Below are 55413 nucleotides of genomic sequence, written 5' to 3'. Positions count from 1 at the left end.
CCATGAGGGGGACGACGGCGGAGCCGACGGCGAGCTGCGCGAGCGCCACGTCCGGGGCCTGCAACACGAAGAAGAGCACCGCGAGCGCCAGGCCGGACACCGACAGGGTCACCGCCTGCCGGGCGGGGTCCGTCGTCGACACCACCGCCGTCCCGAGCGCCGCGACCAGGGTGAGGGCGACCAGCACGGTCGCCAGGGCCACCCCACTCACCGGTCCCGCTCCGCCGCCGGTCCCCGCGCCCGTTCCGCCAGCCTGCCCGTGGCGCTGCCCAGCACCGGCCCGGTCAGGGCCAGCAGGAACACCGCGAAGAGGATCTGGGCGGTGGCGAGGGTCCAGCCGTTCGTGATCGCCAGCCCGAGGCCGAGGAGCGGCCCGCCGACGGACGTCACCGGGGTGACCAGGTGCAGCCGCGCCAGCGCGTCCCGCGTCACCAGCGCCCGCAGGGCCGAGCCCACGACGACGAGCACCCCGGCCCCGGCCGACACCGCCGCGACCACCTCCGCGGCGCTCACGGGTCCCTCAGCAACCGGGTGAAGACCAGCGTGCCGGCGACGGAGAGCACCACCAGCACCAGCGGCACGATCAGCAGCGAGGACTGCCCGCCCGCCTGGGCGAGCACGAGCAGCAGCAACGCCGTCACCGCGGCGGCCAGTTCCAGCCCGACCAGGCGTTCCACGGGCCCGCCGCGGGCCGCGAGCCCGGCCGCCGGCAGGAGGCCGCCGACCAGCAGGGCCAGCCCGCAGACGTACCAGACGATCACGACCGCACCACCCGGGACACGTCCGGCCGGCCGGTGCCGAGGGCGTGCACGACCAGGCGGCGCCCGCCCCGCTCGTCGAGCACCACGCTGCCGGGCGTGGCGGCGACCGCGACGGTCGCCAGCGCGCGGTACGTGTCCTGCGCGGCGGATCCCCGGGCGCCGACCTCGTCGAGCACCACCTCCCGCACCCGGCCGCCCGCGGTTCCGGCGAGGAGGACGCGGACGGTGTCGGTCACCGCGCCGAGCGCCACCGCGGGTGCCCAGCGCAGCACCGCGCGCGGTACGCGCCATCGGGCGCCGAGGGCCCGCCGGGCGCGCAGCGCGACGACCGCGCACGGCAGCGCGCAGACCGCGGCGGCGAGCAGTTCCGGTGTGGACACGGTCGAGACGGTCAGTACCCACACACCCGTGAGCACGAGCCACCAGACTCCGACCTCGGCGATCCGGACCATGCGGAGCTGTACCCGACCGCCGGGCCCCGACACCTCGAGGTGCCCGGGTGCGGGCCGTGCCGACTATCCGATGTCGACCAGCACCTTCCCCGTGGCCCCGGACTCGACGGCCTCGTGGGCGGCGGCGATGTCCGCGAGCGCGAAGCGGTGCACCGGCAGCGCGCTCAACGCCCCCTCCGAGACCGCGACCGTGATCTCGCGGGCGGCCGCGGCGAGGTCCTCCCGCGGCACGCCGTAGAGCAGCACGAACCGCAGCACCGCGTTGGCGGTCATGAGCTTCCGGACCGGGATCACGGGGTCCTGCGGCGTGGCGGCGTAGGTCACGATCGTGCCCCCGGGGGCCAGCAGCGCCAGGTCGAGGTCGAGGTTGGCGCCCAGCGCCACCTCGACGACCCGGTCGACCTGCGGGACCAGTTCCCGGATCCGCTGCTCGGCGTCGGGCTCCCGATAGTTCACGACGAGGTCGGCACCGGCGCGCCTGGCCAGCTCGGCCTTCTCGGGGCCCGACACGGTGGTGACGACGGTGGCCCCGGCCCAGATCCCGAGTTCCACCGCGAAGTGCCCGACGGCGCCCGCGCCGCCCGCGACCAGCACGTTCGACCGGGCCGGGGAGCCGCCGGTGAACAGGCAGCGGTACGCCGTCATGGCCGGCACGCCCAGGCAGGCGCCGAGCTCGTCCGACGCCGACTCCGGCAGCGGGACCGCCTGCTCCTGCGGGACCACGCAGTACTCCGCCGCGGTGCCCCACTCGGCGACCGCGGCGGGTCCCGTCCCGCCGGGCGAGGCGAGCCAGAGCCACACCCGCTGGCCGACCCGCACCTCGTCGACCCCCTCGCCGACGGCGTCGATCTCGCCGACGCCGTCCTGGTGCGGGATCCGGACGCCCTGGAACGGCCGGGCCGTCGTGCCGTCCCGGGTCTTGACGTCGGTCGGGTTGACCGCCGACACCCGGACCCGGACGCGGACCTGACCCGGTCCGGGCTCGGGGGTGTCGACCTCGCCGACGGTCAGGACCTCGCGCGCGGGTCCGGTTCGGTCGTAGAAGGCTGCCCTCATACCGACAGACCTACCCTGCCGGCGGCGCGGGCACCACGGCAGACGCCGGCAGTCGGCACGGGATCAGCGCCCCGCAAAGGGGGCGGCGCCCTCGGGCACCCGCCCGCCGGGCAGGACCGCGTGCACCGCGCCCTCGCTCTCCACCAGCACGGCGCCGAGTCCGCGGAGCACCGCGACCGCGGCCGCGTTGTCGTCCGTCGTCGCGGCGATCACGGGCCGGCCGCCGGCCAGCGCCACCAGCTCCCGGACGGCGGCGCGCCCGACCCCGCGTCCGCGGGCCCCGCGGGCGAGCCAGATCCCGACCTCGAGGCCGTCGGGGACCGGCTCGAGCCGGCCTGCGCCCACGACCGTCTCGCCGCCTCCGTCGTCCTCGAGGATCGCCCACGTGCGCTCCACGGGCACGACCGCGCCCACCGACCGGCGGCGGTGGAAGGTGAGGAAGGCGGCGCGGGCGGCGTCCGACCAGCCCGCGGCCCCGGAGACCGGCGGCATGACCTCGGCCGGCTCGGCTCCCGCGACGGCGGCGTCGAGCAGGGCGACGAGCATCGGCTCGTCGAGGGTGCGCAGGGTGACGGTCACGGCCGCGAGTCTGCGGGCTGCGCGCGGCGTGGTCGAACGAATTCACGGTGAACGGACCGCGTCGGACCGCATCGGGCCGGGTGACCGCGACGGATGCCGGATCGTGAGCGCGGCCACCGGGCGGGCGTCTTGCTCCCGGGTTCCGCCCGCCCGTAGGGTCGGTGCGGACAGCGACCGGTGGCGCACGCTCGGTGACCGGCCGCTGCTCGCCGCCCGGTCTCGCCGCCGTGCGACCGCCGGGGAGGTCCGGAGTGCTCCACCAGCCCCACCGGTACGGCCCGCGGCGCCCGGTGCCGTGCGGGCGGACCGCGCGGACGGCGGCGGTCACGGTCACGGCCCTGGTCACCGCGGTCGGCGGGCACGCGCTCGGCGGCGGCGGGCTGCCGACGCTGCCCGGCATCCTGCTCGCGCTGCTCGGCCTCACCGGCCCCGGCTGGTGGCTCGCCCGGGACGAGCGCGGCTGGGAGCGGCTCGCCGCGGCCCAGCTCGCCGCCCAGCTGGGGGCGCACCTGGTCTTCGAGGCGACCGCGGACCCGTCGGCGGCGGGGCACGGCCACGGCGACGGCCTCGGTCCCGGGATCGTGCTGGTCGCCCACCTCGCCTCCGCCGCGGTCGCCGCGGCCTGGCTGCGCTCCGGCGAGCGCCGCGCCGTCGCCCTGTCCCGGCGGGCCCTCGCCGCCCTGTTCGCCCTGGTCACCGCCCTGGTCGGGCGGGGACTCCCCCGCTACCCGGGACCGGCCCTGCGGCGCCCCGCGTCGGCCGCGCCCCGCGTACGGGAGGCGCGGCTGCGGCACGCGATCGTCCACCGCGGCCCGCCGCTGCCCGTCTGAGCAGGCCGCGCGCCCGGAGCGCCGGCTGCTCCTCCCTCCCGGGTCCGCTCGTCGTCGCGCCGCGACGGGCTCAGGTGTGCCCTCGTCCCGCACCCGGCGGACCCGTCCCGACCTTCCGCCGTCGTCCCCCCGGACCGCGGCGGTGCCTCCGCGCGCCCGCGCGCCGCCCCACCCGGAGACCCCCATGTCGCTCGTGTCCGACCCCACCCCCGAGGGGACCGCCTCCCCACCGACCGCGCCGACCTCACCGACCTCCCCGACCGCGCGCCGCTCGGCCTGGAAGGGCCTCGCGCTGCGGCTGCACTTCTACGCCGGGCTCCTCGTGGGCCCGTTCATCCTGGTCGCGGCGGTGACCGGGGTGCTCTACGCGCTCGCCCCGCAGCTGGAGTCGTGGCTCTACGACGAGCAGCTGCACGTCCCCGCCACCTCCCGCGAACTCCCGCTCGCCGACCAGGTCGCGGCGGCGCTCGCCACGAACCCGGCCGGCACGCTCGACGCCGTTCGCCCCGCCCCGGACCCCGGCGACACCACCCGCGTGCTCTTCACCCAGGAGGGCCTGGGGGAGTCCGAGCGCCGGACCGTCTTCGTCGATCCCGGCACGGCGGAGGTGAGAGGCGAGCTGGTCACCTACGGCACCAGCGGCGTCCTCCCGCTGCGGATGACGCTGGACCAGCTGCACCGCAACCTGCTGCTGGGCGAGCCGGGGCGGCTCTACTCCGAGCTCGCGGCGTCGTGGCTGTGGGTGGTCGCGCTCGGCGGGCTCGTCCTGTGGGTCGCCCGCTGGCGCGCGCGGCGGGCCCGGCGGGCCGCCGACCTGGTGCTGCCCGAGCGCGGGGTGAAGGGGCGGCGCCGGCTGCTGGGCCGGCACGGCGCGCTCGGCGTGTGGCTGCTGCTCGGCATGCTCTTCCTCTCCGCGACCGGGCTGACCTGGTCGACCTACGCCGGTGCCGGGATCAGTGAGATCCGGGCCCAGCTGGGCTGGAGCACGCCGGCACTGGACACCGGGGGCGGCGAGCACGCCGGCCACAGCGGGCACGACGGCGGCACCCCGGCACCCGTTCGTCCGGGGCAGTTCGACAGCGTGCTCTCGGTGGCCCGCACCGCGGGCATCGATGCCCGCCAGCTGGAGATCGGCGTGCCGGAGGAGGCGGGCGGGCCCTGGACCGTCACGGAGGTGAAGCGCAGCTGGCCCACCCAGGTCGACGCCGTCGCGGTCGACGCCGGCTCCGGCACGGTCGTCGACCAGGTGCGGTTCGCCGACTACCCGTTCATGGCGAAGCTCGCCCGCTGGGGCATCGACGCCCACATGGGCGCCCTCTTCGGCGTGGCCAACCAGGTCGTGCTCGTCGCGTTCGGGCTCGGGCTGGTCGCGGTGATCCTGCTGGGCTACCGCATGTGGTGGGTCCGGCGGCCCGCCGCCGGCCGCCCCGCCCCGCTCGTCGGGCGCGGGCAGTTCCGGGCGCTGAGCCAGCCCGCCGGGTTCGCCGTGGTGCTGGCCGCGGTGGCGATCGGCTGGCTGGCCCCGCTCTTCGGCCTCGGCCTGCTCGCCTTCCTGCTGCTCGACGCCTGGCGGGGGTACCGCGCCGCGCAGCGGGGGTCCGCGGCACGCTGACCGCGTGACAGTCGCGACGACGGCCGGCGCCCTGCCCGACCTCGTCCGGGAGTGCCTTCCCGGGCCGGGCGGGTGCCGGCTCGTCACCGTCGACGGCTGGTCCGGCTCGGGCAAGAGCGTGCTCGCGGAGGACCTCGGCCGGACCGTCGACGCCCCGGTCCTCTCGATCGAGGAGCTCTACCCCGGCTGGGAGGGCCTCGCCGCCGCGATCCCGCTGGCCCGCGCGTGGATCGCCGAACCGCTCTTCCACGGCCGCCCCGCCCGCTGGTGGCCGTGGATCTGGGAGCGCGACGTGCGCTCCGCGGACCCGCGCACCCAACCCTGCGTCCCGGTCGTCGTGCTCGAGGGGTGTGGCGCGGGCGCGGCGGAACTGCGGCCCTTCACCAGCCTCGCGGTCCGCGTGGACTGCCCGCACGAGGAGCGGGAGCGACGACTGCGCGCCCGCGCCGACTGGCCGGGCTACGCCCCGCACCGCGCCCGGTTCCTCGCCCAGGAGCGCCGGTACTTCGCCGGCGCCCCGGACCCCGACGTGACCGTGCGGACCTGAGGACGGACGTCGCCCCCGAGAACGCGGGGGCCGCCGCCCCGGACCCCCCGATCCGGGACGACGGCCTCCCGCTCCCCCTCGGCGGTCCCCCACCGCCGTCGCGAGCGCTACACCGTGGCGCGGCGCAGGAACAGGTACGCGACCCCGGCCGCCAGCGCCGCGAGGACCGCCGGGTAGCCGGCGAACAACACCGCCGCGGGGGTGTCGCTGAAGAAGCGGCCCACGGCCGGCCACGCCTGCTGCCAGGTGAGCAGGACCGCGGCGATGCCGCCGGCCAGCAGCAGGCCGATCGACGCGGTCCACATCCCGAGCTGGCCGAACCGCTTGTAGATCGTGCCGGCGAGGATGCTCACGAAGGAGAACAGCAGGAAGGGCACGGTGTAGACGAGCCACTGCAGCACCCAGTTCTGCTGCACCAGGAACGGCACCCCGAAGAAGTGCAGCCCCATGCCCCAGCCGCCGGTCGCCTCCTCGAGCACGAGCAGCAGGGTCAGCAGCAGGCCCTGGACCGCCGCCTGCGCCAGGACGAACAGCGCGGTGCCGGTGAAGAAGTCGCGTCGCGTCACCGAGAGCCCGAGGGCGAACGGGAAGACCTGCGTCATCGTCACCAGGTGGGCCACGACCACGAAGATGTAGATCGACAGGAGCCCGCCGGTCACCTTCGGCTCGCCCGCGGGTGGGTCCGGCACCAGCGCGAAGATCACCAGGTTGATCGCGAAGGCGAGGGCGAGGATCAGCCAGGGCATCCCCAGCTGCACGGGCAGGTTGATCAGCTGCATCCGCGCGACGGCGAGCGGGCGGCGGCGCCGGCCCGGCGTGTGGAGCGCGGACGGGGCGAGGTGCGGAGCGGCGGTCATCGCGCGGCCACCTCCCGGCCGTCGTGGTTCTCGCGGCGGGGCTCCGTCGCGAGCTGGGTCGTGCGGACCACCAGCTGCTGCAGCGAGACGGGCTCGAACTCCAGCCCCTCCGAGCGCAGCCGGGTGTCGGGGTCGGCGCCCTCGAGCGTGACCCGCAGGAAGCCCCCCAGCTCCTCGCGGTGCAGCTCGGTGTGGCCGGCGGCGAAGGCCTTCACCGCGGCCGCCGGTCCGGTGACCGTGACCGCCCGGCCGCGCAGCACGTCGGCGTCCTCGTCCATCAGGATGCGGCCCTTGTCGATCACGACGACGTGCTCGATCAGGTCGGAGACCTCGTCGATCAGGTGCGTGCTGAGCACGATCGTGCGCGGGTGCGCGGCGTAGTCGGTGAGCAGCCGGTCGTAGAACAGCTGCCGCGCGACGGCGTCGAGGCCCAGGTAGGGCTCGTCGAAGAAGGTCAGCGGTGCCCGCGAGGCGAGGCCGATGATCACCCCGACGGCCGAGAGCTGGCCGCGGGAGAGCTTCTTGATCGTCTGCCTGGTGCGCAGGTGGAACTCCTCGACCAGGGACGCGGCGAGGTCGGCGTCCCAGTTCGGGTAGAGCATCGCCGCCGCGCTCAGCGCGTCGCGCACCCGGAAGCTGTCCGGGTACTTCTGCGCCTCCCGGATGAAGCACACCCGGTCCAGCACGGTCGGGTTCTCGTACGGGTGCAGGCCGAACACCTCGACCTCGCCCGCCGTCTCGAAGCCCTGACCGGTCAGGATCTGCATGATGGTGGTCTTGCCGGCACCGTTGCGGCCGAGCAGGCCGTGGACGGTGTTCTCCCTGAGTTCGAGGTTCACGTCGTCGAGCGCGGTGAAGCCGCCGTAGCGCTTCACGACCCCGCGCATCCGCACCGCCGTCATTCGTCGTCCCCCCAGACGTCGATCATCTTCTTGATCTGCTCGGCGTCCATCCCGAGCCTGCGGGCCTCCGCCAGCAGCGGCGCGACGAACTGCTTCGCGAACTCCTCGCGGCGTCGCTCCAGCAGCTGCGTCCGTGCGCCCGTGCTGACGAACATCCCGATCCCCCTCCGCTTGTACAGCACCCCGTCGGCGACGAGCTGGTTCACGCCCTTCGCGGCCGTCGCCGGGTTGATCCGGTGGAACGCGGCCAGCTCGTTGGTCGACGGGACCTGGCCCTCCTCCGGCAGCGAGCCGTCGATGATCGACGCCTCGATCTGCTCGGCGATCTGCAGGAAGAGGGGGCGCCCGTCGTCGATCACGGTGACCGCCCCGCCCTGTCCCAGTCCGTTGGTTCGTTACTCATGTAGGTAACCATGCAGCCACTGGGGTAGTGATGTCAAGTGGACGACCGACCACGACCGCGGACGAGGCGCACAAAAGGGCATCTGAGCAGCGGTGATCGTCGCTCGGCGCCCTTCGGGCTCCGGGGTTCGGCGCACGACGCCGGTGATCACGCCACTGCGTTCCGTGCGCGGGCGGACTCGGTCCGGGATTCGGAACCGGATGCGGTCGATGTGGTCCGAGATCGGGGCGAAGAGCTCGCGCCGGATCCGGTTGTGCTCGGCGTCCCGGTCATAAGTCCGGTAGGCCTCCTCGTCGTCGAGGTCGACGGTGAGGGCGTAGGAGCGGCCGTCGCGCGCGGCCCGGCACGTGGGGCTCTCCCACCACCGCTGGCCGGGTTCGACGCCGGCGTGCTCGAGCCGCTCGCCTGGTCGGCCGCGGCCGGCTACTACCTGCTCATGACGGGCCGGCTCACAGCTCCGACCGGCGGCCGGCGAGCGTCTCGGCGACCTGTGCGAGCTTGACGTTGAGCTGCTGCGAGGTGCGGCGGAGGATGTCGAAGGCCTCGTCCGCCGAGACCCCGCGCCGCTCCATCAGGATGCCCTTGGCCTGGCCGATCACGTCCCGGCTCTGCAGGGCCCGGCGCAGCTGGGCGGTCTCCAGGTCGGCGGCCGCGCAGGCCTGGGTGGCGGCCAGCGCCGTCGACGCGTGCGCGGCGAGCACGAGCGCCACCTCCCGCTCGGCCACGTCGAGCCCGCCCCGCTCCCGCGTGTAGAGGTTCAGGGCGCCCATCCGCGGGGCGTCGCCGTCGGGGAACAGGCCGACGGCCAGCACCCCGTGGATCCCGAGGTCGGCCGCGGCCGGACCCCACCGCGGGAACTGCTCCGAGGCGACGAGGTCCGCCTCCTGGACCAGCCCCATCCCCTCCCGGCGGGTGGCGGCCACGCACGGGCCCTCGTCGAGCCGGTACTGCAGCTCGTCGAGCCGGGTGGCCAGCGGCTCGGTCTCGACCGGGGTGTGGAAGCCGCGCTCCGGGTCGCGCAACGTGACGCTCACCAGGTCCGCCCCCGGCACCACGGCCTTCGCCGTCCGGATCACCCGGTCCAGCACCTCCGCGACGGTGCTCGCCTCCAGCAGGGCGGAGGCGAGCGCCACGAACTCGGCGGCCAGCGGCCCCGCGATCCGGTCGTCGGAGGAGACGAACCGCTGCCGGTCCTCCGCCCAGTCCTGCTCCGTGGTCACGCGTCGCCCCTCCGCCGTCTCCGACGGACGATCGTGACCCGTCGCGGGCGCGCAGGCAACCTCGTGCGGCGCTCATCGGGCGCGGTGTGCGCCACCCCTCCGGTTCCGCCCGCGCAGCCGGCGCACGACCAGCCAGAACAGACCCAGGACGACCAGGACCAGCATCACCGTCGACACCGGCGCGAGGTAGCCCTCGACCTGCTCCCAGTTCTCCCCCAGCAGCCAGCCCAGGCCGAGGAACACGGCGTTCCACACCCCGCTGCCGACGGCCGTGAGCACGGTGAACCGCCAGAGCGGCATCCGGGCGAGGCCGGCCGGGACGGACACGACGCTGCGGATCAGCGGCACGCAGCGGGCGAACAGCACGATCGCGCCCCCGTGCCGCGCGAACAGGGCGTGGCCGCGCTCGAGGTCCTTGCGGCTGGACAGCACGAACCAGCGCTTGCCCGCCAGCTCGTGCAGCCGCTCGTAGCCCAGCCACGCGCCCAGCCCGTAGAGCACGAGCGCGCCGGCGACCGACCCGGCGGTCGCGGCCGGCCAGACCCACTGGGCGTCGATCGCGCCGACCCGGGCCCGGAAGCCCGCGAGCGGCAGGATCACCTCGGACGGGATCGGCGGGATCACGTTCTCGAGGAAGATCAGGAGCCCCACCCCGGCGGCTCCGAGACTGTCGACGATCGAGAACACCCAGTCGGCCACGGCGTCAGGGTGCCCGATTTGCCTGAAAACAAGCTGAGTACGCCGACGGCGCCCCGGTGCGGACGGACCGCACCGGGGCGCCGATCGAGCGCTCGGGGGCTCAGGCCGCCGCGGTCTCCTGCGCCCGCTTGCGCAGGGACTCCGGGACCTCGAAACGCGGGCCGTACTTGGCCGCGAACTCGTCCGCCCGCTTCACGAAGCCGGCGACGCCGCCCGGGAAGCCCTCGATGTACTGCATGACACCGCCCGTCCAGGCCGGGAAGCCGATGCCGAAGATCGAGCCGATGTTGGCGTCGGGCACGGTCTCGAGCACGCCCTCGTCGAAGCAGCGCACCGTCTCGAGGGACTCGATCACCAGCATGCGCTCGGAGAGCTCCTGCAGGTCCACCTCGTGGTTCGTGGCCCCGAAGTGCTCCCGCAGGCCCGGCCACAGCCGGACGCGCCTGCCCTCGGCGTACTCGTAGAACCCGGCGCCCGAGCTCTTCCCCTTGCGCCCGAACTCGTCGACCATCCGGTCGACGATCTCGTCCGCCGGGTGCGGCACCCAGGAGCCGCCCGCCGATTCGACAGCCGCCTGCGTCTCCTTGCGGATCTTCTGCGGCAGGGTGAGGGTGAGCTCGTCCATGAGCTGCAGGACGGGCGCGGGGTAGCCGGCCTGGGACGACGCCTGCTCGATCGTCTGCGGGTCGATGCCCTCGGCGAGCATCGAGATGCCCTCGTTGACGAAGGTGCCGATCACGCGGCTGGTGAAGAACCCGCGCGAGTCGTTGACGACGATCGGGGTCTTGCGGATCCCGAGGGTGACGTCGAAGGCCTTGGCGAGCGTGGCGTCCGAGGTCCGCTCGCCCTTGATGATCTCGACCAGCGGCATCTTGTCCACCGGGGAGAAGAAGTGCAGGCCGATGAAGTCGCCGGGGCGGTCGATGCCGGCGGCGAGCTCGGTGATCGGCAGGGTGGAGGTGTTCGAGCAGAGCAGCGCGTCCGGCTCGACGACCTTCATCGCCTCGCGGAAGACCTCCTGCTTGAGCGCCACCGACTCGAACACGGCCTCGATGACGATGTCGCAGCCCGCGAGGTCGGCGTAGTCCGCGGTCGGGGTGATGCGCTCGAGCAGCGCCTCGCCCTTCTCCACGGTCACCTTGCCGCGCTTGACACCCTTGGCGACCAGGCCCTCGGAGTAGCCCTTGCCCTTCTCGGCCGCCTCCAGCGAGACGTCCTTGAGCACGACCTCCCAGCCGGCCTGGGCGCAGACGTAGGCGATGCCCGCGCCCATCATCCCGGCGCCGAGCACGGCGACCTTGCGGGGCGTGTACTTCGCGAAGCCGTCGGGGCGGGACTTGCCGCCGTTGATGGCCTGCAGGTCGAAGAAGAACGCCTTGGTCATGTTCTTCGAGACCTGGCCCACGACCAGGTCCACGAAGTACCGGCTCTCGATGCGCAGCGCCGTGTCGAAGTCCACCTGCGCGCCCTCGACGGCGGCCGAGAGGATGTTGCGCGGGGCCGGCATCGGCGCGCCCTTGAGCTGCTTGCGCAGGTTCGCCGGGAACGCCGGCAGGATCGCGGCGAGCTTCGGGTTCGACGGGGTGCCGCCCGGGATCTTGTAGCCCGGGATGTCCCACGGCTGCTTGGCCTCGGGGTTCTCCGCGATCCAGGCCTTGGCCTTGGCCAGCATCTCCTCCTTCGAGGAGGCCACGTCGTGGAGCACCCCCAGCTCCAGGGCCTTGGCGGGCGTGAGCCGCTGGCCCTGCGCGAGGACGTTCATGAACCCGTTGGCGATGCCCAGCAGCCGGGTGATGCGGGTGACGCCGCCGCCGCCGGGCAACAGGCCCAGGGTGACCTCGGGCAGGCCGTAGACCACGCCCTTCGCGTCGAGCCCGATCCGGTGGTGGCAGGCCAGCCCGATCTCCAGGCCGCCGCCGAGCGCGGTGCCGTTCATCGCCGCCACGACGGGCCGGCCCAGCTTCTCCAGCCGGCGCAGCTGCGCCTTGACCTCGGTGACGTTCTCGAACACCGCCGCGCCGTCCTCCGGCTTCGCCGCGCTCAGGTCGTCGAGGTTGCCGCCGGCGAAGAAGGTCTTCTTGGCCGAGGTGATCACGACGCCGGTGAGATCGTCCCGCGCGGCCTCGAGCTCGGTGATCACCTCGCCCATGGCCTGCTTGTAGGCGTCGTTCATCGTGTTGGCGCTGGCGTTCGGGTCGTCCAGGGTGACGATCGCGACCCCGTCGGAGTCCTTCTCCCAGCGCACGGCCTTCTGGTCGGTCACTGCCGTCGATCCCCTCAGACTCGTTCGATGATGGTCGCGATGCCCATGCCGCCGCCGACGCACAGCGTGGCGAGGCCGCGCTGCAGATCCCGGCGCTCCAGCTCGTCGAGCAGGGTGCCGAGGATCATGGCGCCGGTGGCGCCCAGCGGGTGGCCCATGGCGATGGCGCCGCCGTTGACGTTGGTCTTGTCGTGCGGGATCTCCATGTCCCGCATGTACCGCAGGGCCACCGCGGCGAAGGCCTCGTTGATCTCGAACAGGTCGATGTCGTCGACCGTGAGACCGGCCTTGGCGAGGGCCTTGCGGCTGGCCGGCGCGGGTCCGGTGAGCATGATCGTCGGGTCGGCGCCGGAGAGCGCCGTGGAGACGATCCGGGCGCGCGGGGTGAGGCCCGCGGCCCTGCCGGCGGCCTCGGTGCCGATCAGGCAGAGCGCCGCGCCGTCGACGATGCCGGAGCTGTTGCCGGCGTGGTGCACGTGGTTGATCTTCTCGACCCAGTGGTAGCGCTGCAGCGCGACGGCGTCGAAGCCGCCGTCGGTCCCCATCATCTCGAACGACGGCTTGAGCCCGGAGAGGCTCTCCAGCGTCGCGCCCCCGCGGACGTGCTCGTCGCGGTCCAGCACGGTCAGCCCGTTGCGGTCCTTGACCGGCACGACCGACTTGGCGAAGTAGCCGTTGGCCCAGGCCTTGGCGGCGCGGGTCTGCGACTCCACCGCGAAGGTGTCGACGTCCTCGCGGGAGAAGCCCTCGATCGTCGCGATGAGGTCGGCGCCGATGCCCTGCGGCACGAAGCCGGTGGTGTAGCTGGTGTCCGGGTCCATGGCCCAGGCGCCGCCGTCGGAGCCCATCGGCACGCGGCTCATCGCCTCGACGCCGCCGGCGAGGACCATCTCCTCCATGCCGGAGCGGATCTTCTGGGCCGCCGTGTTCACCGCCTCCAGGCCGGACGCGCAGAACCGGTTGAGCTGGACGCCGGCGACGGTGTGCGGCAGCCCGGCGGCGATGGCGGCGGTCTTGGCGATGTCACCGCCCTGGTCGCCGACCGGGGACACGACGCCGAGCACGACGTCGTCGATGATGTTCGGGTCCAGCTCCGGGTACCGGGCGCGGAGCTCCTGGATCAGGCCGATGACCAGGGAGACCGGCTTGACCTCGTGCAGGGAGCCGGATGCCTTCCCGCGTCCCCGCGGGGTCCGGATCGCGTCGTAGACGTACGCCTGTGGGATCGATGGGGCGATCTCGCTCATGCGAACCCTCTCGTGAAGAAGTCTGCCCAGCGCGGGCGGTGGCGCCGCCTCGCGTCCGATCGTGACAGCAGAATTGTTACAGCAGGACTGTCACATAGGTCAACCCGTGCCGTAACGTGCCCGGCATGGCAGCACCGGCGCCTGCGGGACCCGATCCCGAGCTCCTCACCGTCGACCAGCTGGCCGCCCGCACCGGCACCACGGTGCGGACGATCCGGTACTACGCCGGTCGTGGCCTGCTCCCGCCACCGCAGCTCCGCGGCCGCACCGGGCTGTACGGGCCGGACCACGTCGCGCGGCTCCTGCTGGTCGCCGAGCTCAGCGACCTCGGGTTCACCCTGACGGCCATCGAGCGGCACCTCGAGCGCCTCCCCCACTCGGCCGGTCCCGAGGAGCTCGCGCTGCAGCTGGCACTGCTCACGCCGTGGGCTCCCGAGCAGCTCGACGAGGTGGACCACGCCGGGCTCGAGGCCCGGGCCGGCCGGCCGCTCGACGACGAGGCCGTCGACAAGCTGGTCGCCTACGGCGCCGTCGAGCCGGTGGACGGGGACCGCTACCGCGTGCAGGGCCCGATCGCGCTCGGCGCCGGGCTCGACGCGCTGGACTTCGGGCTGCCGGCGGAGTTCTGGCGCCGCTCCCGCGCGGTCATCGACCGGCACACCTCCGCGCTGGCCGACGACCTGATGACGCTGTTCCAGGAGGAGGTCCTGCAGCCCTACCGGGACGCGGGCCGGCCCGCGGAGCAGCGGTCCCGGCTGGCCGCGGCACTGTCCCGGCTCAAGCCGGTCACGGTGCAGGGGGTGGTCACCGCGTTCGGGCGCGCGGTGAACCGGACGATCCGCGAGCGCGCCGAGCAACCGCCCGCACGGACGCCCCGGCCCTCGACCCGGGACGGGGCCACCTCCGGCGGGTGACCCGCCGGCCCGGGGTCCGCCGCGAGACTGGCCGCTCGCGTGGAGGGGAGGCCGGGGTGGGAGGCGGACGGCGACCGGCCCGGCAGGCCCGGTGAGGGGGCGGCCCGAGCGGCGCCGGTCCCGGCGGCGTCAGATCGCGGCCTCGCTGATCCGCTCGGTGGTGTCCACCGTGCTGCTGGTCGTCCTCTACTACCGCGCGCCGCTCGACCGGCCGATCGACGTCGGCATCCTGGTCTGGTTCCTGGCCGGCCTGACCGTGCTCGCCGGCGCCGTGGTGTGGCAGACCCGGGCCATCATCCGGTCCGACGTCCCACGGCTGCGTGCCGCCGAGACGGCGACGATCGGCCTGCCCGCCCTCCTGCTGCTCTACTCGTCCATCTACACGGTCATGTCGACCGCCGCGCCGGCCGCGTTCACGCAGCGCATGAACCACACGGACGCGCTCTACTTCACCACGACCGTCTTCGCGACGGTCGGGTTCGGCGACATCACCCCCGTCACCCAGGCCGCTCGCATCGTCGTGACGACGCAGATGATCACCGGGCTGCTCGCCGTCGGCGTCGTGGCCAAGCTGCTGCTCGGCGCGGTGCAGCGGGCAACGACGTCGAAGGACGGGTGAGCCGCTCCGGGCCCGCGGAACCCGACCGCGCTCAGGACCGCCGCACGCGCAGCCGCGCCCTGCGGCAGGACGGGAGCATCGGCCCCGGCGCGGGGCGCGGCACGATCCGGGCGGGGCGGGCCCGCGGACGCGCGACCGCCGCCGCGCGCGGCCGCGGGTTCCGCGCGGCCCCCGGCGCGGGCCGCCGCCGGGCCGGGACGAGCAGCGCCGCCTCGAGCCGCGCGAGCAGCAGGACGGCCAGCATGAGCAGCACCGGCAGGCCGAGCGCGACCGGCAGCAGGACGAGCAGCACGTGGAATCCCCCTCCCGCGCGACCGCCCCACGCCACGGCCGCGCCTCCCCCGGGCGTCGTCCATCGTCCGGCCCTCCCGGCCGGCCGCATCACCTCGGAGAGGTGACTCGCTCGGGACGCCCTAAGCCGTTATCCGGCGCCGCCGGCCGCCGTACCGGCGGCTGCCGGCGTAGCCCGACAGGTCGACCAGGAAGGCGAGTGCGAGCCAGACGGCGTCGAAGCCGTGGATCCCACCGGGCGCGACGAGGACGTAGACCAGCGTCGTGAGCGGCAGGAACACGATGCCGATGATCGGCCACAGGACGTTGTCGAAGGTCGCGTTCCAGCGGACGGGGTCGACGAGCCACCACAGCACGTCGACGACCCGCGGCCCGAACAGCAACAACCCGACGAACAGGCACACGGCGCCCTCCTCAGCGTCGATGTTCGCTCCGCGAGCTCCGCTCAGTAACGATGTTCGCTCCGCGAGCTCCGCTCAGTGACGATGTTCGCTCCGCAAGCTCCGCTCGGTAACGATGTTCGCTCCGCGAGCTCCGGTCGGTAACGATGTTCGCTCCGCAAGCTCCGCTCAGTAACGATGTTCGCTCCGCAAGCTCCGCTCGGTAACGATGTTCGCTCCGCTCAGTGGCGGCGGTCCAGCGCGGCGTCGAGCGTCGTGGCCGCGTCGATCAGCGCGAGGTGGGTGAACGCCTGCGGGAAGTTCCCGATCTGCTCGCCCGTGAGCGCGATCTCCTCGGAGTAGAGCCCCAGGTGGTTGGCGTAGGTGAGCATCTTCTCGAACGCCTGCCGCGCCTGGTCGAGCCGGCCGGCGCGGGCGAGCGCGTCGACCCAGGAGAAGGAGCACAACGAGAACGTGCCCTCGGAGCCGCGCAGCCCGTCCGGCGAGGCGGCCGGGTCGTAGCGGTACACGAGGCTGTCCGTGACCAGCTCGGCCTCCATCGCGTCGAGCGTCGAGGTCCACATCGGGTCCTCCGGCGTGATGAAGCCGACGGTGGCCATGCGCAGCAGCGACGAGTCGAGGACGTCCGTGGCGTAGTGCTGCACGAAGGCGCCCCGGCGGGCGTTCCAGCCGCGTTCCATGACCTGGCGGTAGATCTGGTCGCGCTCCGTCCGCCATCGCTCCAGCGGCGCCGGGCGGCCGCTCTCCAGGGCCTGCCGGATGCCGCGGTCGAGCGCGACCCAGCTCATCACGCGGCCGTAGGTGAAGGGCTGCCGGCCGCCGCGAGTCTCCCAGATGCCCTCCTCGGGCTGGTCCCAGTGCTCGCAGAGCCAGTCGAGGACCTCGGTCATCGCCGCCCACCCGCGGTGCGGGGAGCGGAGCCCGGCCCGGTCGAGCGCCGCGACGCTGTCCGCGGCCTCGCCGTAGATGTCGAGCTGGAGCTGCTCGGCGGCGCCGTTGCCGATACGCACGGGGGAGGAACCGCGATAGCCCCGCCAGTGCTCGAGGATCTCCTCCTTGAGGTCCGAGGAGCCGTCGACGCGGTACATGATGTTGAGCGGGCCGCCCTCGCCGCCGACGCGCTCGCGCACGCGGTCGCCCAGCCAGCCGCCGAACCGCGACGCCTCCTCGACGAACCCCAGCTTCAGCAGCGAGAACACCGAGAACGACGCGTCACGGACCCAGGTGTAGCGGTAGTCCCAGTTGCGCTCGCCGCCGACCTGCTCCGGCAGGGCCGCGGTGGGCGCCGCGACCAGCCCGCCCGAGGGGTCGTAGGTCAGCAGCTTCAACGTGATCGCCGACCGGTTCACCATCTCCCGCCAGCGTCCGCGGTACGTCGAGCGGCCGATCCAGCGGTGCCAGAAGGCCACGGTGTCGTCGAACAGCCGGTTGATCTCGGCGACCCGGATCTCGCGGGGCGGGCCGTCGGCGTCCGCCTCGAGGACCACACCGCGCAGCTCGCCGGCGTCGAGCTCAAGGGTGAAGCCGACGTCGCCCTCGTCCACCTTCACCTGGGCGATCCGCGGGTCCTCCGGCTCGCGGACGACGTGCACGGTCAGCGTGAGCGCGTCCGTGACGAACCGCCCGCCGCTCTCGGTGATCTCGGTCCGGTGAGCGCGGCGACCGTAGTCGAAGCGCGGCGCGACGTGCCCCGCGAACCGCATCCTCCCGCGCACGCAGCGCACCATCCGGACCAGCCGGCTCCCGCCGTTCCGCCGGCCCAGCACGGGCATGAAGTCGACGACCTCGCCGACGCCGGACTCGGTGAAGAAGCGGGTGACCAGCACGGCCGAGTCGGGGAAGTACATCTGCCGTGAGGTGTGCGGGTCGGCCGGGGCGAGCCTGAAGTGCCCGCCGCGCTCGTCGTCGAGCAGGGCGCCGAACACGCTGGGCGAGTCGATGCGCGGGCAGCAGAACCAGTCGATCGCGCCCTCCGTGCTCACGAGGGCGGACGTGTGCAGGTCGCCGATGAGTCCGTGGTCGGCGATCGCGGTCTCGGTCATGGCTCCTCCTCGGCGTCGGGCCCGTCGGCCCACCGTCGCCGGAGGGCCCGGGCACGGCATCACCCGCCGCGAACGATCCCTCACCGAGGGAAGAGTGGACAGCAAAACTATCGGATAGCTACAGTATCGACCATGCGGATGGCCGAGCTGAGCCGCGTGACCGGGGTCCCGGTCGCGACGATCAAGTACTACCTCCGCGAGGGACTGCTCCCCCGCGGGGAGCTCACCACCTCGCCCAACCAGGCACGGTACGGCGAGGAGCACGTCCGCCGGCTCACCCTCGTCCGCTCGCTCGTCGAGGTCGGCGGCCTGTCGATCGCCGCCGTCCGGGCCGTCCTCGGCGCGATCGACGACCCGGCCGTGCCGCTGCACGACACCCTCGGCCTCACCATCGACGCGGCCGACGCGCCCGCGCCGGCCGTCGACGACCCGCTGCACGCGGCCGCCGCCGAGCGCCTCGACGCGATCGTCGCGGAGCGGGGCTGGCGGCTCTCGCCGGACCCGCTGGCCCGGCGGGCCGCGATCGACGTCCTCGCCACGATGCAGCGCGTGACCGGCGACCGGCTCGCCGGGCTGGCCACGGTGTACGCCGAGGCCGCCGAGCGGATCGCCGAGGCCGACCTCGACACCGTCACCGCCGTCGAGGACCCCGAGACCCGCGTGGAGACCGCGCTGGTCGGCACGGTCCTCGGCGAGCGGCTGCTCGCCGCGCTGCGCCGACTCGCGCAGGAGCACGTGTCCGCCCAACGGTTCCCACCGCCCTCCCGGGAGACGCCATGTCCACCACCACCGGACCCGTCCCGTCCCTGACCCTGCGCGGCGCACTCGGCTGGCACCGGCCGCTGATGGTCCTCGCCGCCGCCATGGCCGTCCTGACCGTCGTCGGGCTCGTCGGGCTCGCCGCCGACGACCGGGTGCTCACCGGTCTGCCGATCTGGGCCAAGCCGACCAAGTTCGCCCTGTCGACCCTGGTCTACGCCGTCACCTGGGCCTGGCTGGTCGCTCTCGTCCGGGAGCACCGGCCCGTGGCGGCCCGGTGGACGCACCGCGCCGGCACCGTGGCCGCCCTGCTGCTCGGGGTGGAGCTGGTGGTCATCGTCCTGCAGGTCCTGCGGAGCACCACCAGCCACTTCAACCGCACGACCCCGCTGAACTCGACCCTCTTCACGATCATGGCGGTCTCGATCGTCGCCGTGTGGCTCGCCTCGCTCTACGCCGCGGCCCAGCTCTTCCGGGTCCGCGGGCTCGACCCCGCCCGCGGCCGCGCGATCCGCGCCGGCGCGGTGCTGGCCGTGGTCGGGATGGGGTCGGGGGTGCTCATGACGCTACCGGGCATCGTCGGGCCCACCGTCGCGGCCGGGATCACCGGGGCGCACACCGTCGGCCTGGCCGACGGCGGGCCGGGTCTGCCCCTGCTCGGCTGGAGCACCGCCGGGGGCGACCTGCGGATCCCGCACTTCGTGGGCATGCACGCGCTGCAGGTGCTGCCACTCCTGCTCCTCGGGCTGGAGCTGCTGGCCGCGCGGGTCGCCGTGCTGCGCTCGGCCGAGGTGCGCAGCGGGCTCGTGGGCGTGGCCGCTGCCGCGTACACCGGGCTGCTCGCGGTGCTGACCTGGCAGGCCCTGCGGGGACAGGCGGTCGTGGCACCCGACGCCGCGACGGTCGCGGCCACCGGCGCCGTCCTCCTCGCCGCGACGGTCGGGGCGGCCGTGGTGCTGCGCCGGAGTCCGGTCGCGACCTGATCGGGCCGCGTCGTTCCCTGACGGGCGCCGCGTCGTTCACGGTCGGCGAAAATCGCAGGTCGCAGATTCGCCGTCGGCGAAGCTCGGGTTCCGCGGGCCCGGCCAACCCTAGCGTCGGCGAGGTCAGGTCCCGCCCGTCGCCGCGTCGTCGGCAGGGCGTCGTCGTACGCGAGGAGGCCGCCGTGCCCGTCCCGATCCCGTCCCCGAACCCGCCGTTCCACCTGCCCGCGACGCCGCTCTCCGGTCCGCTGGGCCCGGCCCGGATGAGCGCGCCGGCCCCGGCACCCGGCCTCGCCGACTCGGTGTTCGAGCGGTTGCTGGCCCACCGGATCGTCGTCCTCGGCCAAGAGGTCGACGCCGACATCGCCAACCGCATCGCCGGCCAGATGCTGCTGCTCGCGGCGGAGGACTCCGAGGCGGACATCGCGCTCTACATCAACTCCCCCGGCGGTTCCGTGCACGACGGGCTCGCCATCCTCGACACGATGCGGTTCATCCCGTGCGACGTCGCGACCTACGCGATGGGGCTGGCCGCGTCGATGGGCCAGGTGCTGCTGTCCGCGGGCACCCCGGGCAAACGGTACGTGCTGCCGCACGCCAAGGTCCTCATGCACCAGCCGTCGGCCGGGGTGGGCGGCAGCGAGACCGACATCCGGATCCGCGCGGAGCTGTTGCGGCGCAACAAGGAGGAGATGGCGGAGCTGATCGCCTCGCACACCGGGCAGACCACCGCACAGATCATGGCGGACTTCGACCGCGACCGGTGGTTCGACGCCCGGGAGGCGCTCGAGTACGGGTTCGTGGACCACCTGGTCGCCCGCGCCGGGGACGTGGCCCCGTGAGGTCGCCGCAGATGCGGTACACGCTGCCGTCCTTCGTGGAGCGGACGGCCTACGGGTTCACGGAGTCCAACCCGTACGACAAGCTGTTCGACGAGCGGATCGTCTTCCTCGGTGTGCAGATCGACGACGCCTCGGCCGACGACGTCACGGCCCAGCTGCTGTACCTGGAGTCGGCCGACCCGGACCGCACGATCTCGCTGTACATCAACTCCCCGGGCGGCTCCTTCACCTCGCTCATGGCGATCTACGACACCATGCAGTTCATCCGCCCGGAGATCGAGACGGTCTGCCTGGGCCAGGCCGCGTCCGCCGCGGCCGTGGTGCTCGCGGCGGGGGCGCGCGGGAAGCGGCTCGCCGTGCCGAACGCCCGGGTGCTGATCCACCAGCCGTCCACGGGTGTGGTCGAGGGGCAGATCTCCGACCTGGAGATCCACGCCGCCGAGATCGCCCGCGTCCGCCGGCAGATGGAGGAGGCCCTGGCCCGGCACACCGGCCGGACCCCCGAGCAGGTCCACACCGACGTCGAACGGGACCGTGTCCTCACCGCCGAGGAGGCCGTGGCCTACGGGCTGGTCGACGGGATCGTCCGGCCCCGCAAGCTGTCCCTCGTCCGCTGATCCGCGCGCGCCGCGCGCGGGGCCACCGGCGCCGGAGGCTGGGGGATGCACGCCCTGGTCTCCGGTGCCGGTATCGCCGACCCCGCGCTCGGGTACCGGCTCCACGCCCACCGCCGGGTGGTGCTGGCGGGCGACGCGGCGCACTGCGCCTCCCCGGTCAGCGGCATGAGCACGACGCTCGCCCTTGCGGGAGCACCGCTCACCGGGCACGGCGATGATGTCGGGGTGGAGCTGGTGGAGGAGCGGCGCCTCGGGCTCGGGGTGCTGCGGCCCGCGGGCGAGGTGCCGTTCGACGAGGTCGGGGACGAGCTGCTGCCCCCGCACTGGGCGGAGCTGTGGCCGAGTGCGCTCGCCCTGGCCGCGGAGCCCTTCCCGGCCGGGGCGCGGGTGCTGGAGATCGGGTGCGGCCTCGGGCTCCCCGCGCTGGCCGCGGCCCGGGCGGGCGCCGACGTGCTCGCGACCGATCTGTCGGCGACCGCCGTCGACCTGGTCCGGCGCAGCGCGGACCGCAACGGTCTCGACCTGCGCGCCGAGGCACGCAGCTGGTCCGACCCGGCCCTGGAGCCCGTCGACCTGGTGCTCGGGGCCGACCTGCTCTACGGGCACCGCAACGTCGTCGAGCTGCTCGAGGTCCTCCCCCCGCTCGCGCCGGAGGTGTGGTTGACCGACCCCGGCCGTCCGCTGGCCCCCGAGTTCCTCGCCGCCGCCCGGACGACGTGGACGGTCACGAGCCGGCCGACCGGGCAGGAGGGCGTCGCGCTCCACCGGCTGGTCCGCGGCAGCACCTGACGGCCCCACTCCCCCGACGACGCCGACCCGGTCGCACGAAGCTCCCGACTCGCGCTGCCGGAACTCCCGACTCGCGCCACCGGAACTCCCGACTCGCGCCACCGGAACTCCCGACTCGCGCTACCGGAACTCCCGACTCGCGCTACACAGCCGGACGACACCAGCCCCTCAGCTCATGGTCAGGCCGCCGCTGACGCTGACGGTCTGCCCGGTCATGTACGCGGCGTCGGGCGAGGCGAAGAACGCCACCGCCCCCGCGAGGTCGCTCGGCTGCGCCAGCCTGCGGAAGGGGATCGCCTTGACCAGCGACTCCCGGAGCTTCTCGCCGCCCATGCTCGCGAACAGGGCCGTGTCCGTCGGGCCGGGGCACACGCAGTTGGCGTTGATCCCGTGCCGCGCGGTCTCCCGGGCGATCGTCTTGGTGAAGGCGATGACGCCGCCCTTGGCCGCGGAGTACACCGCCTCACCGGAGGAGCCGACCCGGCCCGCGTCCGACGCCAGGTTCACGACGGTCCCCCCGCGCTGCTCGATCATGATCGGCAACACCGCCTTGCAGGTGTGCAGGACGCCGTAGAGGTTGATCCTGATGATCGTGTCCCAGTCGGCCGGGTCGGAGTCGACGAAGGGGACGGCGAGGTCCCAGCCCGCGTTGTTGACCAGCACGTCGATCCGGCCGTACTCGGACCGGACCTGCGCGACCATCGCGTCGACGGACCCGCGGTCGGTCACGTCGGCGCGGAGGCCGACGCCGCCGACCGAGGCGCCGGTGTCCTTGGCGGTGGCCTCGTCCACGTCCGTGGCGACCACGGTGCAACCGTCCGCGGCGAGCCGCTCGGCGATGGCCCGGCCGATCCCCCGACCGGCTCCGGTCACGATGGCGATCCTGCTCATGGGTCTCCTCACGGGGCGAGCTCGCGGCCGACCCGGTTCCGGGCGATCACGAGCTTCATGATCTGGGCGGTGCCGTCGCCGATCTGCAGGCCGAGCACGTCGTTCAGGCGCCGGGCGATCGGGAGGTCGGTCCGGTAGCCGTACTGGCCGTGCAGCAGCAGGCACTGGGTGATGGCGTCGTGGGCGACCTTCGGCGCCCACCACTTGCACTTCGCGGCCTCCGCGGTGTGCGGGAGGTCGTGGTCCTTGAGCCACAGCGTCCGCAGGCAGAGGAGCCGGGCGGCGTCGAGCACGGTCTCGGCCTCGGCGAGCGGGAAGGCGACGCCCTGGTTCGTCGAGAGCGGCCGGTCGAACGCCTCGCGGCGCGTCACGTACTCCCACGTCTCGTCGACCGTCTGCTCCGCACTGCCCAGCACCTGCAGGCCGATCAGCGCGCGGCTGAAGTCGAAGCCGCGCATGACCTGCGAGAACGCGCCGCCCTCTGCGCCGATCAGGTGGTCGCCGGGGATCCGGACGCCGTCGAGGTGCACCGCACCCCGCCCGACCGCGGTCGTCCCCAGGTCGGGGTACGGCTCGCGGGTCACCCCGGGCAGGTCCAGCGGCACGAGGAAGGCGCTGATGTCCCGGCCGCGCTCCTGCGACGGCCCGGTTCGGGCGAAGACGACCACCGCCGCGGCGTCGGTGGCGAAGGACAGGGACTTGACGCCGTCGAGCACCCAGTCCGGCCCGTCGCGCCGGGCGGTCAGCCGGGGCATGCCGGCGTCGGACCCCGCGTGCGGCTCGGTCAGCCCGATGCCCACGACGTCGGCGCCCGAGCAGATCCGCGGCACCCACCGGGCCGCGAGGGCCGGGGCGTTGCCCGCCAGGATCTGCCCGACGAGCGACCCCACCACCTGCAGGTACCCGACGCAGACATCGCCCCGGCCGATCTCCTCGACGACGAGCCCGGTGGTCACCCGGTCCGTCCCGCGACCGCCGAGCTCCACCGGCAGCTCCGAGCCGATCAGGCCCGCGGCGCCGATCTCCTTGCGCAGCTCGGGCTCGATCCGCGTCCGCCCGGAGCAGGCCGGGAGCAGCGAGTCCCGGGCGATCGCCCGCGCCGCCGACCGGAAGGACTCCTGCTCCACGCCGAGCGAGAAGTCCACGGTCAGTGGGCCTGGTAGTACTTGGCGAACTCCGGCGGCCGCTTCTCGGCGAACGCGCGTGCGCCCTCCATGCCCTCGTCCGACACCGCGAACAGGTCGAGCGCGGACATGGCCATGTTGGACAGCCCGGCCTGGTGGTCGGTGTCGGCGTTGAACGAGTGCTTGAGCACCCGGATCGCGGTGGGGCTCTTGTCCGCGACCTCGGCGGCCCAGGACTTGGCCTCCGTCAACACGTCCGCCGCCGGGACGATCGTGTTGACCAGGCCCATGTCCAGGGCCTCCTGCGCCGAGTACTGCCGGCACCAGAACCAGATCTCGCGCGCCTTCTTCTCCCCCACCACGCGGGCCAGGTAGGCGGAGCCGAAGCCGGCGTCGAACGAGCCGACCTTGGGCCCGGACTGGCCGAAGCGGGCGGTGTCGGCGGCGATCGACACGTCACACAGCACGTGCAGGACGTGCCCGCCGCCGATGGCCAGCCCGTTGACGGCCGCGATGACCGGCTTCGGGACGTCCCGGATCAGCTTGTGCAGGTAGCCGATCTCGAACATGCCGCTGTCGCTCGGCCCGTAGTCGCCGGTCTCGGCGCGCTGCTTCACGTCGCCGCCGGTGCAGAACGCCTTGTCGCCGGCGCCCGTGAGGATGATCGCCCGGATGGCGTGGTCCGCCCAGGCGGTGCGGAAGGCCCGGATGAGCTCCTCCACCGTCTTCGCGCGGAAGGCGTTGTACCGGGCCGGGCGGTTCATGGTGATCACAGCGGTGGTGCCGTCGACCTCGTACACGATGTCGGTGAAAGCAGGGGTGTTGTCCACGTCGACTCCCTCGTCTCGTTCGCCGACCACCGTGACAAACTTTGACTCTTGGGTCAAGATGTGAATCGTGAGTCAACGAGTGGCGCGCAAGCGCGGCCAGCGGGTGCGGGCGATCCTCACCGCCGCGGCGGAGCTCTTCGGCGAGCGCGGCTACGCCGGGGTGAGCCTCGAGGACGTGGCCGACCGGCTCGACGTCACGAAGGGCTCGCTCTACTACTACTTCGCGAGCAAGGACGAGCTGGTCACGGCGGCGATCGAGACCCTGGGCACGGACTGGACGGACCGGCTCGAGGCGCTGCCCGTCGCCGGGACGCCCCCCGAGCGGCTGCGCGCGCTGCTTCGCGAGCACATCCGGATCGCGGTCCGCGAGTACCCGGCGGCGCTGCGCATGTTCCTGGTGCCGGACGAGTGGCCGCAGGAGCAGCGGTCCCGGATCACGGCCCTGCGCCGCCGGCACGACGCGGTGTTCCGGGCCGTGGTCGAGGAGGGGCTGCGCAACGGCGCGTTCACCGTGGTCGCCGTGGACCCGACGCTGCAGGCGATGCACGCCGCGATGTCGCAGGCGCCCGTCTGGGTGCGCGACGACCGCGGGATCGACCAGCTCGCCGACACGCTGATGATGCTGGTGGGGGTGGGCCCCGTCAGCCGGGGAAGCGGGGCATGAGCGTGTCGGCGCGGCGACGCAGGCCGTCGATCGTCGCGATGTCGTCGTCGATGTCGGTGAGGTCCGCGGCCAGCTTCTCCAGCCCCTCGACGGCGGAGAGCGCGGCGCCGAGGCGGGCGTCGAGCTCGTCGTCGCGGCGGGTCAGCGCGGCCGTGACGGCCCGCCGCAGCTCGCCGTTGGCCGAGCGCGCGGCGTCGCGCGCCTGCTTGCCGACGGTCAGCTGGAACTCGTCGGCCATGGTCCGGACCGCGGTGCGCAGCTCGCCGCGACGGCGGTCGAGGCCACGCTTGCGCTCGCCGCTCAGGGCCGCGCCGCCCAGGCCGACCGCCCCCAGACAGGCGGCCGTGACCAGCATCCACACCGGCACGGCGAGGCCGAGGAACCGGGTGAGCACGAAGGCCATCATGACCCCGCCGTACGAGGGCATGACCACGGTGAGCAGGCGGGCCGGGACCGGGGTCCGGCCGGCGTCGCCAGTCGGCGGCTCGTCGATCAGGGCGACGGTCTCGGCACCCGGCGGGACCGGGATCCGCGGCATCGGCAGCCGTTCGGTCAGCTCGGTGCCCTCCGTCAACCGGTCCGCGACGACCCGGACACCGTAGTCCAGCTCCACCCGGAGCCGGTCCGCCTCGGCGGCGAGCCTGTCCCGGAACCGCTGCACGAGCGCCGCCCGCTCCTTGCCCGGGTCGTGCCCGTTGATGTCGTGCTCGGTGTCCACCAGCACCGCGCGGGTGCGGGTGCGCAGGGTGAACTCGACGTCGGAGCTCAGGCCCGCGAAGCCGTCGCCCAGGATCTGCGACCACTCCCGGGACACGGCCCGCAGCCGCGACGAACGCTTGCGCAGCGCGCTCAGCTCCGCGCGCAGCCGGGCGCCGCGGGCGGGGTCGGCCAGGGCGGCGCGCCGGTAGCGCAGGTCGGAGCGCAGCGAGTCGAGCGCCCGGGTGAGCTCCTGCGCGGCGGTGCGCATCGCGGCGACCCGGCGACCCGCCGTCGTCGCGCCGGCCAGGTCGTCGCGGGCGGCGCGCAGCCGGCGCGCCAGGTCCTCGCGGTCGTTGGCCTCCGCGCCGGCCAGGGTGGTGCCGAGCAGGTCGAGGGCCTCGTCGACGGGGTTGCGGACGGGTTCCGGCGTGGCCACGACCGGGCTCCTCCTCGAGCGGCGGCGGGCCGGGGAGGGCCCGCGGGGAACGTGCCGGACGGCCGGGGCGCGGGGGCGCACCGGCCGTCCTTCGCGCGGGGGTCCGCGCACCGTGCGGTGGTCCGACGGCGGTGGCTCGGTGGCCGCGTCAGTGGATCACGGGGCCACTCTGGTCGTGACCGGAGTGCTCGTGGTGCGGGTGCCCGTGGTCCTCGTGGTCGCAGTTCTTCCAGTCGTGGTCGTCGTGCTTCCAGTCGTGGTCGTCGTGCTTCCAGTCGTCGTCGTGGTGCTTCCAGTCGTCGTCGTGGTGCTTGTGCCCGTCGTGGTCGTGCTTGTCGTGGTGTTCGTGCTTGTCGTCGTGGTGCTTGTCGTCGTGGTGCTTGTCGCCGTGGTGGTCGTGCTGGTGCGAGCTCTTGAAGTCCGGCATGTCCGGCCTCCGTCCTCGGTGGTCGCGGCCGGGTGCTCCCGGCCGACGGTATGACCGTGACCACACGGTCGGTGATACGCCGCCCGGCGTTACCCGGGTTGCGACCCCCGGCGCAGCACCGTCAGTCCGCGGGGAGGACGGTGCCTCGCACCTCACCGAGGGAGAAGCGGCCGCCGTCCGGCCGCGGCGCGCTGGCGACGATCGAGACCTCGTCGCCGTCGTGGAGGTAGTGGCGGGTGGTGCCGTCGGAGAGCGCGAACTCGTCCCGGCCGCCCCAGGTCAGCTCGAGCAGGCAGCCGCGCTGGTCGCGGCGGGCGCCGGAGACGGTGCCGGAGCCGAGCAGGTCACCGGGCCGGATCGGGGCGCCGTTCGTGGTCAGGTGCGTGACGAGCTGGGCCGGGGTCCAGTACAGGTCGCCGGCGGGCGGGGTGGAGATCCGCTCGCCGTTGAGCCGCACCTCGAGCGTCACGTCGAGCCCGCGGTCGGCCTTGCCCAGCAGGTAGGACAACGGCTGCGGGTCCCGGAGGGGCGGGTCGGTCCAGGCCCCCGCCAGCTCGTCGAGCGGGGTGATCCACGCGGAGACCGACGTCGCGAAGGACTTGCCGAGCAGCGGACCGAGCGGGCGGGACTCCCAGGACTGGAGGTCGCGCGCCGACCAGTCGTTGAGCAGGACCACGCCGAACACGTGGTCGAGCGCGTCCTCCAGCGGCACCGGCCCGGAGCTCGTGCCGCCGAGCACGAAGCCGAGCTCGGCCTCGAAGTCCAGGGCCCTCGTCGGGCCGAGGTCGCCGGGGCCGCGCTGGCCCGCGGGCCGGACGACGGGGCTGCCGCTCACGTACACCGTCCCCGCGCGGCCGTGGTAGCCGACCGGGAGGTGCTTCCAGTTCGGGGGCACGGTCGCGCCCGGCTTCGCGATCGCGGCGGCGTTGGCCGCGTGCTGCTCGCAGGCGAAGAAGTCGACGTAGTCGGCCACGGTGAAGGGCAGCACCGGCACGACGCCGGTGTGCGGCAGGGCGTACGGCGCGAGCCGCTCGGGGTCGGTCAGCCACGAGGCCAGCCACTCCCGGACCTCCCGCCACACCGGCCGCCCGGCCGCGAGCAGGCCGTCGAGCGTGGGCTCGGCGAGCAGGGCCGGATGGGGCCCGTCCTGCGCCGCCGCGAGCGTGCCGACGTCGATGTACGCGGTCCCGGCCGGCGCCACGATGCGCGAGGGCCCCGGTCGCCCCGACCCGGCCACGACGCCGAGCGCGGTGCCCAGCGGTGGGTCGGGCGGGAGCAGGTCGGCGGCCGTCCGCGTCATGGCGGGCACGCTACCCCGGATGCACGGTCCCACCCGTCGTGGTCGATCTGTCGGGTGGACCGGGGCCAGGCGGCGCGCCGCAGCATGCTCGCGTACACCGCGTACCCGGGGCACGCCCAGCTCGCGCAGGCGACACCCGCCCTGCGCCCCGGGGAGGCGCTGCAGGGCCTACGCCGACGAGGTGGTCCGGACGCTCGTCGAGCGGAGCGGGGGGCCGGCCGGCCCGGGGGGGTGATCACCGGTCCCGGATCTGTCGGTGGGGGCACGTACCCTCGCCGCCGTGGCGTCGACCGAGCTGATCCGGATCACCTGTTGCGGCTCGTCGTGGGTCGGCGCCGACCGCGCGCACTGCTGCCGCAGGTTCGGGGGTTGCGGTGCGGTGTTCGACGACGCCAGGCTCTTCGACGCGCACCGGCCGAAGGGTGCGTGCACCGACCCCCGTGGGCTGGACCTGGTGCAGACTAAGAACGGCATCTGGCTGCGGCCGCTCGACCTCGCAGGATGAGCGGGCCCCCCTCCGGGGACGTCCCCGCAGCGAGGGACGCCGGGCACCTCGCGCCCGGCCCATGAAAGGGTCACGATGCGCGCATCTGCGCGGCGTGGACCGACACAGGAGTGAGAATCATGGCGCAAGAGGTCCGTGGGGTCGTCTCCCTCGAGAAGGGCAAGCCGGTCTCCGTCGAGACGATCGTGGTCCCGGACCCCGGTCCCGGCGAGGCGGTCGTGAAGATCCAGGCGTGCGGGGTCTGCCACACCGACCTGCACTACCGGGAGGGCGGGATCAACGACGAGTTCCCGTTCCTGCTCGGCCACGAGGCCGCCGGGATCGTGGAGTCCGTGGGCGAGGGCGTCACCGAGGTCGCCCCGGGCGACTTCGTGATCCTGAACTGGCGCGCGGTCTGCGGGCAGTGCCGGGCCTGTCGCAAGGGCAAGCCCTGGTACTGCTTCAACACCCACAACGCCAAGCAGAAGATGACGCTGACCTCCGGCCAGGAGCTCTCCCCCGCGCTCGGGATCGGCGCGTTCTGCGAGAAGACCCTGGTCGCCGCCGGGCAGTGCACCAAGGTCAACCCCGCCGCCACCCCGCAGGTCGCCGGCCTGCTCGGCTGCGGGGTGATGGCCGGGATCGGCGCCGCCATCAACACCGGCGGCGTCGGCCGCGGGGACTCGATCGCCGTCATCGGCTGCGGCGGCGTCGGCGACGCCGCGATCGCGGGGGCCACCCTCGCCGGTGCCACCACGATCATCGCCGTCGACACCGAGGACCGGAAGCTGGAGTGGGCCCGCGGCTTCGGCGCCACCCACACCGTCAACGCCAGGAACACCGATGCGGTCGAGGCCATCAAGGAGCTCACCGGCGGGTTCGGCGCCGACGTCGTGGTCGACGCGGTCGGGCGCCCGGAGACCTGGCGCCAGGCCTTCCTCGCCCGCGACCTCGCCGGCACCGTCGTGCTCGTCGGCGTGCCGACCCCGGACATGATGGCCCCGGAGCTGCCGCTGATCGAGTACTTCGGCCGCGGCGGCTCCCTCAAGTCCAGCTGGTACGGCGACTGCCTGCCCAGCCGCGACTTCCCGATGCTGGTCGACCTGCACCTGCAGGGCCGGCTGCCGCTGGAGAAGTTCGTCTCCGAGGAGATCGGGCTCGACGACATCGAGGCCGCCTTCGAGAAGATGCACCACGGCGACGTGCTGCGCTCGGTGGTGGTCCTCTAATGACGCACGCGAGCACACCGGAGGGCCTGCACAAGGGTCCGATCGACCACGTCGTCACGCACGGGACGTTCTCCCTCGACGGCGGCACGTGGGAGGTCGACAACAACGTCTGGGTCGTCGGCGACGAGAACGAGGTCGTCGTGATCGACGCCGCGCACGACCCGGAGGCCATCGGCGGGATCATCGCCGGGCGCCGCGTGGTGGCGGTGGTGTGCACCCACGCCCACGACGACCACGTCAACCAGGCCCCGCGCCTCGCGGACACCTTCAACGCGCCGATCCTGCTCAACCCGGCCGAGGCGCCGCTGTGGGAGATGACCCACCCGAACCGCACGCCGGACCAGGAGATCACCGACGGCCAGGTGATCAAGGCCGGGGGGATCGAGCTGCGCGCGCTGGTCACCCCGGGGCACTCCCCCGGCTCGACCTGCCTCTACGCGCCCGAGCTGAAGACGGTGTTCACCGGCGACACGCTGTTCAACGGCGGGCCGGGCGCCACGGGCCGCTCGTACTCGAGCTTCGACACCATCATCGACTCGATCCGCGGCACGCTGCTGCCGCTGCCCGGCGACACCGAGGTCCGGACCGGGCACGGCGACGGCACCACGATCGGCTCCGAGGCGCCGCACCTCGAGGAGTGGATCGCCCGCGGCCACTGAGCCACCGCACCCGTGCACACCGCCCCCGGACCGCGAGGTCCGGGGGCGGTCGTCGTTCGCGGGACCCCGACGGCGTCGAGAGCCGGAGGGCTCCAGGGCCGGCGGGGTCGGGACCGCGACGGTGTCAGGGGGCCCGGCGGCGGGTGAGCGGCAGGACCGCGAGGAGCAGGAGGGCCGCCGCGCCGAAGGCGGCGCGGAAGCCGAAGGGCTCGGCGATCGCCCCGAGCCCGCTCGACCCGGCACCGGTGCCGGCGTCGAACCCGATGTTCCAGGCCGCGCTGGCGGCGCCGTAGCGCGCGGGTCCGGCGGCGGCGAACAGCGAGACCAGCGAGTCGTTCTGCACCAGCCCGAAGCCGGACCCGACGGCGAACGCGCCGACGACCAGCAACCAGGCCGCGCCCCCGACCGACAGGACCTCGACCCCCATCCCCGCCGCGGCGAGCAGCGTGCCGGGCAGCAGCAGCCGACCCGGCCCGTGCCGGTCGACCAGCCCGCCGGCGAGCCCACGGCCGAGGACGCCGCCGAGCGCGACCGCGAACAGGGCCAGCGGAGCCGCCGCGGTCGTCGACGGCGCGGCCAGCGGCAGGAACGTCACCAGGCCGCCCTGGGCCACCGAGCAGGCGAGCATCGCGGCCATCGGTCCGACACCGCTGCGCCGGCTCCGGACCACGGCGGCGCCGAGCTCCGCGGGGTCCTGGACGCGCGGCTCGGCGGCGGACGGCCGGCCGGCCCGCAGGAACGGGGTGGCGGCGGCCCCGAGCAGCGGCGCGATCCCGGCCGCGAGGAACACGCCGGTGAACCCGAGCAGGTCGACGGTCGCGACGCCGAGCGGCAGCAGGACCAGCTGCGGGATCCCGATCGCGTACCCGTACCGCGCCGACGCGCGCCCGTGCTCGGCGGGCCGCACCAGCTCCGCCACGAGCGCGCTGCCGGCCACGGTGAGCAGCCCGAACCCGATCCCACGCACGGCAGAGATCAGCAGCACCGGGCCGAGCTCGGCCGTGAGCAGCAGGAACGGCGTCGGCGCCCCGAGCAGCACGAGCCCCGCGCCCAGCACGACCCGGTAACCGACGCGCCGCAGCAGGGCGGGCACCGCGAGCTGGGTGGCGACCGTCGTGGCCATCAGCACCCCGGTCGTCGTCCCGGCGCCGAACTCGCCCGCGCCCGCGCGGCTGACCCACAGCGGCAGCACCGGGAGCAGCAGGGCGTGCCCGCCGAACCCGAGGACGGTCACGGCGAGCATCAGCCGGAAGGCCGCGGTCCGCATCGCCGGCTCCTCAGGGCCGCCACGTGCGGGTGTCGGTGACGATCGCGGTCACGAGGTCCGCGGGCGTGACGTCGAAGGCCGGGTTCCAGGCGTCGGCCCCGGCCACGACCTCGGCGGCGTCGCGCTCCTCGATCTCGATCGCCGCGCCGTCGGGCGTCGCGGCGTCGACCGTGGTCTCCGGGGCCGCGACGACGAACGGGATCCCGGCCCGCGCCGCCGCGAGGGCCAGCGGGTAGGTCCCGATCTTGTTGGCGACGTCGCCGTTCGCGGCGATCCGGTCCGCCCCGACCAGCACGGCGTCGACCAGCCCCCGCGCGATCACGGACGCCGCGGCGCCGTCGACCACCACCCGGTGCGGCACGCCGAGCGCCTGCAGTTCCACGGCGGTGATGCGCGCGCCCTGCAGCAGGGGCCGGGTCTCGTCGGCCACCACCAGCTCGACCCGCCCCGAGGCGTGCAGGGACCGCACCACCCCGAGCGCGGTCCCCCACTCCACGCAGGCCAGGGCCCCGGCGTTGCAGTGGGTGTGCAGCCGCAACGGGCGCTCGCCGCACAGCTCGCCGAGCAGGGCGGCGCCGCGGGCACCGATCGCGCGGCAGGCGGCGACGTCCTCGTCCCGGAAGGCGTGCGCGGCCGCCAACGGGTCCGGGGCGGCCAGGGCCCGTTCGACGCCCCGCCGCAGGTTGACGGCCGTGGGCCGGGCGGAGGCGATCCGCTCGGCGTCCTCGCGCAGGTCGCCGCCGTTCCGGGCCGCCAGCGCCACCCCGTACGCCCCGGCGACGCCCAGTGCCGGGGCCCCGCGCACGACGAGCCGCCGGATGGCGTCGACCAGCCCGGCGACGGTCGTGACCTCCACCCGGTGCACCTCGGGCAGCCGGGTCTGGTCGACCAGCACGATCCGGTCGCGCTCCCAGGTGATCGTGGGCGGCAGGTCCCGCGGGACGGTGGAGGACACGCCTGCACCTTCTCAGATCCGGCCGGGGCGGCACCCGGGGTCATGGCGGTCATCGCGGCCACGAGGCACGACGTGGCCCCATACTGCGGGGGATGCCCGACTTCCCCGACGCCGCGTACCCCGCCGCGCCGTACCCGGGGGTCGTGCCGGACCGCTCGTTCGTGCACGTCGACGGCGGCGGGTTCGCACTGGCCCCCGACCCGTCGGCCCGCTCGTCCTGGCGGGTCGGCGACACGGATCTGGACGCCTGGCTCGCCGGCCGCGGTGCGCCCCCGCTCGCCGCCCGGGTCCCGTTGCTGACCTACGGCTCCAACCGCAACCCCGCCAAGATCGGTTGGCTGCGCCGCGAGCTCGGACTGGGCGGGCCCGTCGTCGTGCTCCGGGCCCGGACGACCGGGCTCACCGCCGTGTGGGCGCACGGCCTGCGCGTGGTCGACGACCAGCGGCCGGCGGTGCTGGCCGCCGGGCCGGGCCTGGTCGAGGAGCACTCGGTGTGGTTCGCGACGCCCGAGCAGGTGGCGGTGCTCGACGTCTGCGAGGGCCGCTCGTCCGGGCGGTACCGCCTGGCCCGCGTCCGCACCGGCGAGGTGCGCACCGAGGACGGCACCCTGCTCGACGACGTCCTGGCCTACCTCGGGCGGGCCGGCATCCGCCGCCCGCTGCTGGTCGACGGGGAGCCGGTGCGCTGCACCGACCTCCCGCAGACCGCGGCCCGGGTGCTGCGCGGCGAGCAGGCGCCGTCCGACGGGCTCGACGCGACCACGCTGGCCGGCGCACCGGTTCCCGACTCCTGGCCCGCCCGGCTCTTCGTCTACGGCACCCTGCAGCCCGGCGCACGCTCCTGGCACCTGCTCGCCGGGGCCGCCGCCGGGCCTGCCGAACCGGTGACGGTCCCCGGGACGTTGCTCGACACCGGTCTCGGCTACCCGGCGATGCTCCGCGACGCCGGTCGCGGGGTGCCCGGCCACCTCGTCCCGCTGCGCGATCCCGCCGCGCTCCTCCCCCGGCTCGACCGGTTCGAGGGCCCCGGCTACGTGCGTGTCCGCGTCGCCACCCCCGACGGACGATCGTGTTGGACGTACGTATGGACCGCTCCCACCCACGGCTTCCGCCCCGTCGAACGGTGGAGCGCACCTCACCGCGCGTAGCCGGACGCGGGCCCGTGACCGCCCTCTCAGAGCAGGACGGGTTCCCCGGTACGGACCCGCCGCGGCAGGTTTAGCGGCTGGTCGTCCCGGCGCCACGTCCTGCACGCGATGTCGACCTCACCTAGCGTTGTTCCGCAACCGAGGGGCAGGAGGCGTGATGAGCGAACGCGGCGACGCGACGCCGGGGGTGCAGGAGGCGGACACCAAGACCGTCCGCCGGGCCGTCTCCGGCGCTGCCATGGGCAACGCGATCGAGTGGTACGACTACGGCGTCTACGGCTACCTGGCGACCGTGATCAAGCAGGTGTTCTTCCCCGACGCCAGCCCGGCGGCGGGGACGATCCTGGTCTTCGCGGGCATCGCGATCCCGTTCGTCCTGCGACCACTGGGCGGCATCGTCCTCGGCCCACTGGGCGACCGGTTCGGCCGCCGCCAGGTCCTGGCCCTGACGATCCTGCTGATGTCCGGCTCGACCTTCTGCGTCGGGCTGATCCCGAGCTACGCCACGATCGGCATCTGGGCGCCCGTCCTGCTGCTGTTCTTCCGGCTGGTGCAGGGCTTCTCCACCGGCGGCGAGTACGGCGGCGCGGCCACGTTCATCGCCGAGTACGCCCCCGACCGGCGGCGCGGCTTCTGGGGCTCGTTCCTGGAGTTCGGCACGCTCGGCGGCACCATCCTCGGTGCGGTCCTGGCCACCGCCGTGCAGCTCGGCTTCGACGAGCAGACCCTGCAGAGCTGGGGCTGGCGCATCCCGTTCCTCGTCGCGGGCCCGCTGGGCCTCATCGGCTTCTGGCTGCGGAGCAAGCTCGAGGACACGCCGTGCTTCCAGGCCGCCGAGTCCGAGGGCAAGACGACCACCAGCCCGTTCAAGGAGGTCGTGGCGAACGTCTGGCCGCAGATCCTGCAGCTCATCGGTTTCGTCGTGCTGCTCAACGTCGCCGACTACATCCTGCTGACCTACATGCCGACCTACCTCACCCAGGTGCTGGGGATCAGCGACACGGAGTCGCTCCTCGTGCTCATCGGCGTGATGATCGTGATGATGGCCCTGATCGCGCCGGTCGGCTCCCTGTCCGACCGGGTCGGCCGCAAGCCGCTGCTGCTCGCCTCGGCGATCGGCTACCTGGTGCTCGCGATCCCGGCGTTCCTGCTGCTGGGCCAGAAGTCGGTGTTCCCGGTGATCGTCGGGCTGGTCATCGTCGGCGGGCTGCTGCTGCTCATGCTCGGGACGATCGGGTCGGCGCTGCCGGCGATGTTCCCCACCCGCAACCGGTACGGCGGCTTCTCCATCGGCTACTCGACGTCGACGGCGGCCTTCGGCGGCACCGCGCCCCTGATCGTCTCCGCGCTGATCGCCGGGACCGGCAACGACCTGATCCCGGCCTTCTACCTGATGGGCGCCGCGGTGGTCGCGATCGTGCCGATCCTGGTCATGCCGGAGACGGCGCGGGTCTCGCTGGCGCACCCGACGCGGATCCCGGGCACGGACAAGTTCGTGCCCGACCGCACGCCCGCGATGGCCGGGGCGCCGACCCCGGGCAAGGGCGGGCGCGCCGGGTCCTGACCGTCCTGCACCGACGGCCCGGCCCCCACCTCGGGGTCCGGGCCATCGGCGTGACGGGGTGCCGTCAGCGTGCGCGGGCGACGGAGTGCGCGACGAGCGCCTCCGGCACGGGCAGCCGGTAGAGCCGGGCCGCGTTGGCGCCCAGCACACCCTGTACGGCGGCGGGTCCGAGCCCCCGCGCGAGCAGCGCCGACGCCGTCTCCTCGACGAGCCGCTCCGGTCGGACGAGCGGATAGCCGCTGCCGAACAGCAGCCGCTGCGGTCCGAAGGCGGCCAGCAGCGCGTCGAGCGCCTCCCCCGCCTCCCGCGGGTGGGTGCGCAGGCCGGCGAGGACCTCGGTGAGCAGCACGTGCACGCCGGGCAGCTGCGCGAGCCGGGTCAGCACCGGTGTCGGCAGCCAGCCCGAACCCAGCACGAAGCGCACCCGCGGCAGCGTCGAGACCAGCACGCGGACCTGGTTGGGATCGATGCGCCCGGCGGGGGCCGGCCGGGTGTCCCGCTCCCGGACCGGCAGCGCCGACCCCGAGCGCACCGGCTCGGCCCAGCTGGGCCAGCGGGCGCGGATGCGTCCCGACCCCGTGGGCCGGTCCGGGACGCCGCCGTGGCTCCAGACGGGAGCCCCCGCGGCCGGATGTGCGACCGCCCCGACGCCGAGGTGCACCACCGCGGCGCCCCCCTGCTCGACGACCCGGCCGAGCGCCCGGCGCAGGGCCGGGTCGTCGAGCTCGAGGCGGGCCTCCGGGCGGGTCCCGGACGTCAGGGAGAGGCCGCGGAGGTCCTCCCGCTGCACCCGGGCGGCGATCCCGCGCCGGCCGCCCTCGTCGGCGGGATCGAGCTCACCGGTCACGGCGAACCGGCCGGCGAGCCCCTCAGCGAGCTCCGCGGACCAGGCCGACGGCGCGAACCCGAGGACGAACAGCGACCCCAGCCCGAGCGGCTGCAGCACCGCCCGGTCCACGTGTCCCCGGCCCAGCAGGTCGGAGACCAGGGAGCGCTCCCCGACCGCGGCGAACTCGTCGAACGGAATGGGTCGCGGGGTCCGGTCGAGGACGCGGTGCCGGTGGTGGAGGTCGGCGACAAACTGCTCGCCCGCCGGGCCCGCCTGGTTGTGCGGGCTGCCGTCCCACGCGTGCACGTGGGCGTCGACGACGACGTAGCGTTCCCCGCCGACCTCGTACACCGCGCCTCTCCCGTCGCGTTACGGAACCATAGTGCGCATTCGGACCGGCATTTCGCGCATTATGGTTCCATAATGCGCTCCAGCGACTCGCTTTCGCGCATTATGGTTCCATGATGCGGGGGCCGGCTCAGCCCACCGACGGGCCGAGGCCCAGGGACTGCGGCGTCGACGAGTCCGGGCTGGGCTGCGGGATGCCCTCGTCGAGCGGCCCGAACTCCGTCATCAGCGCCTTGTTCCACGGCGTCTGCTCCTCCGCCACCAGCGAGTTGGTGGTGAGGATCAGGCCGGCCACGGAGGCGCCGTTCTGCAGCGCGGAGCGCACGACCCGCAGGGGGTCGATGATCCCCATCTCGACCATGTTGCCGAAGCGGCCCTGCAGGGCGTCGAAGCCCTCGTCCACGCCCAGGTCGGTGACCTGCTTGACGACGTCGGCGCCGTCGTACCCCGCGTTGGACGCGATCAGGTGCACGGGCTCGGACAGCGCGGCCCGCACGATCTCGACGCCGATCCGGTAGTCGCCGTCCACGTCCAGCCCGTCGAGCGCGGACTCGGCGTGCAGCAGCGCCGACCCGCCGCCCGCGACGATGCCCTCGGCCATGGCGGCCCGGGTCGCCTGCAGCGAGTCGTCGACGCGGTGCCGGATCTCCTTGAGCTCCGCGTTCGTCGGCGCGCCCACGGAGATGATGGCGGCCTTGCCGGAGAGCCGGGCGATGCGGTCGTTGAGCCAGTCCTCGTCCGTGCCGATCGTCGCGCGCGCCATCTCGGCCCGCAGCTGCGAGAGCCGCCGCTCGACGGCCTCCTTCGAACCGTGCCCGCCGATGAACACGCACTGCTCGTTGGTGGCCCGGACCTGCGTGGTCCGGCCGAGGTGCTCGGTCGTCATCTGCTCCAGCGCGAAGCTCGACGCCTTGGAGTGCACCTTGGCGCCGGTCAGCGCGGCCAGGTCCTCCAGCAGGTGGATACGCTTCTCGCCGAACCCGGGCGCCTGGATGGCGGTGACCTTGAGGTGCCCATTGACGTGGTTGTGCACCAGCATCTGCAGTGCGGTGCCCTCGACCTTCTCGGCCACGATGACCAGGGGCCGCGGGTCGCGCATGAGCTTCTCGAGCACCGGCATCAGCTGCCGGACGTCGGTGATCTTCTCGGCGGACAGCAGGATGTACGGGTCGTCCAGGACGGCCATCATGGAGCCCGGGTCGGTGACCAGGTAGGGCGAGACGTAGCCGTTGTCGAACTCGAAGTCCTCGACGAAGTTCACGCTCAGCCCGAGGACCGGGCCGTCGTCGACGGAGATCACGCCGTCGTCGCCGACGGTGTGCAGGGTCTTGGCGATGACCGAGCCGATGGTCTCGTCGTCGTTCGCCGAGATGGCGGCCACGCGGGACAGGTGCTCGAGCGAGTCGACGGGGTGCGCCACGGCGGCGAGCTTCTCGACGATCCGGCCGACGGCGAGGTCGATGCCCCGCTTGACCAGCACGGGGTTCCCGCCGGACTGGATGGCCTTCATGCCCTCGCGGACGATGGCCTGGGCCACCACGGTCGCCGTGGTGGTGCCGTCGCCGACGGTGTCGTTGGTCTTGATCGCCGCTTCCTTGAGGATCTGCGCGCCCATGTTCTCGAAGGGGTCGCGCAGGTGGATCTCGCGGGCGATGGTCACGCCGTCGTTGGTCACCTCGGGCGTGCCGGTGATCTTCTCCAGGACGACGTTACGGCCTTTCGGGCCGAGCGTGCTCTTGACGGCCTCGGCGAGCTGGTCCACCCCGGCCTGGAGCGCCCTTCGGGCGTCCACGCCGAACTTGAGTTCCTTGGCCATGACTTCGGTCCTCCCGGACTATCGAGAACTGCGTTGGTCAGCCGCGCGGGTGCGGATCAACAGCCCGCGGGTGGCGGCGGCCCTCGACGGAGCCGCCGCCACCGCGGGGGTGAGGAGCGGAGGTGGTTACGAGACCGGCTTCAGGTCGAAGTCGATGTACTCGGCCGCGTCCTCGGGGTTGGCGAACATGATCGTCTTGTCGTCGAGGTGGACCATGCGGCCGTAGTGGGTGGACATCGCCTCCTCGAACTCGGCGGCGTTGAACCAGCCCTCCTCCTCGCCGGCCTCCTCGTCGACGTCGGCGTAGACGAGCTCGAACTTGCCCTGGCCGTCCACCCGGATCATCGAGGGCAGGTCCTGCACCTTGACGTTGTCGAGCCGGCGCAGGACATTGGCGATCAGCACCCCGACCTGGCTGTTCATCAGGGTGAAGCCGCACATGTTCGACGCGGTGTTGTCGGCCTTGAACGGGCTCTCGGAGGTCTTGAAGGCGGTCACTGCTTCAGCTCCTCGGGGGTGTCGAGATTGAGGTCCCGGCAGATGCCGGCGAACCGGTTCTTGGCACGGTCGAGGGCGTCCTCGAACCTCGGGGGCTTGTGGTCGGCCTGCGACCACATCGGCTGCATCGTGCGGGCCGCCTCCAGGGCCTGCGGCACCCAGTGCGAGAGCCAGCCCTGCATGAGTCCCTTGTTGTGGTCGGCGAACTCGCGGTCCTCGTTCAGCGGGCCGAAGCAGGCGATCGTCCAGCGCAGGTCGCGCTGGGCGTAGTCGAACTCGCCGGCACCCATGACGGTCGGCGTCACGAAGTCGCCGTTGCCGGCGGCGGACTGCATGACCAGGTTCGACCGGAAGAGCTCGCCGATCAGCGGCTCGAACACGACGTTGGCGGCGAAGATCGCCTCGCCCCAGTCGTCCTGCACGGCCGTGAGGGCCTCGCACACCTTCCGGGCGCCCTGCCACTCGGCGTCGGAGTTCCACGCCTCCAGGTGGGCGGTGCCGTCGAAGCCGTCGATCTCCTCGGTGAGCGTCAGGTTGTAGAGCGCGAGGTCCTGCGCGAAGCGGATCTTGCGCGTGCTGTTCACGGCCATCGCCGTGTTGTGCATGTTCGTCGGGCCGGAGCGCTCGTTCGCGGCGAAGACGTACAGGCCGAGGATGTGCTCGATGTGCATCCACGCGCCGACGTTGCGCTCGACGAAGCGGATCCAGTTCGGCGTCCAGAGGTCGAAGGCCTTGGCGTTGCGGGCGTTCTCGACGTTCTGGGTGAGCTGCCGGACGACGTTGGCGTTGTACCGGTAGAGGCTCTGCTCCCACTCCTCGTTCGGGTCGCGGAACTCGTGCCAGCCGTGTGCCGGCCAGTTCTGGACGTGCATGGAGCCCGTGCCGACGCCGCGCGGCGGCTCCGGCTCGTCGACGCCCCAGGCCTTGAGCTTCGTCCAGTGCAGCGGGTAGCCCCTGCTCCCGTCGGCGAAGCCGTAGATCCAGCCCTGCGACAGGTAGTGCCGCGGGTCCGGCTGGACCTCGACGGTCACGTCCTCGTAGTGGGTCTGCTTGCGCTTCGCCGGGTTGAAGTAGTTGTAGCGCCGAGCGGCGGGGCTCGAGTCGGGGAACTCCTTCGCACCCGCCTCGGCGTCCGTGAACACGGGCTTCGGAACGCTGCGCTCGGTCGGGGTCGAGGGATTGCTCTCTGTGGTGGTCACTGCCCGTCCTCGCCTTCCTGCTCACCGGTCGTGGTGAACTTGTCGTAGAAGATGTTCTGCTCGCGCACGCCCAGTGCGGTCAGCGTCGCGATCGCCGCGTCGACCATGGGCGGCGGACCGCAGACGTAGGCATCTGCTCCTTCCAGGTTCGGTTCCAGGGCCTGGACCACCTCGGTGATCAGGCCCGTGTGGCCTTCCCACGGCTCGCCCTCCGCCGGCTCGGACAGGGCGGGCACGTAGCGGAAGTCGGGGATCTTCTCGGCGAGCGCGTGCAGCTCGTCCTCGAAGCAGAGATCGCGGGCGGTGCGGGCCCCGTAGTAGAAGGTCGCCTTGCGCTCGACCCCGCGCTCGGCCATGGACCGCAGCAGTCCGAGCACGGGGGCCATGCCGGCCCCGCCGCCCACGAAGATCAGGTTCGACGTGCGGTTCTCCCGGAGCGTGAAGGTCCCGAAGGGCGCCTCCACCTCGAGCCGGTCCCCGACCTGGATCTTGTCCGCCAGGTGCTCCGAGAACAGGCCGCCCGGGTAGATCTTGATGACGAACTCGTAGATCCCCTCGCGGTTGGGGGTGTTCGCCATGGAGAAGGACCGCGTCTCCTCGGTACCGGGGACGACGAAGTCCATGTACTGGCCGGGGAAGAACTTGATCTCGTCCGGCTCCAGGAGCTTGACGACGAGGTGCCGCATGTCGTGCGTGACCGCCTCGTTGGACAGCACCTCGACCACGCCCCGACGCAGCGGCAGTCCGCCCCGGATGATCTCCTCGTCGTAGTTGAGGAGCTCGATGACCAGGTCCTCGTAGGCGTGCGCCCGGCAGAGCAGGGTCTGGCCCTCCTCCTTCTCGTAGTCCGGCAGCGCGAACGTCGAGTAGCTGTCGAGCTCGATGTCCTCGCCCTCGAGGACGAACGACTTGCAGGCCGCACACTGACCTTCCTTGCAGCCGTGCATGAGCTGGACACCGTTCTCGGCGGCGGCGCGCAAGATCGTCTGACCCTCGTCGACCTCGATCTCGATGCCGACGGGCTCGAAGCGCACCACGTGTTTCTCGCCCAAGGGGAGGACCACCTCTCGTCTCGGTTGGCCAGCACCCGCGGGCGGGGCCCACCATCACTCCACTGTGGACGGTGACGGTCGCGGGAGACCCCTGGCCCGCGGGTGCGACGTACTGCCGGGTGGGCCCGCCGGTGGGCGGGGTCGCACCCGAGCGGGGGAAGGACCGGAGGACCCGGTCCTCCCCCCTCGCCTGACCCGCGCTCAGGCGTCCTTGGGAGCCGGCCGGCCGGCCGGGCCCTGGCGGTTGTAGTCCGCCTTGAACGCCTCGCGCTCGGCGTCCGTCATCTCGTTCAGCAGGACGTTCGGGCTCTGCAGATGCGGCATGCGCCGCATGTGGTCGAGCGTCCACATCTTCTTCGGGTCGAGGTTCAGGTGCGGCTGCGCGGTCATGGTCTTGCCGTCGTCGCGGACGAAGCCCATGTCCTTCACCACGTCGGCCCAGTTCCAGCCGTGGTAGAGCGTCTCCCACTCGCGGTGGCCCACGAGGCGACCCATGTTCGGGGTCTCGCGGCCCTGGTACGTCGGGCGGAACGCCTCGGCGTCCGTCCAGCGGCAGACCTCGTGGCAGTACGTGCGCCACTGGCCGTCGACCTCCTGCATGACCATGTCCTCACGCACGAGGCAGGGCACCATGCAGGTCCAGCAGCGGTGCGGGTACACGTAGTCGACGTCCTCGGCCACGATCGCGTTGTGGCCGTTCGGGAGGGCGAGACGGTTGTAGTTCTCCCACCACTTGCCGTACTTGTCGTACCAGCCCGGGTACTTGTACTCGAACCACTCGAAGTCCTCGTCGGTCATGCCGTCGATGCGCCAGTAGTTGGCGAGCCAACCGGTGGCGAAGAACTGCGCGACCTCGTGGACGTAGCCCTTCTCCCAGATCTGCTTCCAGGACTCCTCGACCAGGTCGTGCGGGATGACCAGGCCGTACTTCTCGAGCGGCAGCAGGTAGGAGCGGTAGTAGTCGTCGTAGATCCAGCGGCGCCACATCTCCGCGTACGACTCGCGGTCCTTGCGGCGGTCCTTCGTGCCGTACTCGATGAAGGTGCCGATGGCGGCGTCGACGACGCGGTGGTTGTTCCACCACGCGTAGCGCAGGTCGCGCTCGAGCAGCTGGCGGTTGTCCTCGTCCGACAGCGCCATGAGCAGCGTGGCGTAGCCGTTGGAGATGTGCCGCGACTCGTCGGACTGCACCGAGTGGAAGACCGTGGGCAGCAGGTAGTCGCCGTTGGCCGCCGCCTCGGCCGGCATGGCCACGAACAGGGTGTTCGTGAACGCCGTCTCGGCGACGATCGTCAGGTAGATGCTGGCCGCGGTGATCGCGTCACCGGTGATGAAGCCTTCCGCGAACTGGCGGCCGATGGTGCCGCAGTAGTCCGTCTGGAAGTTCCGCAGGCTGTTGTTGAAGCCCGCCGGGTCGATGTAGTTGTTCATGTACAGGCGCTTGAGGTTCTGCTGGATCGTGCTGTGCCGAACCTCGTCGATCATCTGGATCGCCTGGCCGTTGTGCAGCTCCGGGTTCGGGACCGCGTGGAACAGCATCGGCATCGAGCGCGCCGCGGAGATCTCGGGCAACGGGATGATCGACAGGAACAGCTTCTGCCACTCCAGCCAACGCTCCTGGACCTGACGGAACATGTTCCCGCGGATGGCCCCGTCCTGCGCGCCGTAGACGCGGTGGTCCTTCTCCTCCTCCATCGGGAAGTAGGACCGCAGGACCTGCTTGAGCGGGTCCTTCTTCGCGGCCTTCCGGAAGGTGTAGTCGGTTCCGTACTTCATGTACGGCTCGTGGTACTGCGGCTCCCAGGCGAGTTCCTGGATCTTCTGGTGAGCCTTCGCCAAACTCTGCCGACTCACGTCGTCTCCTCACGGTGGTGGGGTGAGAGCGCACAGAGCTGACGCCGCCGGCCGGCGCGGGAGCCCGCGACGCTGTCGGGCTCTGTGCCCGAGGTGGGCCGTGCGGTGCCGGGAGTGCGCCCCGTCACAGCTCGCCTCGTGCCAGGAATCACACCGCCGACCCCCCTGACCTGCGGTCTCAATATGAGACGGTGTGGGGCTGACCAGCCCCTTCCGGGTCCGGCGGTCCGCCTCTAGCGTGGTCGGAGTCCGGGCGGTACCGTCCGGGCCGATCCCGGCTGCGCCGCCACCGCGGACCACAGCTGCTCCGAGAAGGGCAACCGGTTGGTCGAGCAGAACGAACGCGCCATCCACCACGAGGCGCCGGACGGCGAGGATGCGTCCGAGCGCCGCTCTCCCGTGCCCGTCGGCCCCGCTGTGGTCGGCCGTGCCGCCGAACGCGTGGCCGTGGCCCGCGAGGCGTTCCTCCATTTCGAGGAGCCCGACCCGAGCATCGTGCGGGCGCCGATCCTGGCCTCGTGGACGCGCTCGCGGCAGTTCTCGGTGCCGAGCGACCACCTCGAGCTGCCGTACGAGAGCGACGCCGAACCGGACACACCGCTCATGCGCGCCGCGCGGCCCGTCATCGAGGACATCGCCGACCAGTTCGCCACCGAGCCGGTCAGCGTGATCCTCTGCGATGACGAGGGCGTGGTCATCGACCGGCGCACGGGCGACAGCGCGCTGCGCCGCCACCTCGACCGGATCTGGCTGGCCCCGGGCTTCAGCTACGCCGAGCAGTACGTCGGCACCAACGGCATCGGCACCGCGCTGGAGGGACGCGCGCCCGCCCAGGTGTTCGGGCACGAGCACTACGTCGAGCACCTCGAGGACATGGCGTGCGCGGGCGTGCCGATCCACCACCCCGTGAACGGGAAGCTGCTCGGGGTGCTGGACCTGACCTGCTGGCGCAACGAGGCCAGCGCGATGATGGCGGCGACCGCCGTGACCATCGCGCGTCGCATCGAGGAGACGCTGCTCGAGCAGTCCGGGCGGCGCGAGCTCACCCTGATGCACGACTACCTGTCCGCGTGCCGCCGCGGCCGTGGCGCCGTGTTCGCCGTCAGCGACGACCTGCTGATGATGAACGACCGGGCCCGCGAGCTCATCGACCCGTCCGACCAGGTGCCGCTGCTCGCCGAGGCCACGGACGCGATCCGCAGCGGGCGGCGCCGGCAGCTGCTCGTCGACCTGCCCAGCGGCACCACGGCCCGGGTGCAGTGCCGGCCGAGCTGGGCCGAGGGCGGGCTCTCCGGTGGGATCCTGCAGGTCCAACTCGTGTCGCGGGCGCCGCTGCACGGGCGCCCGTCCACGCCGTCGATCACCACGGCGCTGCCGGCCGCCGTCGGGTCCGGGGCGCTGTGGACGAAGTGCGCCCAGGCCGTCGACCGGCACTTCCGGATGAACGAGTGGCTGGTCCTCGAGGGCGAGAAGGGGTCGGGGCGGACCACGCTGGCCCGCGCCACCCACCAGCTGCACTCCCCCGCAGGCCACGTGCGGGTGCTCGACGCCGTGCACTGCGGGCCGCGGTGGATCGCCGAGGTGTCCGACGAGCTGCACACCGGCGGCGGGACGCTCGTCCTGCAGCACCTCGACGCGCTCTCCCCCCAGCACGCGCTGGCCCTGGCCGACGCGCTCGAGCCCTACCGCGAGTCGACCGACCCCGAGCGGCAGTGGGTGGTCGCCACCCGGTCGCGCACGTCGGAGCCGGACTCGCCCGAGCTCACCGAGCTGCTCGGGTGCTTCCCCCGCAGCATCGAGGTGCCGCCGCTGCGCCACCACATCGAGGACGTCGCCGAGCTGGTGCCGTACCTGCTCGCGCGGCTCACCCGGGGCGCGGACCTGCACTGCTCGCCCGAGGCCATGCGGGTGCTGATGCGCAACCGCTGGCCGGGCAACGTCGACCAGCTCTACCAGGTCCTGCGCAAGGTCGTCGCGCGCCGGCGCACCGGCACGGTCCGCCCGGAGGACCTCCCGCCCGAGACGCGGGCGATCACCCGCCGGGTGCTCACGCCGCTCGAGGCGATCGAGTGCGACGCCATCGTCGACGCCCTGCTCGACACGGACGGCAACAAGGCCGAGGCCGCCCGGCGGCTCGGGATGTCGCGGGCCACGATCTACCGCAAGATCCGCGGCTACGGCATCTCCATGCCGGACGGCTCGGAGGTCTGAGCTCGGGGTCCGGGCTCCCGGGAGCGGTCAGGAGCCGGCGAGGTCGTGCGGGCCGGAGGCGGGGTCGACGGAGGTTCGGCCCGTTGTGGCTACGGCGCCGACGTCTGGCCCGCGGGACGCAGCAGGGCGAGCAGCTCGGAGTAGGGGCCCACGACGTACGCCTCGTCGCCCGTGGCGAACCGCGTGTCCCGGCGGGGCGGGTGCTCCAGCGTCCCCGCGTCCGCACGGTGCAGGGCGACGACCCGGGTCCGGGCGGACAGCTCGCGCATGGCCACGCCGTCGAGCCCGGCGCCGACCCGCAGCCGGCCGACCATGAACGGTGTGCGGTCGACGTAGAACGTGCCCAGCACGTCGAGCCCCAGGGCGGCGCCGACGAACCACGGGGCGGCCAGCGCCGCCGTCGAGCGGACGTACCGGAAGGCGAAGCCCTCCTCGACCGCCGCGGACAGGTCCTCGTCGAACACCCGCAGCACCACCGGGACCACGGGCCAGCGGTCACGGAGCTGGTCCCGGACGGCGAGGCCCGCCTCGACGTTGACGAGGTCGTCGCTGGTCAGCACAGCGACGGCGGCGGCCTCCCGCAGGTTGACCGAGGTCAGGACCGCGGCGTCGGTCGCGTCGCCGGTGACCACCGGGACGCCGAGCTCGCGGGCGCGCGCGAGGTGCCGGTTCGCCGGGTCGCGCTCCAGGACGACCGGCCGGGCGCCCGCCGCGAGCAGGCCCTCCAGCACCCCGATCCCCACCGCCCCGAGCCCGACGACGATCACGTGCCCGCGCATCGCGCCGATCCGCCGCCGCCCGACCGACCGCTCGATCCTGCTGCTCACGAGCAGCTGGGTGAGCAGCGCGAACAGCACCGCGGCCAGCACCACGCCGAGGAACATCATCCCGATCGCATAGACGCGCAGCCAGGTCGCCTGCTCGGCGAAGGAGAAGTCACCGTAGCCGACCGTGCCGATGGTCTCGACGCTGAAGTACACGGCGTCGACCCAGGTCATGTGCGAGCCGTCCGCCTTGACGTAGCCCGACCGCAGCACGAACACGGAGGCGGCGAACAGCAGGAGCAGCACACCCGCGGTGACCTTCAACGGGCGTTCGGCCTCGGCGAGCAGGGTGCGCAGGACCGTCAGCACCGTCGCCCGGCCGCCCTCCTCGTCCCGGCGCACCGCCCGCACCGCCCCGGACGACCGTGCCCCGATCCGGGCGGGGGTGGCCGGGACCGGCTCGACCGGGGTCCCCGCGGCCGCGAACTGCTCCGCGGTGCCGATCAGGGTGACGCGCGCGCCCGCCGGCACGCGGTGGTCGCGCCCCGGGCAGATCTCCTGCTCCCGGCCGGCGCCGGCCACCGCGAGCGGGGCGAGGTCGGCGAACAGGGCCCGCAGGGTGCCGGCCCGCGGCGCCTCCAGGGTCGCGACCACGAACACCCGGTCACCCATCTGGACCGGGTGGGGACGCTGCCCGAGGCACGCCTCCACGACCGACGGTGCGGACAGCGCCGCCACGTCGAGCACGCTCTGCCGGCCGGTCACCTCGGCCAGCGCCCGCCCGACGGCCCGGTTCGCCACCCGCACGACCAGCCGCGCCGCGGGGGCGAGCCGGCGCGCGAGCAGGGCGGTCTCGGTGGCGACCAGGTCGTCGTCGGGGACCACGACGACCGCTGCGGCCCGCTCCACCCCGGCCTCGACCAGGGCGTCCCGCGGGCGGCCGGTGACCCGCGGGACCTCCCAGACCCCGAGGAGGTGCTCGGTGACCGGCTCCGGTTCGTCGCCGCCGTCGACGACCACGACCTCGATCCCCGCGGCGTGCAGCTGCTCGACGGTCCGGAACCCGACGGCTCCGATTCCGCAGACGACGACGTGTCCCGAACGCTCGGCCATGACCCGGAGTCTCGCCGCTGCGGGTGACGGCCGGGTCACACGTGGGCGGCGTCGTACTCCGCACGGGCGGCATGGACGTAGGCCTGGTGACGCTTGGCCCAGTCCGTGAGCAGGGACAGCGTCTCGGTGAGCTCGTGCGCCGCCGGGGTGAGCCGGTACTCGACCTTGGGCGGGACGGTGGGGTGGACGGTCCGGGTCAGCAGACCGTCCCGCTCGAGGTTGCGCAGGGTCAGCGTCAGCATCCGCCGGCTGATGTCCGGGATACCGCGCTCGAACTCGGTGAACCGGACGACACCCTCGGCCCCGCAGAGCGTGAGCACGCCGATCGCCCACTTCCCGCTCACCCGGTCGAGCACCTCGTTCAGCGGACAGATCGCCTGCAGCGCCGCATGGGGCACATCGGTGTTCCCCTGGGACATGAAAGTGCCTTCTTCCCTGCTCGCAACCCGTGACGAAGCATGACCTCCGTTACTGATCGTGCACCACGGGAGGCCGTCATGACAGCACCGCAGGCCCGGCGGGCGGGGACGGGCGCCCGGCTGGTCCTGCTGGCCGTGACCCAGTTCCTCGTCGCCACCGACTTCGACATCGTGTTCGTCGCGCTGCCGAGCATCGGCCACGACCTGGGCTTCGACGCCGAGGGGCTGCAGTGGGTCGTCTCCGCCTACACGGTGGCGCTCGGCGGGCTGCTGCTGCTCGGCGGGCGGGCCACCGACCGGCTCGGGGCGCGGCGCGTGTTCGTCTCCGGGCTCGTGCTGTTCGGGCTGGCCTCGCTCGCGGGCGGGCTCGCGACGACGCCGGGCCGGCTGCTCACGGCGCGGGCGGTGCAGGGGATCGGGGCCGCGCTGCTCACCCCCGCCACGCTGCGCCTGCTCGCCGTCGGGTTCGCCGAGGGGCCGGAGCGCAACCGGGCGTTCGCGGTGTGGGGCGTGGCCGGGAGCACCGGCGCGGCGGTCGGTGCCGCGGGCGGCGGGCTGCTGACCTCGGCCTTCGGCTGGGAGGCGGTGCTGCTGGTCGGCGTGCCGGTCGCGCTGGTCGCCGCCGCGCTCGCACCCGTGCTGCTGCCCGCCGACGGCCCGCGGGTGCGGGGGCCCTTCGACCTGCTCGGCGCCGCGCTCGCCACCGTCGGCTCGACGCTGCTCGTGCTCGGGATCGTCGACCGGTCGGCGGTGGTGGGCCTCGGCGTCGTGCTGCTGGGGGCGTTCCTGCTGGTCGAGCGCCGGGCGCCGGAGCCGCTGCTGCCGCGGGTGTCGCGGGCACTGCTCGCGCCCACCCTCGCCGCGCTGCTGTTCATGGGGGCGGTCGGCACGGCGTACTACCTCATCACCACCCAGCTGCAGGACGTCCTGGGCTTCACGGTGCTCCAGGCCGGCGCCGCGTACCTGCCGCTCAGCGCGCTCAGCATGGCCGGGGCGGGGTGGGTGTTCCCGCGGCTGGCGGCGCGGATCGGGGCCGGCCGCACGCTCGTCGTGGGGATGGCGGGGCTGGGCGTCTCGCTGGCGGTGCTGGCCCTCGGGCTCGGCGGCTACGCCACGATGCTGCCCGGGTTCGTCTGGGCCCTCTTCGCCGGCATCGCCTTCCCCGCGGTGTTCCGGACGGCCGCCGCCGCGGTCCCGGGGTCGCGGCAGGGCGTGGCCGGGGCGCTGGTGGCGACCGCGCAGTACGTCGGAGGGGCGGTCGGGCTGGCGGTGCTGCTGGCGTCGACCGACACGGCGTTCGCGGCCGGTCTCGGTGCGGCCGCCCTGGCGTTGCTCGCGGCGCTGGTGGCGGCGGTGCTCGGCGCCGGTCGGTCGCGATGATCCGCATCCGGGCAGGGGAACGGTCGATCGTCGAACGTTCTGCTGCCCGTACGTGGATGTTCGGCGTTCAGCTCGGGCGGGGCTTCGGCTTCCACTCGGTGAAGCCCGCACGCTCGGCGTCCTCGGCGGTGCGGAACCACGCCGCGGGCTTGGTCCGGCCGAAGTACGGACTCGACGGCGGGTGGAACAGCATCGACGTCGCGTTGCCCTTGATCGTGAAGTCCGGGCTCGGGGCGGAGCCGTCGGGCAGCGGAGCCGCGGAGCCGGGACCGTAGGGGCCGTCGGGCACGACCTCCTCGGCCGCGGGCGGCTGCTCCTCCGGGCCGGGCTTCGCGGGCTCCTCAGAGGTCGCCCGGGGCGGCGGCGCGGGCTTCTCGGCAGGCTTCTCGGCGGGCCTCTCGGTGGGCCTCTCGGACGTCGCAGGCCGTGTCGGCGCCGGCCTTTCGGGCGGCCCGGGCTTCTCGGCCGGGGGTTCCGGGGCCGGCCGGTCGCCGATCGGGGTCTCGGTCCCGGGCAGCAGGCTCTCCGGAGCGCGACCGTTGTGGAGCGCGCCGTTCGCGGCCGAGCCGTTCACCGTGCCCGAGCCCTTCACCGTGCCCGACCCGTTCACCGCGGCGGCGCCTCCGCGGGCACCGACGGCCACGGACTCCCGCCCGGCCTCCGCCGCGGACGGGGTCGCGACGGCGCGTGCCCACTGGTCGCGCACCGGCCGGCCCGCGCCGCAACGCCGCCAGAGCACCCATGCACCGGCTGCCCCGGCCGCTCCCGCCGCCCCGAGCAGCAGGATTCCGCCGCGCCTGCGGTTCCGTCGGTCGGCCATTCCGGGCTCCCCTCGTCGGTGCTGGCCACACCCTAGAGTTCACCCGTCGGCCACGTCGGTGGCCCCGGCCCTCACGGCCCGATCGTGCCGGACGTCAGGACCGCGCCTGCTTGACCCGCTCGTAGCGGGCGAGCGCCTCCTGCCGCTCGGCCTTGTGGTCGACGATCGGCTCGGGATAGCCCGCCGGGACACCGTCGGGCAGCGCCCAGGGCTGGTGCACCGCCTTGCCCACGATCCCGCGCAGCTCCGGCACGTACCTGCGCACGTAGTCGCCGTCCGGGTCGAACTTCTCCCCCTGCGTGACCGGGTTGAACACCCGGAAGTACGGCGAGGCGTCCGTCCCGCTGCCCGCCGTCCACTGCCAGCCGTGCTGGTTGGAGGCCAGGTCGCCGTCGACCAGCAGCTGCATGAAGTGCCGCGCGCCCCACCACCACGGCAGGTGCAGGTCCTTGACCAGGAACGACGCCACGACCATCCGCAGCCGGTTGTGCATCCACGCCTCGGCGCGCAGCTGGCGCATGCCGGCGTCGACGATCGGGAAGCCGGTGCGGCCCTCCTTCCAGGCCTCGAAGGACTCCTGCGCCGTGCGGCCCGAGGCGAGGGGGAGGGCGTCGAAGGCGCGGTCGTAGTTCTTCCGCGCGGAGTCGGGCCGCTGGAACAGGACGTCCGCGTAGAACTCCCGCCAGGCGATCTCGGTGCGGTAGGTGTCGGCGCTCGCGGACCGCCTGCAGCCGAGGTCGGCGAGCAGCGTGCGCGGGTGCACGCAGCCGTACTTCAGGTACACCGACATCCGCGAGGTGGCGGGCCTGTCCGGACGGTTGCGGTCGTCGCCGTAGTGGTCCACGCCGTCGTCGAGGAAGTCCGCCCAGGTCCGCAGGGCCGCCTCCTCGCCGGGCGCGGGGAGCGCGGCCTCGACCGGGACGTCGTCGGGGATCCGCACCGCCCGCGGCCCGCCCTTCTCGTCCGCGGGGTCCGTCCAGGACACGGTCGCGGCGGAGGTGTCGGCGGGGGCGCGCCAGCCGTGGTCGGTCCACGCGCGACGGAACGGGGTGAACACGCGGAAGGGGTCGCCGTCGGACTTGCGGACCCGGCCGGGCGCGACGGCGTAGGGCGAACCGGTGCGCACGAGCTCGCGGCCCGCACCGGACAGGGCCTTCTCGACGGCCTCGTCGCGGCGGTGCCCGTAGGGCCCGAAGTCCGCGGCGACGTGCACCGCGCCGGCGCCCACGCCCTCGGCGACCCGGGGCACGACGTCCGCCGGGTCCCCCTTCACGACCAGCAGCTTCCCGCCGAGGGCGGCGTCGAGCTCGCGCAGGCAGCCGTACAGGAACGTCAACCGCGCCGCGCCGCTCGGCCCCGTCAGCGCGGGATCGAGCACGAACAGCGCGAGCGACTCGTCCGAGGAGTCCGCCGCGGCCAGGAAGGTGGGCTGGTCGCCGACCCGCAGGTCACGCCGGAACCAGACGACGGAGCGCTCGGACATGGGCCGACGCTAACGGCGGCCCGGCGAACCCGCGCGCCGAACACGCACCCGCCGGGGACGCGAACGGCCCTGCCCGACGACAGGGCCGTTCGTGCAACGGGCGAGGCGTCAGCGGGAGGACATCTCCGTGTAGTCGCGCTCGGTGGCGCCGATGTAGAGCTGGCGCGGGCGGCCGATCTTGTTGGCCGGGTCGCCCATCATCTCCCGCCAGTGCGCGATCCAGCCGGGCAGCCGGCCGAGCGCGAACAGGACCGTGAACATCTTGGTCGGGAAGCCCATGGCCCGGTAGATCACGCCGGTGTAGAAGTCGACGTTCGGGTACAGCTTGCGCTCGACGAAGTAGTCGTCGGCGAGGGCCTTCTCCTCGAGCTTCATCGCGATGTCGAGCAGCGGGTCGGTCACGCCGAGGGCCTTGAGCACCTCGTCGGCGTTCTGCTTGACGATCTTCGCGCGCGGGTCGTAGTTCTTGTAGACCCGGTGCCCGAAGCCCATCAGCTTCGCGCCCTTCTCCTTGTTCTTGACCCGCTCGACGAAGGCGTCGACGTTGCCGTCCTCGACGTCCTGGATGCGGGTGAGCATCTCGAGGACCGCCTGGTTCGCCCCGCCGTGCAGCGGGCCGAACAGCGCGTTCACGCCGGCGGAGATCGACGCGAACAGGTTGGCCTGCGACGAGCCGACGAGCCGGACCGTCGACGTCGAGCAGTTCTGCTCGTGGTCGGCGTGCAGGATCAGCAGCGTGTCGACGGCCTTGGCCATCACCGGGTCGACCTCGTACGGCTCGGCCGGGAACCCGAAGGTCATGCGCAGGAAGTTCTCGACCAGGCCCAGCGAGTTGTCCGGGTAGAGGAAGGGCTGGCCGACGGACTTCTTGTAGGCGTAGGCCGCGATGGTGAAGACCTTGGCCATCAGGCGGACCGTGGACAGCTCGACGGCCTCGTCGTCGAACGGGTCCAGGGAGTCCTGGTAGAAGGTCGACAGCGCCGAGACCGCCGACGACAGCACCGGCATCGGGTGCGCGTCACGCGGGAAGCCGTCGAAGAACCCCTTGAGGTCCTCGTGCAGCAGCGTGTGCCGGCTGATGTCGGTGGTGAACTTGTCGAGCTGCGCCTGGGTGGGCAGCTCGCCGTAGATCAGCAGGTAGCTGACCTCCAGGAAGGTCGACCGCTCCGCGAGCTGGTCGATCGGGTACCCGCGGTACCGGAGGATGCCGGCGTCGCCGTCGATGTAGGTGATCGCGGAGGCGCAGGCGGCCGTGCTGGTGAAGCCGGGGTCGAAGGTCGTCATCCCGGTCTTCGCGAGGAGCTTGCTGACGTCGACTGCCGAAGCACCCTCCGTCGGCGCCTTGATCGGCATCTCGTGCTCGCCGCCCGGGTACGTGAGGACGGCGGTGTCTGTTCCGGCGGACTCGTCAGCCATGTGGAGGTTCCCTCTCACACTCGTTTCTTCTGCGTTGGACGCCACGCTAGTGCGCCACGGCGCATCCGTACCGTTCGACGGATCCGCGTCACGTCCCGAGGCGGTAAGGATCACTCCGCAGGACGGTTCTTACGGTGCCCGGGTTCATGGTGGTCCCCCGAGGGTAGGACGGCATCCCCTGGTCCTCACCGGCCGTCACCGGCGGGTGTCGAGCGGCACGCGATAGTCCCAGAACTCGCGGAACCGGAACACCACCGCGACGGTCACGACCACGACGGCGACCCCGCCGATCCACGCGGCCGCCCCGGGCCCGACGGCCGCGGCCGCCGGTCCGTGCCAGAGGTCCGCCAGCCGGGGCCCGCCGGCCACGACGACCGCGAACACACCCTGCATCCGGCCGCGCATCTCGTCCGTGGCGACCGACTGCAGGATCGAGTTCCGGTACACCGAGCTGACCAGGTCGCCCGCTCCCGCGACGGCCAGCGCGATCACCGCGAGCCACAGCGAGGAGGTGAGCCCGAAGAAGGCGACGCCGACGCCCCAGACGCAGATCGCGACCGTGACCGCGACGCCCTGCCGGGACACGCGCTGCAACCACCCGGAGAACACCCCGCCCGCGACCATGCCGATCGGGATCGCCGCGAACAGCAGGCCCAGCGCGAAGCCGCCGCCCGGGGGGTCGCCGAACACGGTCTGGCTGATCTCGGGGAACACCACGCGCGGCATGCCGAAGCCCATCGCGATGACGTCGACCAGGAACGAGACCAGCAGGATCCTGTGCAGCGCGGCGTAGCGGAAGCCGTCGGCAATCTGCCGCAGCCCCGCCTTCGCCCGTTCCCCGGTGGCCTGCGGCGGCACCGCGGGCAGCCGGAACGTGGCCCAGAGGGTGGCCAGCAGGAAGATCGCGTCGAACAGGTAGAGCGTGCCCAGGCCGACGACCGGGATCAGCACGCCGGCCAGCAGCGGCCCGACGATCGCGCCGAGCTGCACCACGGTCATGTTCAACGCGTTCGCCGCGGGGAGCTGGGCCGCGGGCAGCAGGCGCGGGATGACGGCGGCCCGCGCGGGTTGGTTCATCGCGAGCATCGACGACTGCAGCGCGAACAGCACCAGCACGACCCAGACGTTGCCGACCCCGCTCGCCGCGACCACCCACAGCGCGAGCGAGGTGACGGCGATGCCCGTGCCGGTCAGCAGCAGCATCCGGCGGCGGTCGACCGCGTCGGCGATCGCGCCGCCCCACAGCCCGAAGATCACCAGCGGGACCAGGCCGAACGCCCCCGTCAGGCCGACGTAGGCCGACGAGCCCGTGAGCGCGTAGATCTGGGTCGGCACGGCGACGACCGACATCTGCGCGCCGATCGTGGTGACGACGCCGGCCACCCACAGCCGCCGGTAGGCCGGCGTCCGCAGCGGTGTGGTGTCGGCGAAGGTGTTCCGGGCCAGCCCGGCCAGCCGGGTGCGCACGGTGCGCCCCTCGGGCAGCTGGGCCGTGGTCGCGTCGGGGTCCACCGGGACGCGGCGGGTGTCGCCGTCGCCCGCGCCCCGGACCTGCCGGGTCGGCGCGTCCGGGCCCGTGGTCAGGCGTTCGGTGTTCGCGTCGGCCGGACCGGGCGCCGGCACGGTGAACGGGTCCGCCCGCGGGTCGCGGGCGGGCCGGGTGGGCGGCTCCGGCGCCGGCCGCGGGGGCTCGGCGGGCAGCGGATCCGTGGGCTGGTCCGGGCCCGGACCCCGACGGGGACGACTCACGTTTCCACAGGTACCACGCCCGTCCGACACGTTCGGCGCCCCGTCGGGCTCCGAACCGGACACCAGGGGTCGAACCGGGCGGCTACGGCGCCAGTCGCACGACCTTCCACGTCCGCGAGTCGCGGTCGCCCACGAACCGGAGCCGGTCGTGCATCCGGTTGGTGCGGCCCTGCCAGAACTCGACCTCGTCCGGCACGATCCGCCAGCCGCCCCAGTGCGGCGGCCGGGGGACGGCCTCGGTGTCGGCGAACCGGCGCTCGACGGAGGCCAGCGCGTCGTCGAGCACGCCCCGGTCGCCGACCACGACGGACTGGGCCGAGGCCCACGCGCCGAGCTGCGAGCCGCGGGGCCGGGTCGCCCAGTAGGCGTCGGCCTCGGCGTAGCTGGTCTGCTGGACCAGGCCGCGGACGTGCACCTGGCGGTGCAGCGCGTACCAGGGGAAGGTCGCCGAGGCCGCGTGGGACTGGCGCAGGTCGCGGCTCTTCGCAGAGGTGAAGTTGGTGTAGAAGACCACACCGCGCTCGTCGAGCCCCTTGCACAGCACGGTGCGCGACGACGGGCGGCCCTCCGGGTCCGCCGTCGCCAGCACCATCGCGTTGGGCTCGGCGACACCGGCCTCGCCGGCCTCGGCCAGCCAGCGCGCCAGCTGCTCGTGCCAGGTCGGGGCGAGCTGATCGACGTCGAATCCTCCGGCGCCGTAGTCGACCCGCATGGCGGCGAGCGTCAGTTCGGTCATGCGCACCTCCTCGTGGGCCCCCGACGGTAGGTGGGCGGTCCGGCCGCACGACACCCTCCGTTCGGGTCCGGTGACCGATCACACCTGAGCGGTCCGTTGTGCTCCCACGCTGGTGAGAGGCAGGGTGACGGCGAACACGCGCGCGGACCCGCGCGCAGCAGGGACACCGGCCGACGGCGCCACCCGGCGACGGTCGCCGGTGCGCGACACGTGAGGAGACCCCGGTGTCAGAAGTTCCCCCGCCCCCGCCCGGCTTCAAGTCCGGCCTCGAAGGACACGTCGCCTTCCGGACCGAGATCGCCGAACCCGACAAGGACGGCGGCGCGCTGCGGTACCGGGGCGTCGACATCGAGGACCTGGTCGG

55 protein-coding genes and 1 pseudogene are annotated in these 55413 nt (G+C 73.4%); 19 read left to right on the top strand and 37 right to left on the bottom strand.

Features of this window, described 5'->3' with window-relative positions; translation table 11 throughout:
- The 6 genes from LWC35_RS28215 to LWC35_RS28190 all read right to left on the bottom strand — a co-directional run.
- Window positions 1–211 (bottom strand): DUF4040 domain-containing protein (locus LWC35_RS28215; RefSeq protein ID WP_232873301.1); only part of this gene is annotated, 211 nt, incomplete at its 3' end.
- Complete coding sequence (locus tag LWC35_RS28210; protein ID WP_232873300.1) at window positions 208–513, bottom strand: monovalent cation/H(+) antiporter subunit G; 306 nt, start codon at window positions 511–513, stop codon at window positions 208–210. The genes LWC35_RS28215 and LWC35_RS28210, both read right to left, overlap by 4 nt.
- Entirely contained in the window at window positions 510–761 is a 252-nt protein-coding gene (locus LWC35_RS28205) for a monovalent cation/H+ antiporter complex subunit F (RefSeq protein ID WP_232873299.1), read from the bottom strand. Before LWC35_RS28205 ends, LWC35_RS28210 begins: the two co-directional genes overlap by 4 nt.
- Window positions 758–1213 carry a Na+/H+ antiporter subunit E gene (locus LWC35_RS28200; RefSeq protein WP_269804945.1) on the bottom strand — a complete coding sequence of 152 codons (456 nt, stop codon included), beginning with the start codon at window positions 1211–1213 and terminating at the stop codon, window positions 758–760. The genes LWC35_RS28205 and LWC35_RS28200 overlap by 4 nt, the downstream gene beginning before the upstream one ends.
- A gap of 63 nt (window positions 1214–1276) precedes the next feature.
- Window positions 1277–2269, bottom strand: a complete 993-nt coding sequence (locus LWC35_RS28195; RefSeq protein WP_232873297.1) for an NADPH:quinone reductase — start codon at window positions 2267–2269, stop codon at window positions 1277–1279.
- 63 nt (window positions 2270–2332) lie between these two features.
- Entirely contained in the window at window positions 2333–2848 is a 516-nt protein-coding gene (locus LWC35_RS28190) for a GNAT family N-acetyltransferase (protein WP_232873296.1), read from the bottom strand.
- Window positions 2849–3099: 251 nt separating this feature from the next.
- On the opposite strand from LWC35_RS28190, the gene LWC35_RS28185 reads away from it, so the two are divergent.
- From LWC35_RS28185 to LWC35_RS28175, 3 genes are all read left to right on the top strand, one after another.
- Window positions 3100–3678: a hypothetical protein gene (locus tag LWC35_RS28185; protein ID WP_232873295.1), complete on the top strand. Its 579-nt coding sequence runs from the start codon at window positions 3100–3102 to the stop codon at window positions 3676–3678.
- A gap of 184 nt (window positions 3679–3862) precedes the next feature.
- Window positions 3863–5290: a PepSY-associated TM helix domain-containing protein gene (locus tag LWC35_RS28180; RefSeq protein WP_232873294.1), complete on the top strand. Its 1428-nt coding sequence runs from the start codon at window positions 3863–3865 to the stop codon at window positions 5288–5290.
- A gap of 4 nt (window positions 5291–5294) precedes the next feature.
- Entirely contained in the window at window positions 5295–5837 is a 543-nt protein-coding gene (locus tag LWC35_RS28175; protein ID WP_232873293.1) for a nucleoside/nucleotide kinase family protein, read from the top strand.
- A gap of 107 nt (window positions 5838–5944) precedes the next feature.
- Here LWC35_RS28175 and LWC35_RS28170 read toward each other — a convergent pair whose 3' ends face one another.
- The 7 genes from LWC35_RS28170 to LWC35_RS28140 all read right to left on the bottom strand — a co-directional run bounded on the left by LWC35_RS28170 (window position 5945) and on the right by LWC35_RS28140 (window position 13428).
- Complete coding sequence (locus LWC35_RS28170) at window positions 5945–6694, bottom strand: hypothetical protein (protein WP_232873292.1); 750 nt, start codon at window positions 6692–6694, stop codon at window positions 5945–5947.
- Entirely contained in the window at window positions 6691–7596 is a 906-nt protein-coding gene (locus tag LWC35_RS28165) for an ABC transporter ATP-binding protein (protein WP_232873291.1), read from the bottom strand. The genes LWC35_RS28170 and LWC35_RS28165 overlap by 4 nt, the downstream gene beginning before the upstream one ends.
- Window positions 7593–7952: a GntR family transcriptional regulator gene (locus LWC35_RS28160; RefSeq protein WP_232873306.1), complete on the bottom strand. Its 360-nt coding sequence runs from the start codon at window positions 7950–7952 to the stop codon at window positions 7593–7595. Before LWC35_RS28160 ends, LWC35_RS28165 begins: the two co-directional genes overlap by 4 nt.
- 496 nt (window positions 7953–8448) lie before the next feature.
- On the bottom strand, window positions 8449–9219 hold the full coding sequence (locus LWC35_RS28155) for an ANTAR domain-containing protein (RefSeq protein WP_232873290.1): 771 nt from the start codon (window positions 9217–9219) through the stop codon (window positions 8449–8451).
- Window positions 9220–9291: 72 nt separating this feature from the next.
- Window positions 9292–9918, bottom strand: coding sequence for a DedA family protein (locus tag LWC35_RS28150; RefSeq protein ID WP_232873289.1), 627 nt, complete (start codon window positions 9916–9918; stop codon window positions 9292–9294).
- 100 nt (window positions 9919–10018) lie between these two features.
- Entirely contained in the window at window positions 10019–12181 is a 2163-nt protein-coding gene (locus tag LWC35_RS28145) for a 3-hydroxyacyl-CoA dehydrogenase NAD-binding domain-containing protein (protein ID WP_232873288.1), read from the bottom strand.
- 14 nt (window positions 12182–12195) lie between these two features.
- On the bottom strand, window positions 12196–13428 hold the full coding sequence (locus LWC35_RS28140; RefSeq protein WP_232873287.1) for an acetyl-CoA C-acetyltransferase: 1233 nt from the start codon (window positions 13426–13428) through the stop codon (window positions 12196–12198).
- A 125-nt stretch (window positions 13429–13553) separates the two neighbouring features.
- On the opposite strand from LWC35_RS28140, the gene LWC35_RS28135 reads away from it, so the two are divergent.
- Both LWC35_RS28135 and LWC35_RS28130 read left to right on the top strand, forming a co-directional pair.
- Window positions 13554–14342: a MerR family transcriptional regulator gene (locus tag LWC35_RS28135; RefSeq protein ID WP_232873286.1), complete on the top strand. Its 789-nt coding sequence runs from the start codon at window positions 13554–13556 to the stop codon at window positions 14340–14342.
- Window positions 14343–14433: 91 nt separating this feature from the next.
- Complete coding sequence (locus LWC35_RS28130) at window positions 14434–14961, top strand: potassium channel family protein (RefSeq protein WP_232873285.1); 528 nt, start codon at window positions 14434–14436, stop codon at window positions 14959–14961.
- 31 nt (window positions 14962–14992) lie between these two features.
- Here the strand turns inward: LWC35_RS28130 and LWC35_RS28125 are convergent, their stop codons facing one another.
- The 3 genes from LWC35_RS28125 to LWC35_RS28115 all read right to left on the bottom strand — a co-directional run bounded on the left by LWC35_RS28125 (window position 14993) and on the right by LWC35_RS28115 (window position 17695).
- Window positions 14993–15253, bottom strand: a complete 261-nt coding sequence (locus tag LWC35_RS28125; RefSeq protein WP_232873284.1) for a hypothetical protein — start codon at window positions 15251–15253, stop codon at window positions 14993–14995.
- A 121-nt stretch (window positions 15254–15374) separates the two neighbouring features.
- A complete protein-coding gene (locus LWC35_RS28120) occupies window positions 15375–15656 on the bottom strand; it encodes a hypothetical protein (RefSeq protein WP_232873283.1) in 282 nt (93 codons plus the stop codon).
- A 218-nt stretch (window positions 15657–15874) separates the two neighbouring features.
- Window positions 15875–17695: a glycoside hydrolase family 15 protein gene (locus LWC35_RS28115; RefSeq protein WP_232873282.1), complete on the bottom strand. Its 1821-nt coding sequence runs from the start codon at window positions 17693–17695 to the stop codon at window positions 15875–15877.
- A gap of 132 nt (window positions 17696–17827) precedes the next feature.
- On the opposite strand from LWC35_RS28115, the gene LWC35_RS28110 reads away from it, so the two are divergent.
- From LWC35_RS28110 to LWC35_RS28090, 5 genes are all read left to right on the top strand, one after another.
- Entirely contained in the window at window positions 17828–18505 is a 678-nt protein-coding gene (locus tag LWC35_RS28110; protein WP_232873281.1) for a MerR family transcriptional regulator, read from the top strand.
- Window positions 18472–19437: a hypothetical protein gene (locus LWC35_RS28105; protein ID WP_232873280.1), complete on the top strand. Its 966-nt coding sequence runs from the start codon at window positions 18472–18474 to the stop codon at window positions 19435–19437. Before LWC35_RS28110 ends, LWC35_RS28105 begins: the two co-directional genes overlap by 34 nt.
- Before the next feature lie 263 nt (window positions 19438–19700).
- The gene (locus LWC35_RS28100; RefSeq protein WP_232873305.1) at window positions 19701–20279 is read left to right on the top strand and encodes a ClpP family protease; all 579 of its coding nucleotides are present in this window, start codon (window positions 19701–19703) and stop codon (window positions 20277–20279) included.
- A gap of 11 nt (window positions 20280–20290) precedes the next feature.
- On the top strand, window positions 20291–20896 hold the full coding sequence (locus tag LWC35_RS28095) for an ATP-dependent Clp protease proteolytic subunit (protein WP_232873279.1): 606 nt from the start codon (window positions 20291–20293) through the stop codon (window positions 20894–20896).
- 45 nt (window positions 20897–20941) lie between these two features.
- Window positions 20942–21685: a class I SAM-dependent methyltransferase gene (locus tag LWC35_RS28090; RefSeq protein WP_232873278.1), complete on the top strand. Its 744-nt coding sequence runs from the start codon at window positions 20942–20944 to the stop codon at window positions 21683–21685.
- A gap of 168 nt (window positions 21686–21853) precedes the next feature.
- Here LWC35_RS28090 and LWC35_RS28085 read toward each other — a convergent pair whose 3' ends face one another.
- From LWC35_RS28085 to LWC35_RS28075, 3 genes are read right to left on the bottom strand one after another with little or no spacing between them, the layout of a single operon-like run.
- The gene (locus tag LWC35_RS28085) at window positions 21854–22576 is read right to left on the bottom strand and encodes an SDR family NAD(P)-dependent oxidoreductase (RefSeq protein ID WP_232873277.1); all 723 of its coding nucleotides are present in this window, start codon (window positions 22574–22576) and stop codon (window positions 21854–21856) included.
- 8 nt (window positions 22577–22584) lie between these two features.
- On the bottom strand, window positions 22585–23721 hold the full coding sequence (locus LWC35_RS28080) for an acyl-CoA dehydrogenase family protein (RefSeq protein ID WP_232873276.1): 1137 nt from the start codon (window positions 23719–23721) through the stop codon (window positions 22585–22587).
- Between the two features lie 2 nt (window positions 23722–23723).
- Window positions 23724–24530 carry an enoyl-CoA hydratase-related protein gene (locus LWC35_RS28075; protein ID WP_232873275.1) on the bottom strand — a complete coding sequence of 269 codons (807 nt, stop codon included), beginning with the start codon at window positions 24528–24530 and terminating at the stop codon, window positions 23724–23726.
- A 67-nt stretch (window positions 24531–24597) separates the two neighbouring features.
- On the opposite strand from LWC35_RS28075, the gene LWC35_RS40520 reads away from it, so the two are divergent.
- The gene (locus LWC35_RS40520) at window positions 24598–25194 is read left to right on the top strand and encodes a TetR/AcrR family transcriptional regulator (RefSeq protein WP_232873274.1); all 597 of its coding nucleotides are present in this window, start codon (window positions 24598–24600) and stop codon (window positions 25192–25194) included.
- On the opposite strand, the gene LWC35_RS28065 is transcribed toward LWC35_RS40520, so the two are convergent.
- The 3 genes from LWC35_RS28065 to LWC35_RS28055 all read right to left on the bottom strand — a co-directional run bounded on the left by LWC35_RS28065 (window position 25172) and on the right by LWC35_RS28055 (window position 28056).
- Window positions 25172–26329 (bottom strand): coiled-coil domain-containing protein, encoded by a 1158-nt coding sequence (locus LWC35_RS28065; protein ID WP_232873273.1) that lies wholly within the window; start codon window positions 26327–26329, stop codon window positions 25172–25174. The genes LWC35_RS40520 and LWC35_RS28065 overlap by 23 nt on opposite strands.
- Window positions 26330–26477: 148 nt before the next feature.
- Entirely contained in the window at window positions 26478–26756 is a 279-nt protein-coding gene (locus LWC35_RS28060) for a hypothetical protein (RefSeq protein WP_232873272.1), read from the bottom strand.
- A 121-nt stretch (window positions 26757–26877) separates the two neighbouring features.
- Window positions 26878–28056, bottom strand: a complete 1179-nt coding sequence (locus LWC35_RS28055) for a fumarylacetoacetate hydrolase family protein (RefSeq protein WP_232873271.1) — start codon at window positions 28054–28056, stop codon at window positions 26878–26880.
- Between the two features lie 280 nt (window positions 28057–28336).
- Between LWC35_RS28055 and LWC35_RS28050 the strand changes: the two genes are divergently transcribed.
- From LWC35_RS28050 to LWC35_RS28040, 3 genes are all read left to right on the top strand, one after another.
- Window positions 28337–28561, top strand: coding sequence for an FDXHR family putative zinc-binding protein (locus tag LWC35_RS28050; RefSeq protein WP_232873270.1), 225 nt, complete (start codon window positions 28337–28339; stop codon window positions 28559–28561).
- 119 nt (window positions 28562–28680) lie between these two features.
- The gene (locus LWC35_RS28045) at window positions 28681–29769 is read left to right on the top strand and encodes an S-(hydroxymethyl)mycothiol dehydrogenase (RefSeq protein WP_232873269.1); all 1089 of its coding nucleotides are present in this window, start codon (window positions 28681–28683) and stop codon (window positions 29767–29769) included.
- The gene (locus tag LWC35_RS28040) at window positions 29769–30428 is read left to right on the top strand and encodes an MBL fold metallo-hydrolase (RefSeq protein WP_232873268.1); all 660 of its coding nucleotides are present in this window, start codon (window positions 29769–29771) and stop codon (window positions 30426–30428) included. The genes LWC35_RS28045 and LWC35_RS28040 overlap by 1 nt, the downstream gene beginning before the upstream one ends.
- 124 nt (window positions 30429–30552) lie before the next feature.
- Here the strand turns inward: LWC35_RS28040 and LWC35_RS28035 are convergent, their stop codons facing one another.
- Window positions 30553–31695, bottom strand: coding sequence for an MFS transporter (locus tag LWC35_RS28035; RefSeq protein ID WP_232873267.1), 1143 nt, complete (start codon window positions 31693–31695; stop codon window positions 30553–30555).
- A 10-nt stretch (window positions 31696–31705) separates the two neighbouring features.
- Complete coding sequence (gene mtnA / locus LWC35_RS28030; protein WP_269804948.1) at window positions 31706–32626, bottom strand: S-methyl-5-thioribose-1-phosphate isomerase; 921 nt, start codon at window positions 32624–32626, stop codon at window positions 31706–31708.
- Window positions 32627–32742: 116 nt separating this feature from the next.
- Here mtnA and LWC35_RS28025 point away from each other — a divergent pair, with 116 nt between their 5' ends.
- On the top strand, window positions 32743–33798 hold the full coding sequence (locus LWC35_RS28025; protein WP_232873265.1) for a gamma-glutamylcyclotransferase family protein: 1056 nt from the start codon (window positions 32743–32745) through the stop codon (window positions 33796–33798).
- 157 nt (window positions 33799–33955) lie between these two features.
- A complete protein-coding gene (locus LWC35_RS28020; protein WP_232873264.1) occupies window positions 33956–35362 on the top strand; it encodes an MFS transporter in 1407 nt (468 codons plus the stop codon).
- Between the two features lie 64 nt (window positions 35363–35426).
- Here LWC35_RS28020 and LWC35_RS28015 read toward each other — a convergent pair whose 3' ends face one another.
- The 6 genes from LWC35_RS28015 to LWC35_RS27990 form a co-directional block, all read right to left on the bottom strand.
- Entirely contained in the window at window positions 35427–36542 is a 1116-nt protein-coding gene (locus LWC35_RS28015; protein ID WP_232873263.1) for an amidohydrolase family protein, read from the bottom strand.
- 127 nt (window positions 36543–36669) lie between these two features.
- Window positions 36670–38355 carry a chaperonin GroEL gene (gene groL / locus LWC35_RS28010; protein WP_232873262.1) on the bottom strand — a complete coding sequence of 562 codons (1686 nt, stop codon included), beginning with the start codon at window positions 38353–38355 and terminating at the stop codon, window positions 36670–36672.
- Window positions 38356–38481: 126 nt separating this feature from the next.
- Window positions 38482–38853: a propane 2-monooxygenase effector subunit MimD gene (gene mimD / locus LWC35_RS28005; RefSeq protein WP_232873261.1), complete on the bottom strand. Its 372-nt coding sequence runs from the start codon at window positions 38851–38853 to the stop codon at window positions 38482–38484.
- The gene (locus LWC35_RS28000; protein ID WP_232873260.1) at window positions 38850–40052 is read right to left on the bottom strand and encodes a ferritin family protein; all 1203 of its coding nucleotides are present in this window, start codon (window positions 40050–40052) and stop codon (window positions 38850–38852) included. Before LWC35_RS28000 ends, mimD begins: the two co-directional genes overlap by 4 nt.
- Entirely contained in the window at window positions 40049–41104 is a 1056-nt protein-coding gene (locus tag LWC35_RS27995; protein ID WP_232873259.1) for an FAD-binding oxidoreductase, read from the bottom strand. The genes LWC35_RS28000 and LWC35_RS27995 overlap by 4 nt, the downstream gene beginning before the upstream one ends.
- A gap of 201 nt (window positions 41105–41305) precedes the next feature.
- Window positions 41306–42943, bottom strand: coding sequence for a ferritin family protein (locus tag LWC35_RS27990; protein WP_232873304.1), 1638 nt, complete (start codon window positions 42941–42943; stop codon window positions 41306–41308).
- Between the two features lie 339 nt (window positions 42944–43282).
- Here LWC35_RS27990 and LWC35_RS27985 point away from each other — a divergent pair, with 339 nt between their 5' ends.
- Window positions 43283–45169, top strand: coding sequence for a sigma-54-dependent Fis family transcriptional regulator (locus tag LWC35_RS27985; protein ID WP_232873258.1), 1887 nt, complete (start codon window positions 43283–43285; stop codon window positions 45167–45169).
- 89 nt (window positions 45170–45258) lie between these two features.
- On the opposite strand, the gene LWC35_RS27980 is transcribed toward LWC35_RS27985, so the two are convergent.
- Together LWC35_RS27980 and LWC35_RS27975 are read right to left on the bottom strand one after the other, a co-directional pair.
- Window positions 45259–47046, bottom strand: a complete 1788-nt coding sequence (locus LWC35_RS27980) for a potassium channel family protein (protein WP_232873257.1) — start codon at window positions 47044–47046, stop codon at window positions 45259–45261.
- 35 nt (window positions 47047–47081) lie between these two features.
- Window positions 47082–47465, bottom strand: coding sequence for a winged helix-turn-helix transcriptional regulator (locus LWC35_RS27975; protein ID WP_232873256.1), 384 nt, complete (start codon window positions 47463–47465; stop codon window positions 47082–47084).
- Window positions 47466–47543: 78 nt separating this feature from the next.
- Between LWC35_RS27975 and LWC35_RS27970 the strand changes: the two genes are divergently transcribed.
- Entirely contained in the window at window positions 47544–48845 is a 1302-nt protein-coding gene (locus tag LWC35_RS27970) for an MFS transporter (protein WP_232873255.1), read from the top strand.
- A gap of 67 nt (window positions 48846–48912) precedes the next feature.
- Here LWC35_RS27970 and LWC35_RS39625 read toward each other — a convergent pair whose 3' ends face one another.
- The 5 genes from LWC35_RS39625 to pdxH form a co-directional block, all read right to left on the bottom strand.
- Window positions 48913–49665: a sunset domain-containing protein gene (locus LWC35_RS39625; RefSeq protein ID WP_269804943.1), complete on the bottom strand. Its 753-nt coding sequence runs from the start codon at window positions 49663–49665 to the stop codon at window positions 48913–48915.
- Window positions 49666–49759: 94 nt separating this feature from the next.
- Complete coding sequence (locus LWC35_RS27960) at window positions 49760–51148, bottom strand: cryptochrome/photolyase family protein (RefSeq protein WP_232873254.1); 1389 nt, start codon at window positions 51146–51148, stop codon at window positions 49760–49762.
- A 108-nt stretch (window positions 51149–51256) separates the two neighbouring features.
- Window positions 51257–52564, bottom strand: coding sequence for a citrate synthase (locus LWC35_RS27955; protein ID WP_232873253.1), 1308 nt, complete (start codon window positions 52562–52564; stop codon window positions 51257–51259).
- 195 nt (window positions 52565–52759) lie between these two features.
- Complete coding sequence (locus tag LWC35_RS27950) at window positions 52760–54049, bottom strand: MFS transporter (protein WP_269804946.1); 1290 nt, start codon at window positions 54047–54049, stop codon at window positions 52760–52762.
- 346 nt (window positions 54050–54395) lie between these two features.
- Complete coding sequence (gene pdxH, locus LWC35_RS27945; protein WP_372463117.1) at window positions 54396–55049, bottom strand: pyridoxamine 5'-phosphate oxidase; 654 nt, start codon at window positions 55047–55049, stop codon at window positions 54396–54398.
- Window positions 55050–55273: 224 nt separating this feature from the next.
- On the opposite strand from pdxH, the pseudogene LWC35_RS27940 reads away from it, so the two are divergent.
- Window positions 55274–55413, top strand: a pseudogene (locus tag LWC35_RS27940) (citrate synthase); the annotation flags it as partial.

Source organism: Pseudonocardia kujensis, from assembly GCF_021283305.1.
GTDB classification, from domain to species: domain Bacteria; phylum Actinomycetota; class Actinomycetes; order Mycobacteriales; family Pseudonocardiaceae; genus Pseudonocardia; species Pseudonocardia kujensis.
The sequence above is the reverse complement of the archived record's forward strand: the minus strand, read 5'-3'. Positions and strand labels throughout refer to the sequence as shown.

Excerpts from the sequence above, each read along its gene's own strand:
- LWC35_RS28200 (WP_269804945.1), bottom strand. The coding sequence starts at position 1,213 with ATGGTCCGGATCGCCGAGGTCGGAGTCTGGTGGCTCGTGCTCACGGGT.
- LWC35_RS28195 (WP_232873297.1), bottom strand. The coding sequence starts at position 2,269 with ATGAGGGCAGCCTTCTACGACCGAACCGGACCCGCGCGCGAGGTCCTG.
- LWC35_RS28180 (WP_232873294.1), top strand. The coding sequence starts at position 3,863 with ATGTCGCTCGTGTCCGACCCCACCCCCGAGGGGACCGCCTCCCCACCG.
- LWC35_RS28170 (WP_232873292.1), bottom strand. The coding sequence starts at position 6,694 with ATGACCGCCGCTCCGCACCTCGCCCCGTCCGCGCTCCACACGCCGGGC.
- LWC35_RS28165 (WP_232873291.1), bottom strand. The coding sequence starts at position 7,596 with ATGACGGCGGTGCGGATGCGCGGGGTCGTGAAGCGCTACGGCGGCTTC.
- LWC35_RS28140 (WP_232873287.1), bottom strand. The coding sequence starts at position 13,428 with ATGAGCGAGATCGCCCCATCGATCCCACAGGCGTACGTCTACGACGCG.
- LWC35_RS28135 (WP_232873286.1), top strand. The coding sequence starts at position 13,554 with ATGGCAGCACCGGCGCCTGCGGGACCCGATCCCGAGCTCCTCACCGTC.
- LWC35_RS28115 (WP_232873282.1), bottom strand. The coding sequence starts at position 17,695 with ATGACCGAGACCGCGATCGCCGACCACGGACTCATCGGCGACCTGCAC.
- LWC35_RS28110 (WP_232873281.1), top strand. The coding sequence starts at position 17,828 with ATGCGGATGGCCGAGCTGAGCCGCGTGACCGGGGTCCCGGTCGCGACG.
- LWC35_RS28105 (WP_232873280.1), top strand. The coding sequence starts at position 18,472 with ATGTCCACCACCACCGGACCCGTCCCGTCCCTGACCCTGCGCGGCGCA.
- LWC35_RS28100 (WP_232873305.1), top strand. The coding sequence starts at position 19,701 with ATGAGCGCGCCGGCCCCGGCACCCGGCCTCGCCGACTCGGTGTTCGAG.
- LWC35_RS28095 (WP_232873279.1), top strand. The coding sequence starts at position 20,291 with ATGCGGTACACGCTGCCGTCCTTCGTGGAGCGGACGGCCTACGGGTTC.
- LWC35_RS28090 (WP_232873278.1), top strand. The coding sequence starts at position 20,942 with ATGCACGCCCTGGTCTCCGGTGCCGGTATCGCCGACCCCGCGCTCGGG.
- LWC35_RS28085 (WP_232873277.1), bottom strand. The coding sequence starts at position 22,576 with ATGAGCAGGATCGCCATCGTGACCGGAGCCGGTCGGGGGATCGGCCGG.
- LWC35_RS28060 (WP_232873272.1), bottom strand. The coding sequence starts at position 26,756 with ATGCCGGACTTCAAGAGCTCGCACCAGCACGACCACCACGGCGACAAG.
- LWC35_RS28055 (WP_232873271.1), bottom strand. The coding sequence starts at position 28,056 with ATGACGCGGACGGCCGCCGACCTGCTCCCGCCCGACCCACCGCTGGGC.
- LWC35_RS28045 (WP_232873269.1), top strand. The coding sequence starts at position 28,681 with ATGGCGCAAGAGGTCCGTGGGGTCGTCTCCCTCGAGAAGGGCAAGCCG.
- LWC35_RS28040 (WP_232873268.1), top strand. The coding sequence starts at position 29,769 with ATGACGCACGCGAGCACACCGGAGGGCCTGCACAAGGGTCCGATCGAC.
- LWC35_RS28035 (WP_232873267.1), bottom strand. The coding sequence starts at position 31,695 with ATGCGGACCGCGGCCTTCCGGCTGATGCTCGCCGTGACCGTCCTCGGG.
- LWC35_RS28025 (WP_232873265.1), top strand. The coding sequence starts at position 32,743 with ATGCCCGACTTCCCCGACGCCGCGTACCCCGCCGCGCCGTACCCGGGG.
- LWC35_RS28020 (WP_232873264.1), top strand. The coding sequence starts at position 33,956 with ATGAGCGAACGCGGCGACGCGACGCCGGGGGTGCAGGAGGCGGACACC.
- groL (WP_232873262.1), bottom strand. The coding sequence starts at position 38,355 with ATGGCCAAGGAACTCAAGTTCGGCGTGGACGCCCGAAGGGCGCTCCAG.
- LWC35_RS27980 (WP_232873257.1), bottom strand. The coding sequence starts at position 47,046 with ATGGCCGAGCGTTCGGGACACGTCGTCGTCTGCGGAATCGGAGCCGTC.
- LWC35_RS27975 (WP_232873256.1), bottom strand. The coding sequence starts at position 47,465 with ATGTCCCAGGGGAACACCGATGTGCCCCATGCGGCGCTGCAGGCGATC.
- LWC35_RS27970 (WP_232873255.1), top strand. The coding sequence starts at position 47,544 with ATGACAGCACCGCAGGCCCGGCGGGCGGGGACGGGCGCCCGGCTGGTC.
- LWC35_RS39625 (WP_269804943.1), bottom strand. The coding sequence starts at position 49,665 with ATGGCCGACCGACGGAACCGCAGGCGCGGCGGAATCCTGCTGCTCGGG.
- LWC35_RS27960 (WP_232873254.1), bottom strand. The coding sequence starts at position 51,148 with ATGTCCGAGCGCTCCGTCGTCTGGTTCCGGCGTGACCTGCGGGTCGGC.
- LWC35_RS27955 (WP_232873253.1), bottom strand. The coding sequence starts at position 52,564 with ATGGCTGACGAGTCCGCCGGAACAGACACCGCCGTCCTCACGTACCCG.
- pdxH (WP_372463117.1), bottom strand. The coding sequence starts at position 55,049 with ATGACCGAACTGACGCTCGCCGCCATGCGGGTCGACTACGGCGCCGGA.